The organism is Pseudomonas baetica, from assembly GCF_002813455.1.
Taxonomy (GTDB): domain Bacteria; phylum Pseudomonadota; class Gammaproteobacteria; order Pseudomonadales; family Pseudomonadaceae; genus Aquipseudomonas; species Aquipseudomonas baetica.
Genome location: NZ_PHHE01000001.1, coordinates 4,205,504 through 4,262,430 on the forward strand (window position 1 = coordinate 4,205,504; position 56,927 = coordinate 4,262,430).

53 protein-coding genes and 1 pseudogene (2 of these 54 running past the window's edge) are annotated in these 56,927 nt (G+C 60.6%); 24 read left to right on the top strand and 30 right to left on the bottom strand.

Annotated elements, in window-relative coordinates:
* The 3 genes in view from clsB to ATI02_RS19405 are tightly spaced (each overlapping or abutting the next) and all read right to left on the bottom strand, a layout consistent with a single transcriptional unit that may run on beyond the window.
* Positions 1–777 carry the 5' portion of a cardiolipin synthase ClsB gene (clsB, locus tag ATI02_RS19395; RefSeq protein WP_100847079.1) on the bottom strand. Its footprint begins 498 nt before the window's first position, so the window shows 777 of its 1,275 coding nt (coding positions 1–777); it begins with the start codon at positions 775–777; its stop codon lies off the left edge, out of view.
* Positions 774–1,571 carry an endonuclease/exonuclease/phosphatase family protein gene (locus tag ATI02_RS19400; RefSeq protein WP_100847080.1) on the bottom strand — a complete coding sequence of 266 codons (798 nt, stop codon included), beginning with the start codon at positions 1,569–1,571 and terminating at the stop codon, positions 774–776. The genes clsB and ATI02_RS19400 overlap by 4 nt, the downstream gene beginning before the upstream one ends.
* The gene (locus ATI02_RS19405) at positions 1,568–2,494 is read right to left on the bottom strand and encodes a DUF72 domain-containing protein (RefSeq protein ID WP_100847081.1); all 927 of its coding nucleotides are present in this window, start codon (positions 2,492–2,494) and stop codon (positions 1,568–1,570) included. Before ATI02_RS19405 ends, ATI02_RS19400 begins: the two co-directional genes overlap by 4 nt.
* 361 nt (positions 2,495–2,855) lie before the next feature.
* Between ATI02_RS19405 and ATI02_RS19415 the strand changes: the two genes are divergently transcribed.
* The 3 genes from ATI02_RS19415 (at position 2,856) to ATI02_RS19425 (ending at position 6,968) form a co-directional block, all read left to right on the top strand.
* The gene (locus tag ATI02_RS19415; protein WP_100847083.1) at positions 2,856–4,964 is read left to right on the top strand and encodes a mechanosensitive ion channel family protein; all 2,109 of its coding nucleotides are present in this window, start codon (positions 2,856–2,858) and stop codon (positions 4,962–4,964) included.
* Between the two features lie 197 nt (positions 4,965–5,161).
* Positions 5,162–6,046 (top strand): sugar nucleotide-binding protein, encoded by an 885-nt coding sequence (locus ATI02_RS19420; protein WP_100847084.1) that lies wholly within the window; start codon positions 5,162–5,164, stop codon positions 6,044–6,046.
* Positions 6,039–6,968, top strand: a complete 930-nt coding sequence (locus tag ATI02_RS19425; protein WP_100847085.1) for a UDP-N-acetylglucosamine epimerase PgnE — start codon at positions 6,039–6,041, stop codon at positions 6,966–6,968. The genes ATI02_RS19420 and ATI02_RS19425 overlap by 8 nt, the downstream gene beginning before the upstream one ends.
* A gap of 178 nt (positions 6,969–7,146) precedes the next feature.
* Here the strand turns inward: ATI02_RS19425 and ATI02_RS19430 are convergent, their stop codons facing one another.
* The 5 genes from ATI02_RS19430 to ATI02_RS19450 all read right to left on the bottom strand — a co-directional run bounded on the left by ATI02_RS19430 (position 7,147) and on the right by ATI02_RS19450 (position 11,310).
* Positions 7,147–7,845: an OmpW/AlkL family protein gene (locus ATI02_RS19430; protein WP_095188512.1), complete on the bottom strand. Its 699-nt coding sequence runs from the start codon at positions 7,843–7,845 to the stop codon at positions 7,147–7,149.
* 222 nt (positions 7,846–8,067) lie between these two features.
* Positions 8,068–8,586, bottom strand: a complete 519-nt coding sequence (locus ATI02_RS19435; protein WP_095188511.1) for a DUF3299 domain-containing protein — start codon at positions 8,584–8,586, stop codon at positions 8,068–8,070.
* An 11-nt stretch (positions 8,587–8,597) separates the two neighbouring features.
* Positions 8,598–9,863 (bottom strand): ABC transporter permease, encoded by a 1,266-nt coding sequence (locus ATI02_RS19440; RefSeq protein ID WP_100847086.1) that lies wholly within the window; start codon positions 9,861–9,863, stop codon positions 8,598–8,600.
* A gap of 1 nt (position 9,864) precedes the next feature.
* Complete coding sequence (locus tag ATI02_RS19445) at positions 9,865–10,575, bottom strand: ABC transporter ATP-binding protein (RefSeq protein ID WP_100847087.1); 711 nt, start codon at positions 10,573–10,575, stop codon at positions 9,865–9,867.
* A gap of 141 nt (positions 10,576–10,716) precedes the next feature.
* The gene (locus tag ATI02_RS19450; protein ID WP_095188508.1) at positions 10,717–11,310 is read right to left on the bottom strand and encodes a DUF2796 domain-containing protein; all 594 of its coding nucleotides are present in this window, start codon (positions 11,308–11,310) and stop codon (positions 10,717–10,719) included.
* A gap of 135 nt (positions 11,311–11,445) precedes the next feature.
* On the opposite strand from ATI02_RS19450, the gene ATI02_RS19455 reads away from it, so the two are divergent.
* Complete coding sequence (locus tag ATI02_RS19455; protein WP_100847088.1) at positions 11,446–11,802, top strand: hypothetical protein; 357 nt, start codon at positions 11,446–11,448, stop codon at positions 11,800–11,802.
* A gap of 95 nt (positions 11,803–11,897) precedes the next feature.
* Here ATI02_RS19455 and trxA read toward each other — a convergent pair whose 3' ends face one another.
* From trxA to ATI02_RS19470, 3 genes are all read right to left on the bottom strand, one after another.
* Positions 11,898–12,770: a thioredoxin gene (gene trxA / locus ATI02_RS19460; protein WP_100847089.1), complete on the bottom strand. Its 873-nt coding sequence runs from the start codon at positions 12,768–12,770 to the stop codon at positions 11,898–11,900.
* Between the two features lie 183 nt (positions 12,771–12,953).
* Positions 12,954–13,607: a class I SAM-dependent methyltransferase gene (locus tag ATI02_RS19465; protein ID WP_095188505.1), complete on the bottom strand. Its 654-nt coding sequence runs from the start codon at positions 13,605–13,607 to the stop codon at positions 12,954–12,956.
* Positions 13,604–14,068 (bottom strand): YbaY family lipoprotein, encoded by a 465-nt coding sequence (locus tag ATI02_RS19470; RefSeq protein ID WP_095188545.1) that lies wholly within the window; start codon positions 14,066–14,068, stop codon positions 13,604–13,606. Before ATI02_RS19470 ends, ATI02_RS19465 begins: the two co-directional genes overlap by 4 nt.
* Before the next feature lie 128 nt (positions 14,069–14,196).
* On the opposite strand from ATI02_RS19470, the gene nrdR reads away from it, so the two are divergent.
* From nrdR to ATI02_RS19530, 12 genes are all read left to right on the top strand, one after another.
* A complete protein-coding gene (gene nrdR, locus ATI02_RS19475) occupies positions 14,197–14,661 on the top strand; it encodes a transcriptional regulator NrdR (RefSeq protein ID WP_007910946.1) in 465 nt (154 codons plus the stop codon).
* Complete coding sequence (gene ribD / locus ATI02_RS19480; protein ID WP_095188504.1) at positions 14,658–15,791, top strand: bifunctional diaminohydroxyphosphoribosylaminopyrimidine deaminase/5-amino-6-(5-phosphoribosylamino)uracil reductase RibD; 1,134 nt, start codon at positions 14,658–14,660, stop codon at positions 15,789–15,791. Before nrdR ends, ribD begins: the two co-directional genes overlap by 4 nt.
* 47 nt (positions 15,792–15,838) lie before the next feature.
* Positions 15,839–16,504, top strand: coding sequence for a riboflavin synthase (locus ATI02_RS19485; protein ID WP_095188503.1), 666 nt, complete (start codon positions 15,839–15,841; stop codon positions 16,502–16,504).
* 16 nt (positions 16,505–16,520) lie between these two features.
* A complete protein-coding gene (gene ribBA / locus ATI02_RS19490) occupies positions 16,521–17,612 on the top strand; it encodes a bifunctional 3,4-dihydroxy-2-butanone-4-phosphate synthase/GTP cyclohydrolase II (protein ID WP_095188502.1) in 1,092 nt (363 codons plus the stop codon).
* Positions 17,613–17,703: 91 nt separating this feature from the next.
* The gene (ribH, locus tag ATI02_RS19495) at positions 17,704–18,180 is read left to right on the top strand and encodes a 6,7-dimethyl-8-ribityllumazine synthase (RefSeq protein WP_003228649.1); all 477 of its coding nucleotides are present in this window, start codon (positions 17,704–17,706) and stop codon (positions 18,178–18,180) included.
* Complete coding sequence (gene nusB, locus ATI02_RS19500) at positions 18,177–18,677, top strand: transcription antitermination factor NusB (RefSeq protein ID WP_095188501.1); 501 nt, start codon at positions 18,177–18,179, stop codon at positions 18,675–18,677. Before ribH ends, nusB begins: the two co-directional genes overlap by 4 nt.
* A gap of 18 nt (positions 18,678–18,695) precedes the next feature.
* Positions 18,696–19,661 (top strand): thiamine-phosphate kinase, encoded by a 966-nt coding sequence (gene thiL, locus ATI02_RS19505; RefSeq protein WP_095188500.1) that lies wholly within the window; start codon positions 18,696–18,698, stop codon positions 19,659–19,661.
* Positions 19,658–20,161: a phosphatidylglycerophosphatase A family protein gene (locus ATI02_RS19510; RefSeq protein WP_011336134.1), complete on the top strand. Its 504-nt coding sequence runs from the start codon at positions 19,658–19,660 to the stop codon at positions 20,159–20,161. The genes thiL and ATI02_RS19510 overlap by 4 nt, the downstream gene beginning before the upstream one ends.
* 37 nt (positions 20,162–20,198) lie before the next feature.
* On the top strand, positions 20,199–20,936 hold the full coding sequence (locus ATI02_RS19515; RefSeq protein ID WP_095188499.1) for a substrate-binding periplasmic protein: 738 nt from the start codon (positions 20,199–20,201) through the stop codon (positions 20,934–20,936).
* A gap of 239 nt (positions 20,937–21,175) precedes the next feature.
* A complete protein-coding gene (ribA, locus tag ATI02_RS19520; RefSeq protein WP_095188498.1) occupies positions 21,176–21,793 on the top strand; it encodes a GTP cyclohydrolase II in 618 nt (205 codons plus the stop codon).
* Positions 21,790–22,209: an MFS transporter gene (locus ATI02_RS19525; RefSeq protein ID WP_100847090.1), complete on the top strand. Its 420-nt coding sequence runs from the start codon at positions 21,790–21,792 to the stop codon at positions 22,207–22,209. Before ribA ends, ATI02_RS19525 begins: the two co-directional genes overlap by 4 nt.
* Positions 22,209–23,009 (top strand): cobalamin-binding protein, encoded by an 801-nt coding sequence (locus ATI02_RS19530; RefSeq protein WP_100847091.1) that lies wholly within the window; start codon positions 22,209–22,211, stop codon positions 23,007–23,009. Before ATI02_RS19525 ends, ATI02_RS19530 begins: the two co-directional genes overlap by 1 nt.
* A 111-nt stretch (positions 23,010–23,120) precedes the next feature.
* Here the strand turns inward: ATI02_RS19530 and ATI02_RS19535 are convergent.
* From ATI02_RS19535 to ATI02_RS19555, 5 genes and pseudogenes are all read right to left on the bottom strand, one after another.
* Positions 23,121–25,004 (bottom strand): annotated as a pseudogene (locus tag ATI02_RS19535) (TonB-dependent receptor domain-containing protein).
* 134 nt (positions 25,005–25,138) lie between these two features.
* Positions 25,139–27,037 (bottom strand): 1-deoxy-D-xylulose-5-phosphate synthase, encoded by a 1,899-nt coding sequence (gene dxs, locus ATI02_RS19540; RefSeq protein ID WP_100847092.1) that lies wholly within the window; start codon positions 27,035–27,037, stop codon positions 25,139–25,141.
* Positions 27,038–27,128: 91 nt separating this feature from the next.
* The gene (ispA, locus tag ATI02_RS19545) at positions 27,129–28,016 is read right to left on the bottom strand and encodes a (2E,6E)-farnesyl diphosphate synthase (RefSeq protein WP_095188493.1); all 888 of its coding nucleotides are present in this window, start codon (positions 28,014–28,016) and stop codon (positions 27,129–27,131) included.
* Entirely contained in the window at positions 28,013–28,255 is a 243-nt protein-coding gene (locus ATI02_RS19550; protein ID WP_100847093.1) for an exodeoxyribonuclease VII small subunit, read from the bottom strand. The genes ispA and ATI02_RS19550 overlap by 4 nt, the downstream gene beginning before the upstream one ends.
* A gap of 86 nt (positions 28,256–28,341) precedes the next feature.
* Positions 28,342–29,487, bottom strand: coding sequence for a Fic family protein (locus ATI02_RS19555; RefSeq protein WP_100847094.1), 1,146 nt, complete (start codon positions 29,485–29,487; stop codon positions 28,342–28,344).
* A gap of 277 nt (positions 29,488–29,764) precedes the next feature.
* Between ATI02_RS19555 and ATI02_RS19560 the strand changes: the two genes are divergently transcribed.
* Genes ATI02_RS19560 through ATI02_RS19585 form a run of 6 tightly spaced genes read left to right on the top strand, consistent with a single transcriptional unit; the run spans position 29,765 to position 39,950 of the window.
* The gene (locus tag ATI02_RS19560; RefSeq protein ID WP_100847095.1) at positions 29,765–30,556 is read left to right on the top strand and encodes a YfaP family protein; all 792 of its coding nucleotides are present in this window, start codon (positions 29,765–29,767) and stop codon (positions 30,554–30,556) included.
* A 38-nt stretch (positions 30,557–30,594) separates the two neighbouring features.
* Positions 30,595–32,307: a DUF2138 domain-containing protein gene (locus ATI02_RS19565; RefSeq protein WP_100847096.1), complete on the top strand. Its 1,713-nt coding sequence runs from the start codon at positions 30,595–30,597 to the stop codon at positions 32,305–32,307.
* Positions 32,292–32,942, top strand: coding sequence for a DUF1175 domain-containing protein (locus ATI02_RS19570; protein WP_095188489.1), 651 nt, complete (start codon positions 32,292–32,294; stop codon positions 32,940–32,942). Before ATI02_RS19565 ends, ATI02_RS19570 begins: the two co-directional genes overlap by 16 nt.
* Positions 32,939–37,513, top strand: a complete 4,575-nt coding sequence (locus ATI02_RS19575; protein ID WP_100847097.1) for an alpha-2-macroglobulin family protein — start codon at positions 32,939–32,941, stop codon at positions 37,511–37,513. Before ATI02_RS19570 ends, ATI02_RS19575 begins: the two co-directional genes overlap by 4 nt.
* A gap of 1 nt (position 37,514) precedes the next feature.
* On the top strand, positions 37,515–39,134 hold the full coding sequence (locus tag ATI02_RS19580) for a DUF2300 domain-containing protein (protein WP_100847098.1): 1,620 nt from the start codon (positions 37,515–37,517) through the stop codon (positions 39,132–39,134).
* Positions 39,135–39,137: 3 nt separating this feature from the next.
* On the top strand, positions 39,138–39,950 hold the full coding sequence (locus ATI02_RS19585; protein WP_095188486.1) for a YfaP family protein: 813 nt from the start codon (positions 39,138–39,140) through the stop codon (positions 39,948–39,950).
* A gap of 24 nt (positions 39,951–39,974) precedes the next feature.
* Here ATI02_RS19585 and ATI02_RS19590 read toward each other — a convergent pair whose 3' ends face one another.
* The 14 genes from ATI02_RS19590 to exaC all read right to left on the bottom strand — a co-directional run bounded on the left by ATI02_RS19590 (position 39,975) and on the right by exaC (position 53,753).
* The gene (locus ATI02_RS19590) at positions 39,975–40,265 is read right to left on the bottom strand and encodes a hypothetical protein (RefSeq protein WP_100847099.1); all 291 of its coding nucleotides are present in this window, start codon (positions 40,263–40,265) and stop codon (positions 39,975–39,977) included.
* 87 nt (positions 40,266–40,352) lie between these two features.
* Positions 40,353–41,600, bottom strand: a complete 1,248-nt coding sequence (locus tag ATI02_RS19595; protein WP_095191982.1) for an IS256 family transposase — start codon at positions 41,598–41,600, stop codon at positions 40,353–40,355.
* 15 nt (positions 41,601–41,615) lie between these two features.
* A complete protein-coding gene (locus tag ATI02_RS32060) occupies positions 41,616–41,777 on the bottom strand; it encodes a hypothetical protein (RefSeq protein ID WP_157815143.1) in 162 nt (53 codons plus the stop codon).
* Positions 41,778–41,839: 62 nt separating this feature from the next.
* On the bottom strand, positions 41,840–42,433 hold the full coding sequence (locus ATI02_RS19600; protein ID WP_238156307.1) for a hypothetical protein: 594 nt from the start codon (positions 42,431–42,433) through the stop codon (positions 41,840–41,842).
* A 91-nt stretch (positions 42,434–42,524) separates the two neighbouring features.
* Positions 42,525–43,700 carry a GGDEF domain-containing protein gene (locus ATI02_RS19605; protein WP_100847101.1) on the bottom strand — a complete coding sequence of 392 codons (1,176 nt, stop codon included), beginning with the start codon at positions 43,698–43,700 and terminating at the stop codon, positions 42,525–42,527.
* Between the two features lie 669 nt (positions 43,701–44,369).
* The gene (locus ATI02_RS19610) at positions 44,370–45,116 is read right to left on the bottom strand and encodes a S24 family peptidase (RefSeq protein WP_100847102.1); all 747 of its coding nucleotides are present in this window, start codon (positions 45,114–45,116) and stop codon (positions 44,370–44,372) included.
* A gap of 215 nt (positions 45,117–45,331) precedes the next feature.
* Complete coding sequence (ppa, locus tag ATI02_RS19615) at positions 45,332–45,859, bottom strand: inorganic diphosphatase (protein ID WP_095188472.1); 528 nt, start codon at positions 45,857–45,859, stop codon at positions 45,332–45,334.
* Between the two features lie 112 nt (positions 45,860–45,971).
* Positions 45,972–46,784: a M90 family metallopeptidase gene (locus ATI02_RS19620; protein ID WP_100847103.1), complete on the bottom strand. Its 813-nt coding sequence runs from the start codon at positions 46,782–46,784 to the stop codon at positions 45,972–45,974.
* A 4-nt stretch (positions 46,785–46,788) separates the two neighbouring features.
* Complete coding sequence (locus ATI02_RS19625) at positions 46,789–47,439, bottom strand: DedA family protein (RefSeq protein WP_095188470.1); 651 nt, start codon at positions 47,437–47,439, stop codon at positions 46,789–46,791.
* A 273-nt stretch (positions 47,440–47,712) separates the two neighbouring features.
* Positions 47,713–48,174 (bottom strand): GNAT family N-acetyltransferase, encoded by a 462-nt coding sequence (locus tag ATI02_RS19630; protein ID WP_100847104.1) that lies wholly within the window; start codon positions 48,172–48,174, stop codon positions 47,713–47,715.
* A 115-nt stretch (positions 48,175–48,289) separates the two neighbouring features.
* Positions 48,290–49,114 (bottom strand): ethanolamine ammonia-lyase subunit EutC, encoded by an 825-nt coding sequence (gene eutC / locus ATI02_RS19635; protein ID WP_100847105.1) that lies wholly within the window; start codon positions 49,112–49,114, stop codon positions 48,290–48,292.
* Positions 49,115–49,119: 5 nt separating this feature from the next.
* The gene (locus ATI02_RS19640) at positions 49,120–50,514 is read right to left on the bottom strand and encodes an ethanolamine ammonia-lyase subunit EutB (protein WP_100847106.1); all 1,395 of its coding nucleotides are present in this window, start codon (positions 50,512–50,514) and stop codon (positions 49,120–49,122) included.
* 52 nt (positions 50,515–50,566) lie between these two features.
* On the bottom strand, positions 50,567–52,018 hold the full coding sequence (eat, locus tag ATI02_RS19645; protein WP_095188467.1) for an ethanolamine permease: 1,452 nt from the start codon (positions 52,016–52,018) through the stop codon (positions 50,567–50,569).
* A 214-nt stretch (positions 52,019–52,232) separates the two neighbouring features.
* The gene (gene exaC / locus ATI02_RS19650) at positions 52,233–53,753 is read right to left on the bottom strand and encodes an acetaldehyde dehydrogenase ExaC (RefSeq protein WP_100847107.1); all 1,521 of its coding nucleotides are present in this window, start codon (positions 53,751–53,753) and stop codon (positions 52,233–52,235) included.
* 302 nt (positions 53,754–54,055) lie between these two features.
* Here exaC and ATI02_RS19655 point away from each other — a divergent pair, with 302 nt between their 5' ends.
* Together ATI02_RS19655 and mpl are read left to right on the top strand one after the other, a co-directional pair.
* Positions 54,056–55,960 carry a sigma-54-dependent Fis family transcriptional regulator gene (locus ATI02_RS19655; RefSeq protein WP_100847108.1) on the top strand — a complete coding sequence of 635 codons (1,905 nt, stop codon included), beginning with the start codon at positions 54,056–54,058 and terminating at the stop codon, positions 55,958–55,960.
* 157 nt (positions 55,961–56,117) lie between these two features.
* On the top strand, positions 56,118–56,927 hold the 5' portion of the coding sequence (gene mpl / locus ATI02_RS19660) for a UDP-N-acetylmuramate:L-alanyl-gamma-D-glutamyl-meso-diaminopimelate ligase (RefSeq protein ID WP_100847109.1). 540 nt of this gene lie beyond the right edge of the window; only the first 810 of its 1,350 coding nucleotides appear in the window; its start codon is at positions 56,118–56,120; its stop codon lies beyond the right edge, outside the window.

A 56,927-nucleotide genomic window follows, 5' to 3' on the forward strand; every position in this document is an offset into this window, starting at 1 on the left:
AAAGTAGGCGTTGGCAATCACCACGCGACGCTTGGCGCGGCGTAACACCTGCAAATACACGTCTTCGATATCGCTCCTGTGCTGGTCGTTGTCACGAAACACCAGGCGCACCTGGCCGTCGTGATCGCTGAACGCCATTTCGGCGCGACGCTGGCGCCGGCGTTGCCACCAGAACCTCGCGCGTCCGGGGCGGCCGCTTTGCAGCAAGGCGAAATGATGAATGTCCGCCACCGCCGGGCCCTGGATTTCGACCGAATAATCCTGCTTGGCTTCCGGGCCGAAATCGGCCAGATGGTCGCCGGAGAAATTGATCCCGCCAATGAACGCGATCAGGCCGTCTACCACCACAATCTTGCGATGCAAACGGCGGAACCAGTTGGTCCGAATGCCCAAATGTTTGGGGGCCGGATCAAACATCTGCAGATGCACTCCGGCCTCGCTCAATGCGGCGAGGTAACCGGTGGTCAGCTCGCCACAGCCGAAGCCGTCGAGGCTGACGGTGGTGCGCACGCCACGGCGGGCGGCATCGATCAGAATCTCCTGCAACTCCTTGCCGACCTTGTCTTCGAAAACGATGAAGGTCTCCAGCAGGATTTCACTCTTGGCCGCACGCATCGCTGCGAACACGCGGGGGAAATATTCCTCGCCGTTTTCCAGCAACTCGATACGGTTGTTGCCCTGCCAGACATACTCGACATCGACCTGGCCGGGTTGGCGTACCGGCGGGTTGATGCTGACCGGTTCCACGGCGGATTTCTCCAGCGGTGCGCTGTTCATAGTTCGATCTCCACCGATAACGGTGCGTGGTCGGAAAGGTGGGACCAAGGCCGATTGGCCAGGACTTTCGGCTGGCTGGCCTTGAGGTTGCGCACGTAGATGCGGTCAAGCCGCAGCGTCGGTAATCGCGCCGGAAAGCTGCGCGCCGGTTTGCCTTGGTGCTCGGCGAACACTTCACGCAGGCCGCAGGGCTTTAGTAGCGCGTCGGCGCGCTGGCGCCAGTCGTTGAAGTCGCCGGCGACAATCACCGCAGCGTCGTCCGGCAGCTCGGCCAAGCGTTGCATGAGCAAGTTCAGCTGTTCGTTGCGATGGCTTTCGCGCAGGCCCAAATGCACGCAGATCGCATGCACTTCCGTGCCGTCGCCGGGCAGGCGCAGCACGCAATGCAACAAGCCACGGTTTTCGTGGCCGCTGATCGATACGTCGAGGTTGTCGTGGCGGATGATCTGGAATTTCGACAGCAGCGCATTGCCGTGATCGCCTTCGGGGTACACCGCGTTGCGCCCGTAGGCGAACTGCGGCCAGAGGCTGTCGGCAAGAAACTCGTACTGCGGCATCGTCGGCCAATTGGTGTAGCGCTTGGGATGATGCTCGTGGGTGCCGTGAACTTCCTGCAAAAACACCACGTCCGCCGCCACGCTGCGCACGGCCTCGCGCAACTCCGGCAGGATGAAACGCCGGTTGAGTGCGGTGAAGCCCTTGTGGGTATTGACCGTGAATACGGTGAAACTGCGTACCGATGGCGCAACGACGGAACCTTCGTCGGTGAAGCCAACCGGCTCTGAAATACTCATGCCAACACTCCTTCGCCAGCGGGTTCTCCGGGAGTGGTTGTCAGGTCTTCATCGAGGTCGAATCGATGCAGCAAGTTGCGTGCGTCGTAGGGCGCACGCACTTTGATGTCGTTGTCGAAATAGCAGAACACTTCGCGGGATTTGCGCGCGCGCGGTTTCAGGCGCGGGGCGATCAGGTGGGCATCTTGCGGTTGCTGGCCGTGATGCCAGGAATCGATGCGATCGGCCCAGCGTTTGAGCGCTGGCGCGGTATAGCCGCTGGCATAAAGTTCTTCGGCGCCGTGCAGGCGCAGATAGACGAAGTCACTGGTGAGGTCTTCGCGATACGGCCATTTACCGGCGGTGTCGGCGATCACCAGTGCTGTGTTGTGGCGTTTCAACATCCGCACGAAGTCGGCGTCGATAAAGCTTTCATGGCGAATTTCTACGGCGTGGCGCAGCGGCTTTTTGCGCCAGGCTTTCATGCTGGCGTGGCCGTGCAAGTGACCATCGTGCTGGTGGGCGAGGGTGGCGGCGGCTTCAGTGTCGTGGGGTAGCAGGGCGAGGAAGTGTTCGAAGCGTTCGGCGTCGAATTTGAAGTTCGGCGGGAACTGCCAAAGGATCGGCCCAAGCTTTTCCTTCAGTTCAAGAATGCCGGAGGCGAAGAAGTTCGCCAGCGGTTTTTCGATCTCGCGCAGGCGACGGATGTGGGTGATGAACCGTGGTGCCTTGACGCTGAAGACGAAGTCGTCGGGTGTTTCGGCGTACCACTGGGCGTAGCGCTCCGGCCGTTGCAGGGCGTAGAACGATCCATTGATCTCGATGCTGTTGACCGCCCGTGATGCGAATTGCAATTCGCGTTTCTGGGCCAGTCCCTTTGGGTAGAAATCCCCGCGCCACGGCTCGTAGCGCCAGCCGGAAATACCGATGTGAATCGTCGCCATGCCGCCCTCCCGTCGAAAGTCCTCGTACAGCCTCTGTCTGTTGATGACTGCGGGCGGTTCGGGAAAGTTTCGACGGTATTACCGACGGTACATTTTCGAGAGCAGCGTGAATCCCAATGTGGGGGCGGGCTGGCTCGCGAAGGCGGTGGGTCAGCCCAAGGATATGCTGAATGACACCACGCCTTCGCGAGCAAGCCCGCTCCCACAGGGATTTGTAATCCACCATGAGATTTGCGCTGGCTCTGGCCCGTCTCCGCGAAGTTCCTATTCGTCAGGGAGAGGGCCAGGGTGAGGGGCTCGTGAACTTGCCGCCCAAATATCGATCAGTTCCTTACAGGTTCAGCCACGGGAGATCGGAGTTTTGTCCAGGTTCAGGATCGCTACTCTGCTAGGAGCATTGTTGTTTCTCGGTGCCAGTGAAATCGACGCCGCCGCGCTGCCGGGTCTTCCTGCCGCCACAGAGGAGGCGGCCAAACCCGAACCGATTGTCCAGGGCGGATTGCTCGGCGCCATCAGTTCGAGCATTGACGACGTTCAAGACAAGCTCGACCTCAACGAACACCTGGTCGACGCCTGGCGCCTGCGTGCCGACCGCGCGGCCGACGAAGTCTACAAACTGGTCAACCAGCCGTCGAACCGCTCAGGCTGGAGCGTCGGTGGAGACTTCCTGATGCTGTCAGGTGTGTGGCTTGGCACCTTTGCATTGCTGACCGTGCTCGGCAGCCTGTCGGCCAAACGTCTGCGCGAAAGTCGCTGGTTTCGCACGCGCCAGCGCAGTCAGGATCTGCTCGGCTACCTGCTGCCCTACACCGTACCGGCACTGATCTGTCTACCGCTGACGTTGTACGTCAGCCACTTCTTGCAGGCCTCCGTCGGTCGCGCGCTGGCGCTGTGTTTTGCCTACGCGACCAGCAGCGGCATCTTTTCCACGTCGATGCTGCTGTGCGTGGTGGTGATGTTCAACGTCGGCCACAAACGCCCGGCCGCGCGGATCATTCGCGATTACTGCCCGCGTCCGCTGTTTCTGATCGGCTTTCTCGCCGCCCTCAGCGATGCACTGACCAGCCCGCAGATCGCCCGGCAACTGGGCGGCAATATCACCAGCAGTGTCGCGGTGTTCACCGGGCTGATTGCCTCAGTCATCTTTGGCTTGCTGGTGATTCGTCTGCGCCGCCCGGTGGCGCATCTGATCCGTAATCGACCGCTGGCCCAGCGCCTGAAACAGCCGTCATTGCAGGAGTCACTGCGGATTTTTTCCGGGTTGTGGTACTGGCCTATCGTGCTGATGGTGCTGGTGTCGGCGGTGAGTCTGATCGGCATTGGCGAAGACAATCAAAAAGCCCTGCGTTGCGCGCTGTTCACTACTGTTCTGCTGATTGGCACGGTGTTTCTCAGCACCATCCTCCAGCACTTGTTCAAGTCGCGTAAAGCCGCAGCGCTTCAGCGCAGCAGTGCCTACAAAGAGCGGTTTCTCAGCCTGTTGCACGCCTTGCTGCGGATCGTCATCGCGATTGCTTTCATCGATATCCTCGGTCGGATCTGGGGCGTGTCGCTGCTCGATTTCGCCCAGAGCAGCACGGTTGGCCGGGCGATCAGCAATGCCCTGAGCAGCATCGGTCTGATCTTCCTGGTGACGTGGCTGCTGTGGGTGGTGCTCGACACGGCGATTCAGGAAGCGCTGAAACCTCCGGTCAGCAAACGTGCGGCGCGCCAGCCCAGCACCCGGGTGAAAACCATCCTGCCGCTGCTGCGCAACGCGATCAAAATCATCTTGGTGGTGATCTGCGCGATCACCACCATGGCCAATCTGGGGATCAACGTGGCGCCGTTACTGGCCGGTGCCGGTGTGGTCGGTCTGGCCATCGGTTTCGGTTCGCAGCAGTTGGTTCAGGACGTGATCACCGGTTTGTTCATCATCATCGAAGACACCCTGTCGATTGGCGATTGGGTGGTGCTCGATTCCGGGCATGCCGGCACGGTGGAAGGGCTGACCATCCGCACCCTGCGCCTGCGTGACGGCAAGGGTTTTGTGCACTCGGTGCCGTTCGGCCAGATCAAGGCGGTGACCAATCAATCACGGCAATTTGCCTTTGCGTTCTTCTCGGTGCAGTTCACTTATGACACCGATGTGGAAAAAGCCATCGAGTTGATCCGCGAGACCGGCGATTCGATCCGTGAAGACCCGTTCCTCAAGTACAACCTGCAAGGGCCGCTGGATGTGTTTGGGGTGGACAGGATGGATCTCAACGGCGTGGTGCTGACGGCGCAGTTCCGCACGGTGTCAGGTGGGCAATATGCGGTGAGCCGGGCGTTCAACCAGCGTCTGAAGAAGCTTGTGGATAACAGTCCGTGGGTGCATTTTGCGCAGACTTATCCACAGCAGGTTTTGTTGCCCAAGCGTCAGCCGGCAGATGATGTGACGCCGGAGCATCCCTCAGTGGTGTTGCCGCAGCAATCGCCGATTCAATAGCGATTTATCGGGTGGCGCCGCCGGCCACTTCGCGAACAGGCCCGTTGCAACACTACAAATCCCGGCCATCGACACTTTACGGGTGACGGTTGCGCACTAAACCCGCAAAATGCAACGATTCCGGCAATGATCGACGACGGCACCACAAGTCCCGTCGCCAAAGCCATCGTTCCTATCAGACTGGGCCTGCTGACTCTATGCGAATGCGCCTTATGTTACTGGGCGGCGGAAATGCCCTTGGGCAGGCGCTGATTCGCCTCGGTGCGGAAGAAGACATCGGTTTCCTCGCCCCCCGCCCGCCCGAAGACGGCTGGGATGCCGCGAGCCTGACGCAACTGCTCGACGACACCCGTCCCGATGCGTTGATCAACCTCGCCTACTATTTCGACTGGTTCCAGGCCGAGACTGTCAGCGAAAGCCGCATGGCCGGGCAGGAACGCGCCATTGAGCGTCTGGCCGAACTGTGCCAACACCACAACATCGTCCTCGTGCAGCCATCCAGTTATCGGGTGTTCGACGGCTCGCGTGCCACCGCCTACAGCGAAAAAGACGAACCGGTGCCCTTGGGTCTGCGCGGTCAGGCACTGTGGCGGATCGAACAAAGTGTTCGCGCCACCTGCCCGCAGCACGTGTTGCTGCGTTTCGGCTGGCTGCTCGACGACAGCCCCGATGGCACCCTGGGACGTTTCCTCGCCCGCGCCGAACAACCGGAAGAGTTGCTCATGGCCGATGATCGCCGTGGCAATCCGACTCCGGTCGACGACGCCGCACGGGTGATTATTTCGGTGCTCAAGCAACTCGACTGCGCGGCGCCGCTGTGGGGTACCTATCACTACGCCGGCCACGAAGCGACCACACCGCTGGCGCTGGGCCAGGCGATTCTGACCGAGGCCCGCAGCCTGCACGCACTGGCCATCGAAGCACCGACCGCCCAGGCTCACGCCGCGCGGCCGGACGCTGCCGAGGAACCGCAACACGCGGTGCTCGCCTGCAAGAAAATTCTGCACACTTTCGGGATCAAGCCGCGCGCCTGGCGTGCCGCACTCCCGGGCTTACTGGATAGGTTTTATCGTCATGGCTGAAGGCCCTGTATTAATCACCGGTGGCGCCGGTTTCATTGGCTCGCACCTCACCGATGCCTTGCTCGCCAAGGGCCACTCGGTACGCATTCTGGATGATCTGTCGACCGGCAAGCGCAGCAACCTGCCGCTGGACAATCCTCGGGTTGAACTGATTGTCGGCGATGTCGCCGATGCGACTCTGGTCTCCAAGGCGATGCAAGGTTGCAGCGCTGTCGCGCATCTGGCGGCCGTGGCCTCGGTACAGGCGTCAGTGGATGATCCGGTGAAGACTCACCAGAGCAACTTCATCGGTACGCTAAATGTCTGCGAAGCCATGCGTCTGTGGGGGGTTAAACGTGTGTTGTACGCCTCCAGTGCGGCGGTGTACGGCAACAACGGCGAGGGCGAGTCGATTGACGAAGACACGCCAAAGGCTCCGCTGACGCCTTATGCTTCGGACAAACTGGCCGGCGAGCATTACTTCGACTTCTACCGCCGCCAGCATGGTCTGGAACCGGCGATTTTCCGCTTCTTCAACATCTTCGGCCCGCGTCAGGATCCGTCCTCACCGTATTCCGGGGTGATCAGCATCTTCAGCGAACGCGCGCAGAAAGGCCTGCCGATCACCGTGTTCGGCGATGGCGAGCAGACGCGCGACTTCCTCTATGTCGAGGATCTGGTTGACTTGTTGGTGCAGGCGATCGAAAAGCCTGTTGTCGAAACCGGCGCAGTGAACGTCGGCTGGAATCAGGCGATGAGCCTCAAGCAGATGCTCGCAGAACTGCAAAAGGTCGTTGGCGAGTTGCCTCCCGTCAGCTACGGTTCGGCACGCTCCGGCGACATCCGCCACTCGCGGGCGAACAACGCTCGTTTGCTGGAGCGGTTCACGCTGCCAGAGCAGACGCCGATGAGCGTTGGGCTGGCTCGGTTGCTCGGAAAATAGCATTACCGCAGACATGAAAAAGGCGCCTTTTGACAGGCGCCTTTTTCACGGCCGGAATATGTCGCTGTTCCTGTGGCGAGGGGCGTTTGCCCCGGTCAACCGCAAAGCAGTTGCCGTCAGTTCAAGCTGCTCACCACCAAGCCTCATTCACCACCACGTGAACGTTCGCTAAATCGGCTTAGAACTTATAGCCCAAACCCACCATGTAGATGAACGGATCAACATCCACGTTCACCCGTGCCCGAGTACCCGGCGCCACGGCGTTGTTCTCAACAGTCGCGCGAGTATCGATGTCGATGTAGCGTACCTGGGCGTTGAGCATGATGTTGTCGGTCAGCATGTAATCCGCACCGACCTGCCAGGCCAGACCCCAAGAGTTTTTCGCCTTGAAGTTGCTGAAGCCGTTGGACTGCGCCTCACTGCCGACGTGTTCGTCGTAGATCCAGGTGTAGTTGATACCGCCACCGACATACGGTTGGAACGGCGACTTCGAATCCAGCGGGTAGTAGACGACGCTGAGGGTCGGTGGCAGGTGTTTCAGCGTACCGAGCTTGCCATTGGCCGCTGGCAGGGCAGTGCCTTTGATCTTCACGTCATGTTCAAACGGGGTGGCGGCCAGCAACTCGATGCCGACGTGGTCAGTGAGCATGTAGGCGAAGTTCAGGCCCAGTTGAGTGTCGCTGCTCATGGTCGCCTTGCCGCCCAGATTGGTGCCGCTCAACGGGCCCTGATCGACCTTGACGTTGGAGCTGTCAGCCTTCGGGTTGACGGTGATTGCACCGGCACGGATCAGGATGTCACCGGCATCGTGAGCGTGGGCGAGCGGGGCTGCGAGCGCGAGGGCAACCAGCGAGGCGCTGAGCAAGGACTTGTTCATGGGGGCTCCGAAAGGACGTTAAAAGTTTCTGATGTCCTATGGTACGAAGCCAACTGATACGGTCTTTTGACTCAGCTCAATGAAACAGTGAAGGAGCGGGTTTTTGTGGAGCCTTTGCCGGCCTCTTCGCGAGCAGGCTCGCTCCCACCCTGGAAGGTGATCACCTGTGGGAGCGAGCCTGCTCGCGAAGACGATGGATCAATCAACACAAAACTGCCGGATTCACTCCGGCAGCTCATACACATAAATCTTGTCGGCATCCATTTGATACCCGGCATCCGCCAGTTCGCTGCTCGACGCTTTGACCTGCAACGGCCCCTCGACCCAATACGGCTGATACAGCTCATCAAGCTTCACGCCCAACTCGCTTTTCACATGCACGATCTGGTTCGACGGCGGCGGCGGCACATGGATGCAGGCGCCGAAATACGGCACCAGCAAAAAGTCCGTGGTGCGTCCTTCTTCATTGACTTCCAGCGGCACGATGTAACCCGGCAGACGGATGTTCTGACCGTCGAGGCCCTTGACCACCGGTGCATTCGGCATGTCCTGTTTCGCGGCTGGCGCGGATTCGGCCGACAGCGCATCGCTCATCTTCGACAGATCGTGCAGCGGGGTCATGTTCGGCACTTCCGGCGCGGCGTCCGGCGGGATCATTTCCGACCAGGTCAAATCTTTCGGCGCTGCCGCCCACACGGGCAGGGCAACCAGCAACAGCAGCGCAAGCAAGGCGCGGGGCATGGGGAACATCCTCATAAACGGATCGACAGGCCATCGGCCAAGGATTGGCGATACGCGCGCCAGGCCGGCACGCTGCCCATCAGCAGCGCGGCCGCCAGAATGCCACCGAGCAGCGTCCATTCATACTCGCTCGGCCATGCCAGCGGCAGGAACAAACCGTAATTGGCCTGCACGTAGCCCTGCGCGGCGGCGATGCCGATGTACAGCAACGCCAGACCTGCGATGACGCCGGTCAGCGCCAAAGCAAACGCTTCCAGCACCAGCAGACTCGCAATGTGCCATGGCCGCGCACCGACCGAACGCAGAATCGCCATCTCGCGGCGCCGCTCGTTGAGGCTGGTGAGAATCGCCGTGAGCATGCCGATCAACCCGGTCAACACCACAAACAACGAGACCACGAACAGCGCTTTTTCAGCGGTGCTCATCAGGCTCCACAACTCCTGCAACGCCACGCCCGGCAGGATCGCCAGCATCGGTTCGCCGCGGAATTCGTTGATCTCGCGTTGCAGCGCGAAAGTGGAAATCTTGCTGTTGAGGCCAAGCATGAACGCGGTGATGGCTTGCGGCGTCAGGTCCATGTTGCGCGCCTGATCGGCCGTGATGCGGCCGTTGTCCCGAGCCGGCACGCCGTTGTGCCAGTCGATGTGAATTGCCTCCATACCGCCGAGGCTGATGTGCAACGTGCGATCCACCGGGGTGCCCGTGCGCTTGAGAATGCCGACCACGGTGAACGGTTTGTCGTCGTGCTTGACCAGACTGATTGCCGCCACACCGTGAGCTAACACAAGTTTGTCGCCGAGCTTGTAATGCAGCGCTTCGGCGACTTCGGCGCCGAGCACCACTTCGAACGGATCGGTGGCAAAGGCACGACCGTCGGCCAAGGCCAAGTGTTGCTGACGACCATACTGGTAATGCTCGAAGTAGGCTTCGGTGGTGCCCATCACCCGATAACCGCGATGGGAATCGCCGAGGGACATCGGGATCGCCCACTTCACTTTCGGGTTATTGGCGAAGTGTTCGAAGCTGTCCCAACGGATATTGTTGGTGGCGTTGCCGATACGGAATACCGAGTACAGCAAGAGGTTCACCGAACCGGAACGGGCGCCGACAATCAGGTCGGTGCCGCTGATGGTGCTGGCGAAACTGGCTTTAGCCTCGGTGCGCACCCGTTCGACGGCGAGCAGCAAGCAGACCGACAGGGCGATGGCGAATGCGGTAAGCAACGCGGTGAAGCGGCGGTTGGCCAGGCTGGCCATGGCCAGACGAAACAGATACATCTCAGACCTCGGCAGACGTGGCGGCGCGATTGAGTTCGGCCAGGGACAGGTGACGGTCGAACAGCGGCGCCAGGCTCTGGTCGTGGCTGACGAACAGCAGGCTTGAACCGGCCTCGCGGCATTCGGCGAACAAGAGGCGGATGAAGTTTTCCCGGGCGTCGTAATCCAACGCAGAAGTTGGCTCGTCAGCGATCACCAGCTCCGGTTGGCCGATCAAGGCACGGGCAGCGGCGACCCTTTGTTGCTGGCCGATCGACAGCGAATCGGCGCGGCGACTGAGGAGGCTTTCGTCCTTCAAACCCAGATGGGCGAGCAGGGTGGCGGCGGCTTGATCGACGCTGCCGTGACGCTGCTTCGCCCGTTCGGCACGCAATTTGGAGAAGTAGCAGGGCAGTTCGACGTTCTCGCGTACCGAGAGAAAAGGCAGCAGGTTGAACTGCTGGAAGATGTAGCCGGTGTGATCGACGCGGAAAGTATCGCGGGCGCCAGCAGACAGTGCGGTCAGTTCCTGGCCGAGCAGGCGGATGCTGCCGCGATCAGGTTTCTGCACACCGCCGAGCAGGCCCAGGAGGGTGGTCTTGCCGCTGCCGCTGGGGCCTTTGAGAAACAGGGTTTCACCCGCTTCCAGGCGAAACGCCGGGATATCCAGCAGCGGCGGGTGGCCGGGCCAACTGAAGCCCAGGTCGGACAGTTCGATGAGTGCTTGGGTCATGGCGCCGATTTCATGGAAATGAACACTTAACCCCTGTGGGAGCGGGCTTGCTCGCGAATACGGTGTGTCAGTCAACATAGATTTGTCTGATTCACCGTATTCGCGAGCAAGCCCGCTCCCACAGGGGATTTTTCGGTGTGATCAGAACTTCAGCGCAGCAGCCTTGGCCGTCACTTCGGTGCCTTGCTGGCCGCTGGCGCTGATCAGTTGTACCTGAATTTTCTGTGTCGCCGGAAAGGTGTTGAAAATGTTCGCCAGATCCAGCGTCTTCAGTGCGCCCGGAGCTGCGCACTTGAACTGATAGTGCGCGTGGATTTCGCTGTGATCGTGGTGATGCGCGTGGCCGTCCTTGTCCGCTTCATCGTCGTCGTGATCATCGGCATCCGGCTTGTCACCGAACAACGGGCTCTCCAGCTCCTGACTGACCACTTTGCAACCGGCGGCGGCTGGCAGGTTGAACAGGGCCAGAGGGTTTTCCAGTTTTGTGCGGGCTGCTGCGACCTTGGCTTTATCGGCATCGCTGGTGGCCGCGTGTTCGAAACCGACGAGGTTCATCGCCGGGCTTTCCAGCTCCAGTTCCAGAGTCTGGCCATCCAGCGCGGCGTTCAAACGACCGACGCCATGTTCATGCGCGCCGAGGCTGCCGTGTTCATGATCGTGGTCATGCTCATCGGCAGCATGGGCGATGGCCAGCGGCAACAGGGCAAACGGCAAAGCGAGCAACAGACGACGCATGGCGGTCTCCGGGAAGTAAAGTGAATAGTTTGTTATGTAATCTTATAACGAAAGTGTGCAGAGTTTGCCCGGCTGCTTGGCGTTGCACAAGTCCCATGGGAGCATGCAGGTCAGATAGGTGCAGGAGTGAACTCAATGTTGCGGATACGCGGAACCGTCGGTGACGTGCCGGTGGATTTGACGGTGGAGCTGGATGACAGCGATTGGGCGAAGCTGGGCTCGGCCCTTGGTGGGCAGCCAGCGATTGTGCAAGCGGCGACCGCTGCGGCTCCGGCGGCGAAACCGCAGAATCAGGACGATGCGTTGTGGCAGGTTGCCAGGGATTTGCTGCGCAAGGCCGGGCAACTCAGCGGGCCTGATCTGCTCGAGCAACTGGAAGGCCTGACCGGCAGCGCGGTGTCAGGCAAGCGCCTGCTGGTACGACTGCGCCACAGTTCGGACGTAAAAGTGGTGAGCGGCGGGGATACGCCGCTTTACAGCTGGATCGAATAGAGCGCCAAAGCAAGAGATCGCAGCCTGCGGCAGCTCCTACAGGGTTAACGCATGAACCCCATGTAGGAGCTGCCGCAGGCTGCGATCTTTTGATCTTAATAAAGCGCAGCGAACATCTTGCGACGGTAAACACCCACCAAAGGGTGATCGTTGCCCAACAGCTCAAACACCTGCAGCAAAGTCTTGTGCGGCAAACCTTCGCCATAGCTGCGGTTGCGGATGAACAGCTTGAGCAGCGCCTCCAGCGCCGCCTCGTACTGTTGACGCGCCAGTTGCTGGATCGCCAGTTGATACACCGCTTCATCGTCCTGCGGATCTTTCGCCAAGCGTGCTTTCAGATCAGCAGCGTCCGGCAGGTCCCGCGCCAGTCCGAGAAACTTGATCTGCGCCTTGGCTCCGGCGAGCGCGGCTTTGTGCTCATCGCTCTTGACCGCGTCGAGCACGGTTTGCGCTTCGTCCAGTTCGCCGCGTTCGGTCAGGCAACGAGCGTAAAGGATCAAGGCTTTAGCGTTGGTGTTGTCTTCATTGAGCATGACCACCAGCGCGGCTTCGGCATCGGCGTAACGACCGTCGTCGAACAAGGCCTGAGCCTGTTCGAACGGATCGGCAGCAGTTGGCGGTGGCATCTGCACATGCGGTTCGAGCAAGGCACGTACGGCGGATTCCGGTTGCGCGCCGGCAAAACCGTCGACCGGTTGCCCATCCTTGAACAGCACCACGGTCGGCAGGCTACGAATGCCGAAGCGGGCGACGATGTCCTGCTCGATGTCGCAGTTGACCTTGGCCAGCAGCAACTCGCCCTGATAGCTCTCGGCAATGCCTTGCAGCATCGGCATCAACGCCTTGCACGGCGCGCACCACTCGGCCCAGAAATCCACCAGCACGGGTTTGTTAAAGGAAGCCTCGATCACCGACTGGTCGAAATCGGCAGTCGTGGCGTCGAAGATGTACGGCGTTGGCTCACTCATGGGGGATCTCGTAGAAGCGTGGATGGGGCAACTATACGGCTTGGCGGGGGGTGGCCGGAAGCGGGGCGGGTTTTAGAGGTGTGTCGCCGGGGAGGACGCCTTCGCGAGCAGGCTCGCTCCCACATTGGATCTCTGTCGTTCATAAAACCCCTGTGGGAGCGAGCCTGCTCGCGAAGCTTTTAGCTAGCGCCGCGCATGGTAAAGGCTGACATGTCTGAACTCTTCCGGCTCTGCCAGATCCGGCAAGGTCATCGCCTCCAGCATCTCAATGCGCTCATACAACGGATGGCGAAAATCCCTGACCCGCGAATCGGCCACCAGCGCTTCACGGCCCCGGCTGAGAAACGCATCAAGCAACGGCAGGTTCGCCCGGTCATACAACACATCCGCCACCAGAATCAGATCAAAACGATCCGCTTCGGCGAAGAAATCCGTCGAATAACTCATCTGCACATCATTGAGTTCGGCATTCGCCCGGCACGCGGCAATCGCCAACGGATCGAGATCGCAGGCCACCACTTCCAGCGCCCCGGCCTTCACCGCCGCAATCGCGGCGATGCCGGAGCCGGCGCCGAAGTCCAGCACGCGCTTGCCGCGTACCCATTCGGGAAACTCCGCCAGATAACGCGCCACTGCCAAGCCGCTGGCCCAGCAAAAACTCCAGTACGGCGGCTCGTGCAGAATCCGTTGGGTTTCTTCCTGGCTGAATTCGCGCGCCATGTTGTCGCCGTCGATCAGCCACAACTGCAAATCGGTGTCCGGCAACGCACAGGCTTTCAGTCTGGCGTCGCCGAGCAGTTCACCCAACGCCTGTTGCAGGTCGAGCGGTGCATTCATGGTGCTTTGACGAATTGCAGTTGGCCCAATGCCTGAGTGGTCGGCTGGGTAATGGTTTGTGACGGCAGATGCAGGATCAACTGGCCGGACTGACTGGCGCGACCGCGCAATTCAACCCGCGCCCCGGCCGGGAAGGCCTCGGGGTTGAAGCGCACGTGGAACGGCAGAATCTGGTTGTTGCCGATCAGGCTGGAACTGGCGAGCAATTGCTGCGGGCGATCCTTTGCATCGATCACCAGCAGTGCCAGTTCGACTTCGGCGCCGGCCGGCACGCCTTGCAGGGTGCCGCTCAGCTCACGTTGATAGGCTGGCAGCGGGCCGAGGTCGGCGGCCTCTCTGGCTTTTTTCTGCGCCTGTTGTGGTGCGGGGCCTGGGGTCGGCGGCTGAGGCTTGGGTGCATCGCTGCCACAAGCCACCAGCAGGCTGAAAAGACTGAGCAAAACGAGCGGACGTATCGGCATTGGCAGCTCCGGCAAAATGAAATCCATGGATCAAACGATCATGCCAGTCTGTATACCGCAAACCCTATGGCTTGTCTTGCCACCGGGATGCGCTACCATGGCCCTCCCTTTTTTTGTTGCCAGCCACCATGCACTGTCCCTTCTGCGGTGCCAACGACACCAAGGTCATCGACTCGCGTCTGGTCGCCGAGGGCGAACAGGTGCGCCGCCGGCGTGAATGCCTGGCCTGCGGCGAACGTTTCACGACGTTCGAGACGGCCGAACTGGTGTTGCCGCGCCTGATCAAAACCGATGGCAGCCGCCAGCCGTTCGACGAAGAAAAGCTCCGCGCGGGCATGCAACGCGCCCTGGAGAAACGTCCGGTAAGCGTCGAGCGCCTCGAATCCTCTCTGGTTCACATCAAGCACAAGCTGCGCGCCACCGGCGAGCGCGAGGTCAAATCCCTCGTGGTCGGCGAACTGGTGATGGCCGAGCTGCAAAAGCTTGATGAAGTCGCCTACATCCGGTTCGCTTCGGTCTACAAACGCTTCCAGGACCTCAACGAATTCCGCGAAGAGATCGACCGCCTCGCCCGCGAACCGGTGAAAGAATGACCAGCGCCGCCGAGCAGGCCATCCTCGACGCCCGTTTCATGGCACGCGCGCTGGAACTGGCGCGCAAAGGTCACTACACCACGCATCCTAATCCCCGGGTTGGCTGCGTGGTGGTGCGCGACGGGCAGATCGTCGGCGAAGGCTGGCACGAACGCGCTGGCGAACCCCACGCCGAAGTCCATGCCTTGCGCGCTGCCGGTGAACTGGCCCGGGGCGCCACTGCTTACGTGACTCTCGAACCTTGCAGCCACCATGGCCGTACGCCGCCGTGCGCCGAGGCGCTGGTGAATGCCGGCGTCGGCCGGGTGGTCGCGGCGATGCGTGATCCGAATCCGCAAGTGGCGGGCCGTGGCTTGCAGCGTCTGGCCGATGCCGGCATCGCGACCGAAAGCGGCGTGCTGGAAGCTGAAGCGCGCAAGCTCAATCAAGGTTTTCTGAAACGCATGGAACACGGCTTGCCGTTCGTGCGGGTCAAGTTGGCCATGAGTCTCGACGGCCGTACGGCGATGGAGAGCGGTGAGAGCCAGTGGATCACCGGCCCGGCCGCACGTTCGGCGGTACAGCGTTTGCGCGCCCAGGCGGCAGTGGTGCTGACCGGTGCCGACACAGTGCTGGCCGATGGCGCGCGCCTGACCGTGCGTGCTGAAGAGCTGGGGCTGGATGCCGGGCAAAGCGCATTGGCCATGAGCCGTCCGCCGCTGCGCGTACTGGTCGACGGGCGCCTGCGGGTGCCGCTGGATGCGCCGTTTTTCAAGGCCGGCCCGGCGTTGGTCGCCACGTGTGTGGCGGTCGAAGAGCAATACGCCAACGGCCCCGAATGCCTGATCGTGCCGGGTGATGACGGCCAGGTCGATCTGCATCAGTTGCTGATCGAACTGGCCAACCGTGGCGTCAACGAAGTGCTGGTCGAGGCCGGCCCGCGTCTGGCCGGTGCTTTTGCCCAGCTCGGTCTGGTCGATGAGTTCGTGATTTTCATCGCCGGCAAGTTCCTCGGCTCCACGGCGCGTCCGCTGCTCGACTGGCCGCTGGCCTCTATGAAGGACGCCCCTGAGCTGAAAATCACTGATATCCGTGCAGTTGGCGATGACTGGCGAGTCACTGCCATCCCTGTCCTTTCGGCGAGCGTATAATTCCCGGCCATCGCGTTAGCGCTGGCTTCGTTCTCAAGGAGAACCCCATGTTTACCGGCATCATCGAATCCATCGGCAGCATCCGTGCACTGACCCCAAAGGGCGGCGATGTACGGGTGCATGTTGCAACCGGCAAGCTCGACCTGAGCGACGTCAAACTCGGCGACAGCATCGCAGTCAATGGCGTCTGCCTGACGGCCGTTGAGCTGCCGGGCGACGGTTTTGCTGCCGACGTCAGCCGCGAAACCCTCGACTGCACAGCCATGAACGACCTGAAAAGCGGCAGCCCGGTCAATCTGGAAAAAGCCCTGACCCCGACCACCCGTCTCGGCGGGCATCTGGTCAGCGGTCACGTCGACGGTGTCGGTGAAGTGGTTTCGCGCAGCGACAATGCCCGCGCCGTGGAATTTCGCATCCGCGCGCCGAAAGAACTGGCCAAGTACATCGCCCATAAAGGCTCGGTCACCGTCGACGGCACCAGCCTGACCGTGAACGCGGTCGATGGCGCCGAATTCATGCTGACCATCATTCCGCACACCCTGAGCGAAACCATCATGGCTTCTTATAAGCCTGGTCGCCGGGTGAACCTGGAAGTCGACTTGCTGGCGCGTTATCTGGAGCGTCTGCTGTTGGGCGACAAGGCCGCAGAGCCGACTGCCGGCAGCACCATTACCGAAAGCTTTCTGGCCCAAAACGGCTACCTCAAATCCTGACTGAAGGGGGTGCCTTGTGGCGCTCAATAGCATCGAAGAACTGGTTGAAGACATCCGCCAAGGCAAGATGGTCATCCTCATGGATGACGAAGACCGTGAGAACGAAGGCGACCTGATCATGGCCGCCGAGTGCTGCAAGGCCGAACACATCAACTTCATGGCCAAGCACGCCCGTGGCCTGATCTGCATGCCGATGAGCCGCGAGCGCTGCGAGCTGCTGAAGCTGCCACTGATGGCGCCACGCAACGGTTCCGGTTTCGGCACCAAGTTCACCGTGTCGATCGAAGCCGCCGAAGGCGTCACCACCGGTATCTCCGCAGCCGACCGTGCCCGTACCGTACAAGCGGCTGCCGCCAAAGACGCCAAGGCTGAAGACATCGTCAGCCCGGGCCACATCTTTCCGCTGATGGCGCAGGCCGGCGGCACTCTGGCGCGCGCCGGCCACACCGAAGCTGCTTGCGACCTGGCGCGCATGGCCGGCTTCGAGCCGAGCGGCGTGATCTGCGAAGTGATGAACGACGACGGCACCATGTCCCGTCGCACCGAACTGGAAGCGTTCGCTGCCGAACACAACATCAAGATCGGCACCATTGCCGACCTGATTCACTACCGGATGATCCACGAACGTACCGTTCAGCGGATTGCCGAACAGCCACTGGACAGCGAACTGGGCCAATTCAACCTGGTGACCTATCGTGATTCCGTGGAAGGCGACGTGCACATGGCCCTGACGCTGGGCACCGTTTGCGCCGAAGAGCCAACCCTGGTTCGCGTGCACAACATGGACCCGTTGCGCGACCTGTTGATGGTCAAACAACCGGGCCGCTGGAGCCTGCGCGCCGCCATGGCCGCGGTTGCCGAGGCTGGCAGCGGTGTAGTGCTGTTGCTCGGTCACCCGCTCGATGGCGACGTGTTGCTGGCGCACATCCGCGAAACCGCCGATCAGGCTGTGGTGAAAAAACCGACCACTTACAGCATCGTCGGTGCCGGTTCGCAGATCCTGCGTGACCTCGGTGTGCGCAAAATGCGCTTGATGTCGGCGCCAATGAAATTTAATGCGATATCCGGTTTCGATCTGGAAGTTGTAGAATACGTGCCCTCCGAATAATGACCGGTTGTTTCCGGCCCTGATTTCGCGGCAAATAAATCACTGAGGGATGCGTAGCAGACGCGTCCCGGCTCTTTAAGAGATCTGACGAATGACCCTGAAGACCATCGAAGGTACCTTCATCGCCCCTAAAGGCCGCTACGCTTTGGTAGTAGGCCGTTTCAACAGCTTCGTTGTTGAAAGCCTGGTCAGCGGTGCAGTTGATGCCCTGGTTCGCCACGGCGTGAGCGAAAGCGACATCACCATCATCCGCGCACCTGGCGCCTTCGAAATCCCGCTGGTTGCGCAGAAAGTCGCCCAGAAAGGCGAGTTCGCAGCCATCATCGCCCTCGGCGCGGTCATTCGTGGCGGCACTCCGCACTTCGAATACGTGGCGGGCGAGTGCACCAAAGGCCTGGCCCAGGTGTCCATGGAGTTCGGCGTGCCGGTCGCTTTCGGCGTGCTGACCGTTGATTCCATCGAGCAAGCCATCGAACGTTCCGGCACCAAGGCCGGTAACAAAGGTGCCGAAGCTGCCCTGTCCGCTCTGGAAATGGTCAGCCTGCTGGCGCAGTTGGAGGCCAAGTGATTAGCGACGAAAGCGATCGTTTCAACCCGCGCGAGCCACGTCCAGCGGACGCCGGCAAGCCTTCGAAAAGCGAGAAGCGCCGGGCTGCCCGTCAGTTGGCGACTCAAGCACTGTATCAGCGTCATATGGCCAGTACCTCGCTGAACGAAATCGAAGCGCAGTTCCGCGTCGATAACGATTTTACCTTTGCCGATGCCAGCTACTTCCACGACATCCTGCACGGTGTTCCAGCCAGCCTGACCGAGATCGACGCCGCGTTGGCGCCGTGCCTGGATCTGACCATCGAAGAGCTCGACCCGGTTGAACTGTGCGTGCTGCGCCTGTCCGCATGGGAGCTGCTCAAACGTGTCGACGTGCCATACCGTGTGGTAATCAACGAAGGGATCGAACTGGCGAAAGTCTACGGTTCGACCGACGGCCACAAGTTCGTCAACGGCGTGCTCGACAAGCTGGCCCCGCGCCTGCGTGAAGCCGAAGTGAAGGAACACAAGCGCTGATCTGCGCTTGAGTTCCCAATGGGCGAGTTTGAGCTGATCCGCAATTTCTTCGCCGCCGCGCCTTGTGCGCAGGGCGGCGAGGGCGTTGCACTGGGGATCGGCGACGACTGCGCCTTGCTGGCGGTTCCCCCCGGGGAGCAGTTGGCGATTTCCACCGATACGCTGGTGGCCGGTGTGCATTTCGCCGACCCCTGCGATCCGTTTCTGCTCGGTCAGCGCTCGCTGGCCGTCGCGGTCAGCGATCTGGCCGCCATGGGCGCCACACCCGTTGCCTTTACCCTTGCCCTGACTGTGCCGACGGTGACCGCCGATTGGCTGCAAGCCTATGCCCGTGGTTTGAATCGCATGGCGCAGAGCTGCGGCGTGGCGTTGGTGGGCGGTGACACCACGCGTGGGCCGTTGAGCCTGACCGTCACCGTATTCGGTCGTGTTCCGGCCGGCCAGGCCCTTACCCGTAGCGGCGCGCAGCCGGGCGACTTGCTGTGTGTCGGCGGCGAACTGGGCAGTGCCGCCGGCGCGTTGCCGCTGGTATTGGGTCAGCGCGATGCGCCGCCGGACATTGCCCAGCTGCTGCTTGATCATTACTGGTCGCCACAGCCGCAACTGGCCCTCGGTCAGGCGTTGCGCGGCAAGGCCACGTCAGCGCTGGATATCTCCGACGGTTTGCTTGCCGATTGTGGCCACATCGCCCTGGCGTCGAAGGTGCGGCTTGAGATTGAACGCGAGCGCGTACCGTTGTCGGATGCTCTAGTGGCGTTTCTCGGCCAGCGTGGCGCCGAACGTGCGGCGTTGAGCGGTGGCGATGACTACGTGCTGGCCTTCACGCTACCGTCCGTCGAGTTGCCGGCGCTGCTGGCTGCAGGTTGGCCGGTCCATGTGATCGGACGCGTGGCAGAGGGGCAGGGCGTGGTCCTGCTGGATCGCGAAGGTCACGACATCACCCCGCAAATCCGGGGCTATCAACATTTTCAGGAGTCACCGTGACAGATCACCCGAAACAGGTTCCGGCCGAATTCGTTCCGCCGTCGGTCTGGCGCAATCCCTGGCATTTCCTCGCGTTCGGCTTCGGTTCGGGCACCTTGCCCAAGGCGCCGGGCACGTGGGGCTCGTTAGTTGCGCTACCCTTTATCCCGTTGTGGCAGATGCTGCCCGACTGGGGTTACTGGCTGATGCTCGGGATCACCATGCTGTTCGGCTTCTGGCTGTGCGGCAAGGTCGCCGACGATCTGCGTGTGCACGACCACGAAGGCATCGTCTGGGACGAAATGGTCGGGATGTGGATCACCCTGTGGCTGGTGCCTGAAGGCTGGTACTGGTTGCTCGCGGGTTTTCTGGTATTCCGCTTCTTCGACATTCTCAAACCGTGGCCGATTCGCTGGATCGACCGGCACGTCCACGGCGGCGTCGGCATCATGCTCGACGATGTGCTGGCCGGTGTGTTCGCCTGGCTGGCGATGCAGGGGCTGGTGTGGGTTTTCGCCTGACCTTGCGGGATACAGGCGTCAAAGGAGGAGACTAGGGATGGCACGACGCTGGCTGGCGCTGTTGGTTTTTACCCTGCTCGGCACTGTGGCCAGTGCGCAGGAATCAGTGCCGGCGCCCTCGGTCATCCACTTGGCCAGCGAAGTCTGGGAAGATTACACCGCCGCCGACGGTCATGGCCTGGGTTGGGACGTCTTGCGCAAGGTGTTTGAGCCGGCCGGGGTGAAACTGGATATTCGCACCGAGCCTTACACCCGTTCAGTGGGGCTGGCCCTGCGCGGTGAGGTCGATGCCTGTGTCGGCTCTTATCATCAAGAATTCAGCGACCTGCTTTATCCGCGCTGGAATTTCGACACTGACCACGTCTACGCGCTGGGCCTCGCCAGCACCCCGGCGCCGACCCCGCAAACCCTGGGCAGCTATCGACTGGCGTGGGTGCGTGGCTACGACTATCAGAATTATCTGCCCAATGTGCGCAGCTATAACAAAGTCATCCGGCGTACCGGGATTTTGTCGATGCTGACCCACAATCGCGCCGACTATTACATCGACGCGCTGACTGAGATCGACTATGTGCTCAGCCGGGCCAGAGATCCTTTGCAGTTCCGCACCACGCATATCGCTGAATTGCCGCTGTACCTGTGTTTCGCCAACACGCCACAAGCGCGCACGTTGATGGCGCTGTTTGACCAACGCATGGAGCAGTTGGTGAAGAGCGGCGAGCTGAAGCCGATATTCGAGAAGTGGAAGCAGCCGTATCCATTTAGTTCGCCCTGACGCGAAACCCCTGTAGGAGCTGCGGCACGCTGCGATCTTTTGTTCTTGATCTTAAAAATCAGGATCAAAAGATCGCAGCCTCGTTTCACTCGACAGCTCCTACAGCGGTCCATGTTGTCCGGGAGTCATCAAACTTTTTGATCGTTATGCCCGATAATTCAGCCTAAGCGTCTGCAGGAACCTGCTGTTACAATGCCGCCCTGCGAATCTTCAGACTTTTTTAGATCAGGAGCACACCGGTGCCTGTCGTTTTTGTCGCCGCTTCCAAGCTGCCAACGCCTTTTGCGCAATTCACCATGCACGGTTTTCTCGATGAAGCCACCGGCCGCGAGCACGTTGTGCTGAGTCTGGGTGATTTTGCCGACGGAGCCCCGGTACTCGGCCGGTTGCACTCCGAATGCCTCACGGGTGACGCCTTGTTCAGCCAGCGTTGCGACTGCGGTTCGCAACTTGAAGGCGCGCTCAAAGCCATCGCTCGCGAAGGTCGCGGCGTGTTGCTTTACCTGCGTCAGGAAGGTCGCGGCATCGGTCTGCTGAACAAGATCCGTGCCTACGAATTGCAGGACGGCGGCGCCGACACCGTTGAAGCCAACGAACGTCTGGGCTTTGCCGCCGACCAGCGCGACTACGCCATGTGCCTGCCGATGCTTGAACATCTGGGCGTGAAATCCCTGCGTCTGATGACCAACAACCCGCGCAAGGTCAAAGCCTTGACCGACATGGGCATCGTCGTCGCCGAGCGCGTGCCGTTGCACACCGGCCACAATCCGCACAACAAACTCTACCTGGCGACCAAGGCCAGCAAGCTCGACCACATGATGGGCAATGAGCATCAGGGCGAGGTAGATCGGGCGTGACGCGCGGTCAGGTGCGCCGTCGCCTCAGCGTCGACTGGTGGAAATACCTGGCGCTGGCGCTGGTGCCGCTGTTCGTGCTCAACGCCGTGTTCGGCCAGAGCGAGGCAATCCTGCCGGTATTGGCCATGCCTTTCTTTATCGCCGGTGTGGCGTCGATGTTTGTCAGCCTGAAGTTTTTCGGCCGCTACAAACATGCGCTGATCGCCACACAAAAAGCCCTCGATACCGCGGATGAACCGGCAGCCTGGATTGCCCTCGCTGCTCGCCGCCGCACGGCATTTCTCGCAGCGGCGTTGCCAGCATGGATCGGCGCATTGGCGGTGTTCGTTGGCCTGGAAGCCGTGCCGCTGATCCTGCTGGCGCTGTCCACCGCTGTGCTGTTCTACCTCTACCGTATCCCGCGTCAACTCGGCTGATGCGCCGTCTCTGGCTGGCGGTTCTGCTGCTGGCCATCAGCGGGTCGACGCTGGCCGCTCTGCGCGTGGTCAGCCTCGCGCCCTCTCTTTCTGAAATCGTCGTTGAGCTGGATTCGGCCGACCTGCTGGTTGGTGTGCTGGATGCCGGCGAGCGGCCCGCTGCGATTGCGCGTGTTCCCTCAGTCGGTCGCTATGGCCAGCTCGACATGGAGCGTTTGCTCAGCCTCAAGCCTGATCTGTTGTTGCTTTGGCCCGGCAGTGTCGGGCCGGCGCAGCGTGATCAGCTCAAGCACTTGAACATCCCGACGTATGTCGCCGAACCGCACAGTCTGGAACAGCTTTCTGCGCAGATCGAATCCATTGCAAGTCAATTGGGACGCCCCGAGCGAGGGGTGAAATTGGCAGCGGATCTGCGCAAAAGGCTCAACGAGCTACGCCAGCGCTATCGCCGGGACGTGCCGCTGAAAGTGTTCTATCAGGTCTGGGACAAGCCGCTGTACACCGTCGGTGGCGGGCAAATCATCAGTGATGCGCTGCAGGTGTGCGGTGCGCGCAATGTGTTTGACGGCCTGAGTCTGCCCGCGCCGCAGGTGAGCATCGAAGCGGTGCTGCAGCGTGATCCCGAGGTGATTCTCGCGGGTGATCAGGCGCAGCTTGATGCGTGGAAAGCGTGGCCGCAGGTGGCGGCGGTGAAGCAGGAAAAATTACTGTTGGTCACCGACAAAGGCCTTGAACGCCCAAGTGGCCAAATGATCAGCGCCACCGCCACACTCTGCCAATTGATCGCGCCTGACCGCTGAAATCGGGGTGACTTCTTCGCGAGCAGGCTCGCTCCCACAGGGGGATCGCATTCCAAATGTGGGAGCGAGCCTGCTCGCGAAGAGGGCAGCCAAAGCACTGCAAAGCTCAGATCAAAGCTGGGGAGTCCAGGTGACACCAAACATCCACGCCCGACCTTCCTCGCGATAGCCGTACTGGCTGCCGTCGTAGCTGTAATTCGCGCGGCTGTAACCCTTGTCCAAGAGGTTGTCGACCTTCAGATCCAGCTTGATCTCGCGGTTCAACGCCCAACTGCTGCGCAAGCCGAACAGTGCATAACCACCCAGCGACTGCTCATTTTTCAGGTCGTCATAACTGCTGCTGACCGCCTGCCAACTGGCGCCGAGGCTTACTCGATCAAACTGGCGATCCAGGTCCCAGCTCAGCGTACGTCGTGCGCGACGTGCCAGGGTGTGCCCGGTATCGCGATCACGCGGATCGATGATCGCCACGCCAAGATTGCTCTGCCAGCCGAACAGTTCCTGCTTCAATGCCGCTTCAAAACCATTGATCCGCGCCGATGCCACATTTTCCGGCCGGGAGTTGCTGCCGAAGATGATCGCGTCTTGCAGATTCGTCCGATACAGCGAAGCTTCCAGGCGAGTGCTGTCACTCAACTGGCTGCGCCATTGCAGTTCATAGCTTTTCGAGGTTTCTGGTTTGAGATTCGGGTTACTGAAATCCGGGTAGTAGAGGTCGTTGAAGGTCGGCGCGCGGAAACCTTCGCTGTAGCTCAGCAGCAAGTCATTGTCCCGGTTCAGCGGCAGGGTGAACGTACCGCTCCAGGTGTTCTGGCTGCCGAACTGCTGGTTGTCGTCGTGGCGCAGGCCCAGCTCCGTGGAGAAACTGTCAGCCTGATAACGATGCTGGATGAACGCGGCGCGGTTCCAGCGACTGTCTTCATCGAACGCGGTGCTGCTGTTGACCCGGTCTTCGTACCAGTCACCGCCGAGGATCAGGCTGTTGCGCGCGTCCAGGGTCAGGTCGTTCTGTCAGTTGACCGAGTCGCGATAGGTGTTGAACACCGTGCGTTCATCGCTGAGCTTGTCGAGGGTCTTCTCGCGGTTCTCGCTGTGGCCGAATTCGACCCGGGTTTTCCAAGTCTCGTTGACCCGGGCATCGACGTAGCTGCTGACGCTGCTGACGTTGAAATCGCTGTAGGGCTGCTGCTGCACCGATTCGAAAGTGTTCATGTCGAAGCGGCCGAACGGATTGTCGAATTCACTCTTGCCGCGGTTATCCAGCAGGTTGGCGCCGACTTCGATGTCATCGGTCAGCGCATGGCTGAGGCTTAGGCTGACCGACTTGTTGCGGTAGGCATCGTGATCGCCATCGCTCGGATACGACTCGTGGGTGCGGTCGAGGCCGGCGGTTTCATCAAGGCTGGCGCCAAGGTTGAAGCGGGTTTTCTCGTCCCCGCCGGACAGGCCAAGGCTGCGTGCCCAGGTCTGATGGCTGCCGAAGCCGACGTGCAGGCGCGGCTGTAATCCCTGTTCACTGCCCCGACGGGTGAAGATCTGAATCACCCCGCCAATCGCATCGCTGCCGTAAATCACCGAGCGCGAGCCGCGCAGCACTTCTACGCGCTCGATCTGCTCGATGTTGAGGTGCTGCAGATTACTGTCGCCGGAAGTCGAGCTGCCGATGCGCTGGCCGTCGACCAGTACCAGGCTTTGCGCCGACTGCGTGCCGCGAATGTAGATCCCCGGCAGACTGCCGCGCCCACCGGCCTGCGCCACTTGTACGCCCGGAACACGACGCAGCAGGTCCGGCACGTCGCTCGGTTGCAGGCGGTCGATGTCTTCGCGGGTGAACACGGTGTTGGCGGCACTGCTGTCGTTGCGTGCTTCGACCTGGCGGTTGGCGCTGATGAGCGTGTCCGGCAGTTTCAGCGCTTGATCGCGTTCGAAGGTGTCGGCGAGGGCGCTGGTGGTTGGCAGCAGAAGGAAGGGCAGGGCGAGGCGTGAGAGTTTCATGGACAGTCCACTTTCAGGTGTACACAAATCAAATGTGGGAGCGAGCCTGCTCGCGAATGCGGTGTATCAGTCAGCAATGAATTGACTGACATTCCGCTTTCGCGAGCAGGCTCGCTCCCACAAGGGTAATGCGTTTATTTGTCGAGTAAGGTCAGACGCTCGCGAATCGAAGCTTCGATCCCTGCCTCATCCAGACCACACTCGGCCAGCATTTGCGCAGGCTTGGCGTGCTCGACGTAAACATCCGGCAAGCCCAGATGCAGCAACGACTTGAGGATGTTCTCGCGGGCGAGAAACTCGCTGACCGCGCCACCGGCACCGCCCATGATCGCGTTCTCTTCGATCGTCACCAGCAACTCATGGCTGCCGGCAATCTCGCGCACCAACTCTTCATCCAGCGGTTTGACGAAACGCATGTCGACCACGGTGGCATCCAGCTTCTCGGCGACTTTCAGCGCCTCGGCCAGTTGGACGCCGAACACCAGCAGGGCGACTTTGTTGCCCTGACGACGGACGATGCCCTTGCCGATTTCGATCGGTTCGAGGTCTTTCTCGATGGTTGCGTTCGGGCCAGTGCCACGTGGGTAACGCACTGCCGCCGGGCCGTTGTAGCGGTGACCGGTGGTGAGCATTTTGCGCAGTTCGTTTTCATCGCTCGGGGTCATGATGACCATGCCCGGGATGCAACGCAGGTACGACAGGTCGAAACTGCCAGCGTGGGTCGGGCCGTCTTCGCCCACCAGGCCTGCGCGGTCGATGGCGAACAGCACGTCGAGGTTCTGCACCGCCACATCATGCACGAGCTGGTCGTAACCACGCTGCAGGAATGTCGAATAGATCGCCACCACCGGTTTGGCGCCTTCGCAGGCCATGCCGGCAGCGAACGTCACCGCGTGTTGCTCGGCAATTGCCACGTCGAAGTAGCGCAGCGGGAAACGTTCACTGAACCCCACCAGATCCGAGCCTTCCTTCATCGCCGGGGTAATCCCGACCAGGCGTGGGTCCGCTGCGGCCATGTCGCACAGCCATTCGCCGAACACCGCCGAATACTTCGGCCCGCCAGCCTTTTTCGGGGCAGCGGCCGGAGCGTCGACAGGTTCGAGCTTGGTAATCGCGTGGTAGCCGATCGGGTCGACTTCCGCCGGGGCGAAGCCTTTGCCTTTTTTGGTGACGATGTGCAGGAACTGCGGGCCTTTCAGATCGCGCATGTTGCGCAGGGTGGCGATCAGGGTCGGCAAGTCGTGGCCGTCGATCGGACCGATGTAGTTCCAGCCCAGCTCTTCGAACAGCGTGCCGGGGACCAGCATGCCTTTTGCGTATTCTTCGGTGCGGCGGGCGATTTCCCAGGCGCCGGGCAGGCGCGACAGGACTTTCTTGCTGCCTTCACGCATGCTCGCGTAAGTGCGGCTGGACAGGATCTTCGCCAGATAATTCGACAGACCGCCAACGTTGCGCGAGATCGACATGTCGTTGTCGTTGAGGATCACCAGCATGTTGGCGTTGACTTCCGGCGCGTGGTTCAGCGCCTCGAAAGCCATGCCAGCGGTCAACGCGCCATCGCCGATCACGGCAATCGCCTTGCGATCACTGTTTTGCAGGCGGGCGGCAATCGCCATGCCCAGCGCTGCGCTGATCGAGGTGCTGGAGTGGCCGACGCCAAAGGTGTCGTACTCGCTCTCGGCGCGACGCGGGAACGCGGCGATGCCGTCCTTCTGGCGCAGGGATTCCATGCGCTCGCGTCGGCCGGTGAGGATCTTGTGCGGATACGCCTGATGACCCACGTCCCACACCAGCCGGTCGTCCGGGGTGTCGAAGACGTAATGCAACGCGATAGTCAGCTCGATGACGCCCAGGCCGGCACCGAAATGCCCACCGGTCTGGCCGACCGTGTAGAGCAATTCCAGGCGCAACTCATCGGCCAGGGTTTCCAGCTCGGCTTCGCCTAACCGGCGCAGGCCGTCCGGCGTATTCGCGCGGTCGAGCAGGGGCGTGGTCGGGCGCTTGCGGGGAATCTCATGAAACGTCGTGGGCATCAGGCGAATCGTTATAGGTATAAAAGATGCGGCAGTTTACCTGATGCATCGCCCCCTGCCCACGCGTTGGTCTTTTTTGGCTGATTCGCCGTCAGTTGCGGCGCTCGACGATATATCGGGCCAACTCGCGCAAAGGCTCGGCCGCCGCGTCAAACGGTCGCAGGGCGTCGAGGGCCTGATCGCGCAGTTCTATCGCGTAGGCCTTGGCAGCGTCCAGGCCCAGCAGGGCCGGGTAGGTCGGTTTATCGCGAGCGATATCGGCGCCTTGGCGTTTGCCGAGGGTTGCGGTATCACTTTCGACGTCAAGAATGTCGTCCTGCACCTGAAAGGCCAGACCGATGGCCTGTGCATAAGTCTGCAGGGCCTTGAGGTCATCCGGCTCGGCACGGCCGCTGGCCAGGGCGCCGAGTTTGACGCTGACTTCGATCAACGCGCCGGTCTTGTGCCGGTGCATCTGTTCGAGGGCTTTCTGATCGAGCTTCAGACCGACCGAACCGAGGTCGATGGCTTGGCCACCGACCATGCCCGCCGGGCCTGCGGCCTGAGCCAGCGCGGTGACCATTTGCAGACGGATGTCGGCGTCGAGATTGCTCAAACGTGGGTCAAGCAAGGCGCTGAACGCCAGGCTTTGCAAACCATCACCGGCAAGAATCGCGCAGGCTTCATCGAATTTTTTGTGGGTGGTGGGCTGGCCGCGACGCAGATCGTCGTCGTCCATTGCCGGCAAATCGTCGTGCACCAGCGAGTAAGCGTGGATCAGCTCAACCGCACACGCTGCGCCGTTGGCCTGCTCAGCCTCGCCGCCGAGCGCTTCACACGCGGCGTAAGCCAGCAGCGGACGCACGCGTTTGCCGCCGTTCATCACGCTGTAGCGCATGGCTTCATAAAGGCGCGCCAGTTCTGGCAGCGGCGCGTTGAACAGACTTTCCAGTGCCGCGTTGACCCGGGCCTGACTGGTCGCCGAATACGCTGCAATCATTCTGGCTGTTCCGCGTCGAAGGGTTCCTCGGCGAGTTCGCCATCGCGCTCCAGCAGCACTTGCACCTTCTGCTCGGCCTGGGCCAGCTCTGCCTGGCAATCACGGGTCAGCCCGATGCCCTGCTCGAAAGCGGTCAGCGAGTCTTCCAGCGACAATTCACCGTTCTCCAGACGCTCGACCAGTGTTTGCAGGTCGGCGAGGGACTGTTCGAAATCCAGTGCAGCTTTTTTGCGGGCCATGGCGGCGATTTTCCGGTTGACGTTAAACCGGCGCGACACTAGCAGATAGGGGGTTTATGGGCAAATGAGCGGGGGGCGCAGATGGATCAATGGGTGGATTCGCCTGGATAGCGGATCTGGTAGCGAGTGCTCCGCCCGCCGCCCGGAAGTCGTTGCAGGCAGCCTTTGTCCAGCAACTCCGCCAGATGCCGGGTAGCCGTAGCCTTTGAGACTTTCGCCACACTTTGATATTGCGCCGCACTGATGCCGTGTTCGAAACCGCGCTCCCCGCCGTCGAGCAAACGATTGAGCACTTTGATCTGCTCCACCGACAGTTCAGATTCGCGGTGCGCCTGCCAGAAACGCGACTTGCCCAGCACGCCCTCGATCCGCGCGATGGCTTGTTGCAGGCTGCGCAGCAAGGTTTGCAGGAACCATGTCAGCCATTGCGTGATGTCCAGCGTGGCTTTCTGGCTGGATTCCAGAACTCGGTAATAGCCGCCGCGATCATCGAGGATGCTGGCCGACATGGCATAAAAACAGATCGCCCGTGCTTCGCCCTGAGCCAGCGCCAGATCGGTGATGGTGCGGGTCAGGCGACCGTTGCCATCGTCGAACGGGTGCAGCGTGACGAACCAGAAATGCGCGATGCCTGCTCGCAGCAAAGGATCGAGGCCAGCCTGACGCTGGCTGGCTTCGAACCACTCGAGAAAGCTGTCGAGTTGCCGCTCAAGGCCTTGTCTGGGCGGGGCTTCGAAGTGCACGATCGGACGATCAATCCGCCCGGAAACCACTTGCATCGGCTCCTCGCCACGTAGCGCACCGACATTGATTGCGCGCGAAGAAAAGCCTGTTTCCGGATCAGGGAACAGCCATTCATGCCATTCCAGTAACCGCTCCAGCGTCAACGGCTCATTGAAGTGCCGTGTTGCATCGAGCATCAATTGCGCCAGACCTTCACTGCGCTGACTGACTTTTTCGTCATCGACCCGTTCCAGGCCCAGACGCCGCGCCAGTGACGAACGAACTGAACCGACATTCAACTGCTCGCCCTCGATGGCCGAGGAAGTCACGATGTTTTGCAGCAATGCGTCGAGTTCAGTCTGAGCACTCAAAGAGTTACCCACTGATCCGGCCATGCCCATCAATTGACCTTGTGCCTGCACGCACTCACGCAGCAACGGCGTCAGACGTTCTGCCTGCCAGTTGAAATCGGGCCAGTCGGGTTGTTGCCAGATCCAGTTCGTAGCCATTGGATGCCATTCCTGAGTGCGTGAGCCGAATAGAAACGCTATTCGGCTCATTTTGTGAGCCGAATATGACGCCTATTCGGCTCATCGTCCACCCGACGCCGTGATTGCTACCGCAAAAGCAGATGTATCCGATTGTTAAAAAACTGCCGAATGGCTAATCTTCGCGCCTTCTACGACCCAATAGTCACGGGTCTTTCAGACGAAACGCAGTTTCCACCGCTGTGAAGTACCGAGGATCGGGTGCAAGGTTTCGTTCAGGCATGGCAGGAGGCATCACATGCGTTCATTTCTTATGCTGCTGATCGGCCTGGCCTGCGCGCCTGCGCTGCTGGCCGCGCCGACGGCAGAGATGTCTGAACCGGTAGGCGGCTGGCGCTACCACGGCTTGCTCGACCGCACCGAAAACCCGCAAGTCGCTTATCCCACGCCGCCGATCGATCGCGGCATCCAGCGCAATCGTACGATGATCCAGGGCCAGCTCAAGGCTCTCGGGCATATGCGCCCGCCGCACAGTCTCGCGGTCAACGGCAATCCCCTGAATCTGTACACCGACGACCAAGGCCGTTTCGCCCGGCCCTATGCGTTCGGCGCCGGTTCCAACAGTGTCGAAGTGATCAGCGCCGAGGGGCAGTCGCTCAAGCGCGTGCAATTTTATGAAGCAAATAATCTGCGCACGCCGGCGAGAATTCGTCTTGTCTTGGGGTGGGACGATCCGAAAGCCGAGCTCGATCTGCACATTGTCACGCCTGATGGCCAACATGCCTTTTGGGCGCGGCCGGCGCTGAGCAATGGCGGTGGTCTGGACCCGGATGGTGTCGATGGCCCCGGCCCGGAAATGTTCACCATGACCGCGCCGCTGCATGGCACTTATCTGGTTTACGTCAACTATTGGGGCAACTTCGGCAACGGCAGCTATAACTTCGAGGAGACCAGCAACCAGAACGAGGTGATCACCTCGCAAATCACGCTGGTGCTCAACGAAAACACCGTCGACGAAAAACGCGAGACGTTCATCGTGCCCCTGCGGGCGATCGGTGATCTGCTGCTGGTCAAGACTTTCAACTATTAAGCATCCCGCTCCACGGATGAACTTCGGGTTTTGTGAACATGAGTGATAACGCTGCTTCTCCGGCCGTCCCGACACCTGCCGGCAAACCTTCCCGGCGCTGGCCGGCACTGCTGATCGGATTGGTCCTGGTGGCCGGCGTAGCGGGAGGTTTTGGCTGGCTGCTGCTCAAACCCAAGGCGCCGCCGGCAGAGCTTGCCAGTGACAAACTCGGTCTGAGCCGCCCCGACGCCTTGCTCGAAACGCACTCCCTGAGCCAGTTGCCCAAAGACTTGCTGACGGTGCCGTTCCTCAAGGCCACGCTCACCGAAGATTTTGTCTTCTATTACGAAACCCACGCCGACCGCCTCGGGCTGATCGGCAGCCTGCGCCGGATCATCTACGAGCATGACCTGAAGTTGCAGGACAGCCTGATCGAACAGCTTTTCGATCAGCCGGCGGACGTCGCGCTGTGGCGTGGCGCCGATGGCCGGCTCAAGGATTTCCTGCTGGTGATGGATCGCGGCGGGCTGGCCAAGCTACTGGAGCCGTTGGCGAAGGTCGCGCTGGATGATTCGCAGCTCAGCGTGTTGGGCAATCTCAAAGTCGGCAGCGACGAGGTGCCGCTGTACCAGCTCAGCTACAACGCCAGCAAATCGCTGCTGTTCGCTTCGCGCGGCGACAAACTGGTGGTGCTGTCCAATCCGGCCAAGTATTACGATCCCGAAAGCGGCATGTCCGAAGAGTCGGGCCATGTCTCACCGCAAGCACTGGCAGCGCTGCTCAACGGCGAAAAACTGTTCCCCGAGGCTTTCGGCCTTCCAGTCAAACCCCCCGAAACCAAACAACGTCTGTCGGTCAACTCCAGCGTCCTCGCCATGGGCTACCAGCGCTTCATCCCGAACTTCGCCGGGCTGCGTTTCGACATGGACGACAAGGGCTGGCACAGCTACCTCGCCATGGATGAGCTGGAAAACCAGCCGGACTTTGACTTCAAACCGGTCTGGCAAGCCATGCCGCTGGGCGCCAGTGCCTGCGTGACCTTGCCAGTAGCCGCCGAACAGCAGAAACCGTTGCTGGTAAAACTCGGTGCGGAAGAAGCCATGGCGCAGACACTCACCGAACACGTGGCCGGCGTGGCGGGCCTGTGCTGGTACGCCGATTCGCGGCTTTACACGCCGTTACTGGTCGCCAGTCTGAAGGACGAGGACAGCAGCAAACTCGACGGCGATCTCGGCAAACTGTTCGGTTCGATGGTCGGCGCCTTCGAGTCCAACGTTGAAGAAAAAGTATTCCCGGTGGTCGAGAAGCAGGAAGGCAAGAGCCACGTCTGGCAGCGTCAGGTCAGCTCGAACTTCGGCCCGTACGCCGCGAAAACTGCCGAGAATCCGGACGCAATCAGCGGCAAGGCTTTCATGAAAGTCAGCCTCGCGCGCCATGGTTCGACACTGCTGTTCTCCCTCGACGACAAACTGGTCGATAAAGCCCTCGGCACCCTCGACAAGCGCTTCCCGCCGATGGCCGACGTACTGCCCAAAGACGTGCTGATGCCAATCTATTTCGGCCCGGACTCCATGGCGCAACTGATGCAGCAGGAAACCCTCGACAGCCTGCCGCAGGACATGGAACCGGTGTTTTACAACGCCGCGCAAACCTACCTGATCCCGAAATTGCGCACCCTCGGCGGCTACGGCAAATATGCCCTGACCTTGCCTGAAGGCAGCGAACCCGACGGCCACTGGCAATGGCTGCCACTGGAATGGAAAGCGCTGTGACGGCACTGATCCGCAGCCTCGGCCTGCTCGCGCTGTTGCTCAGCGCCGGCGCCCGTGCGATTGAGGCTCCGGCACTTGATCCGGCGCAGTCCCAGGTGTTCCGCGCCTGGTTCGTGCGTATCGCCCAGGAGCAACTGAGCCAGGGCCCGAGCCCGCGCTGGTACCAGCAGGACTGCGCCGGGCTGGTGCGTTTCGCCGCCAACGAGGCGCTGAAAGTCCACGACGACAAATGGCTGCGCAGCAATGGCCTGTCCAATCGCTACCTGCCGCCGGAGCTGTCGCTGAGCGACGATCAGCGCAAGCTCGCCCAGCAATGGCAGCAGGGCGGCGGCAAGGTCGGGCCGTACGTCAACGCGATCAAACTGATTCAGTTCAACAGCCATCTGGTCAGCCGCGATGTATCGCAGGCGCGCCCCGGTGACCTGATGTTTTTCGATCAGGGCGACGACCAGCACCTGATGATCTGGATGGGCCGCTACATCGCCTATCACACCGGCACCACCACCCCCACTGACAACGGCATGCGTTCGGCAAGCCTGCAGCAACTCATGACATGGAAGGACACCCGATGGATACCCGACGCAGCCAACCCCAACTTCATCGGCGTCTATCGACTGAACTTTCTCTCCCAATGACCGGTGCCAGCATGTTGCGACTCTGCGCAAAAATTCCTCTGTTGCTGGCACTGCTGCTGCCTCTGGCGACTGTTAATGCCGAAGATTCGGTGGAGCCCAGCGGCTACACGCCAGTGTCCGGCGAAAGCTTCTTCCTGCTGGCCGACAGCAGTTTTGCCGCCGACGAGCAGGCGATGGTCCGTCTCGAAGCGCCGGGCCGCGACTACCGTCGTTTCCGCATGGAACCTTACGGCGGCGCCGACATTCGTGTGTACCGCATCGACAAGCCGCTGGACTTCCTCAAGCGCCAGAAGAATCTGCACCGCGTGGTCAGCGACGGCCAGTTCAAGGGCGAAGGCCTGTCCAACACCCTCGCGTATCTGTGGGACAACTGGTACCGCAAATCCCGTCGGGTGATGCAGCGTGCGTTCTCCTATGAATCGCGCAAACAGGTCACCGAGGAAGTGCCGGAGCTGAAGATGGGCAACGCCATCGCCGCACCGACTCCGTATGACGCACAGCCGCAGTTCGCGCTGATTCCGGGTCTGCCGGTGGTCAGCCAGTTCCGTTATCCGCTGTGGCAGGCCAAGCCGATCCAGCCGCCGGCCGGGGTCAATCTGGCCGGGTCTTCCAGTGACTTCGTCAGCGTCGCACCGGGCAACGTCTACATCCCGTTGGGTAACCTGAAACCGGGTCTGTACCTGGTCGAAGCGCTGATCGGCAAGTACCGAGCAACCACCATGGTTTTCGTCTCTAACACCGTTGCAGTCAGCAAGATTGCCGGTGACGAATTGCTGGTCTGGGCCACGCGCAAACACGAAGGCAGTTCGGTGCCGAAGGTTAACGTGCTGTGGACTGACGGCCTCGGCGTGATGAGCAGCGGTGCTACCGATGCCGATGGTTTGCTGCGTCTGAAGCACGTCAGCCCTGAGCGTTCGTTCGTGATCGGCGAGGACGAGGAAGGCGGTGTATTCGTCTCCGAGAACTTCTATTACGACAGCGAAATCTACGACACCAAACTCTATGCCTTTACCGACCGGCCGCTGTATCGCCCGGGGGATTGGGTGTCGCTGAAAATCGTCGGTCGCGAGTTCAAGAACGCGCGGGACTCGGTGCTGCCGGGCGCGGCGGACGTCAGCGTCAGCGTGCTCGATGCCACCGGCACCGAGCTGCAACACCTCGATCTGAAACTTGATTCGAAGGCCGGTACTCAGGGCCGTTTCCAGTTGCCGGACAACGCCGTGGCCGGTGGTTATGAAATCCGTTTCAACTACAAGGATCAGGCCTACAGCAGCGCCTTCCGTGTGGCCGAATACATCAAGCCGCACTTCGAGATTTCGCTGAACCTGGCCAAACAGGACTACCGCACCGGCGAACCGGTAAAAGGCAGTCTGGTGCTGCTGTATCCGGACGGCAAACCGGTAGCCAACGCGAAACTGACCCTGAGCCTGCGCGCCCAGCAACTGTCGATGGTCGACAACGAGCTGCAATACCTCGGGCAATTCCCGGTGGAATTGACCAGCACCGAATTGACCACTGACAGCAAAGGCAACGCGACCCTCGACCTGCCGGCCGCCGACAAACCGAGCCGCTACATGCTCACCGTGTTCGCCAGCGATGGCGCGGCGTATCGGGTCAAGACCACCAAGGTAATCCTCATCGACCGTGGCGCCGCGAGCTTCCGTCTGAGCGCGCCGCAACGCTTCAGTGCGGCCAACGACAAGGTGACGTTCAGCTATGCCAACGAGGGTGGCACCGAGCAAAGCAAAGCGGTCACGCCGAGTCGTTACGGCTGGGTGCGTCTGGAAGATCAGAGCACGGGCGAGGGCAAACTCGCCGCGACGGATAAAGGCTTCAGCCTGGCGTTCGAACGTCCGGGCACTTACAACCTGACCTTGAAGGATCAGCACGGTCGCGTCCTCGGCGCCACGGGCCATTCGGTCACTGGTGACGGCGTCAAAGCGGTGCCGGGCACCGTGGAAATCGTCCTCGACAAACCTGAATACAAGGCTGGCGATGAAGCGCTGGCGCTGATCACGTTCCCTGAGCCGGTCAGCGATGCCTTGCTGTCGCTGGAGCGTGACAAGGTCGAAGCCACCGCGCTGCTGGCCAAGGGCGGCGACTGGCTGAAACTGGAAAAACTCAGCGACACCCAATACCGCGCGCGCATCCCGGTGAAGGACAACTTCGCACCGAACCTGACCTTCTCCGTGCTCTACACCAAGGGCGGGCAGTACAGCTTCCAGAACGCCGGGATCAAGGTTGTCGCGCCGCAAATCGACGTGGCCATCAGTACCGACAAAGCGGTGTATCAACCGGGCGATACCGTCACCGTTGACCTGACCACGCAGTTCGCCGGCAAAGCCGTACCGGCGCACCTGACCGTCAGTGTTGTCGATGAAATGGTCTACGCGCTGCAACCGGAAGTTGCGCCGACCATCGACCAGTTCTTCTACCACCCGCGCCGTAACAATGTGCGCACCAGCGCCAGTTTGTCGTTCATCAGTTACGACGTAGCGTTGCCGGGCAGCCCCGGTGCACCGGGCAAGGCCAACCGCAGCGAGCGTGGGGTGAAAGTACTGGAGCGTCCGCGTCGTGAAGACGTCGACACCGCCGCATGGCAGCCGGAGTTGCTGACCGGCGCCGACGGCAAAACCCGTTTCACCTTCAAGATGCCGGACTCGCTGACCCGCTGGCGCATCACCGCGCGAGCGATTGCCGATGACGGTCAGGTCGGGCAGAAGAAACAATTCGTCCGTTCGGAAAAACCGCTGTACCTGAAGTGGAGCGGCCCGAGCAAATTCCGCAAGGGCGATCAGCCGCAACTCGGTGTGTTCGCTTTCAGTCAGGCCGAGAAACCGGTCAAGGCTGAACTGGTCACCCATTACGCGGGCGCCGAACAACGCCTGCCGGTGACCCTGAACAACGGCATCAACTACCTGCCGCTGCCGGCATTCACGTTGGCCTCCGGCGAGTGGACGGCGGAACTGGTGCAGGACGGCAAAACTGCCGATGCCCTGGCCGTGCGATTGAGCGCGACCGGCGATGGCTGGCAGGTGACGCAAACGCAAAGCCTTGATGTCGCCAGCGGCGACACTGCGCTGAGTCTGCCGGCGGATGCCACCGACATTCGCCTGCGTCTGGATGACAGCCCGCAAGCGTTGTTCCGCTCGGCGCTCGATGATCTGCTCAGCTATCCGTACGGCGGCGTCGAGCAGACGGCCAGCCGTTTGCTGCCGCTGAGTATCGCCTATCCATCACTGGCATCGAGCCCGCAGATCCGCGATCGCTTGCGCCTGATCATGCAAAACAGCCGTCTGCGCCTGGTGCAAATGGCCGGGCCATCGGCGAGCTTCACCTGGTGGGGTTACGACGGTGAGCCGGATGCGTTTCTCACTGCTTACGCCTATTACGCCGACTGGAACGCCAGCCAGGTGCTGGAACTGACTCTGCCGCCGGAGCACTGGCAGCGCGTGTTGGAGGTTTATGCCAAGCAAGCGCCGAACACACCGCTGTTGCAGCGGGCGCTGATTCTGTCGTTCGCCAAGCAGATGCACTTGCCGGTCAACACATTGCTCAGCGGTTTGATGGACGACCTGGCGAAGGCCGGGGAAGGCAATGCTGAAACGATGATGGACGCTGGCGAAGACAGTCTGGTGATGAGCGATCCGGATTCGGCGCTCGGTCTGGCGGCGGCGCGGGTGTTGACCGCAGCGCTGGCGACCCAGTCGAAAGTCGCGTTGCCTGATGCCTTCAATCGTCAGGTCGGCGCGGCGCAACAGCGTCTGGCGGTCAGTTCGCAGCCGTTCGCCGAAGCGCTGAACCTGTCGCTGCAAGCGTTCGATCAGAACCGCGCGACGGCGTTGTTGCAACGTCTGCTGCCACAACAATCGACGCTTGAACGTGCGCTGGCGCTGAGCTGGTTGCAACGCAGCATCGCCCAGGCGTCGCCGACCATAGCGCTGACACCGGGTGAAGGCTGGAAGAAAAATTACGGTGCGACCGGTGAGATGTTCTGGACGTGGCAGGGCGCGACCCCGGTGCCGAGCGTGTTGACGGTGTCCGGCACACAAGAGCGTCCGCTGCGGGCGGCGCTGAGCTTCCAGACTCGGCAACCGGCCGTCGATCCGATGGCTGTGACCATCACCCGTCGCTTGTCGCGACTGGTCCCGGGCGACGAAGCATTCACCTTCAAACTGGAACCGGTCGGTACTAAACCGTTGTCCAGCGACAGCCTGTATCTGGACGAAGTGATCCTCACCAGCAAAGCGCCGAAACCGCTGCGCTACGGCATGCTCGAAGTGCCGCTGCCACCGGGCGCCGATGTTGAGCGCACCACGTGGGGCATCAAGTTGCAGGGCAAGGACGGCACCGAGCCGACCGCGCTGGAGAAGGCACGCTTCGAGCCGGGGCAGTTGGCTTATGCCGTGCCGGTGGATGCGCTGAGCGGCGAACTGCGTCTGCGCCATCTGGTGCGTTTCTCGCAGAAGGGCCAGTTCAACCTGCCGCCGGTGCGTTTCACTCAGGTCTACGCGCCGCAGCATCAGGCTCAGGAAGCGAAAGCCGCCCTCGGTCAGGTCACGGTCAACTGACATGACCCGGCCGCTGCTGTGGTTGCTGTTATGGGTGATTCCTGCGCTGGCGACGGCGCAGGATGAGCCGTTGCGCGTGGCGTACAAGGGTGAGTTGCTGTCGTTGAATCAGACGCAACTGATTGCCCGCGAGCCATTGCCGTCGACGCTGGATGCGCCGCTGGGCAGTCTTTGGAAGCTGTTTGTTTACGCGTGGCTGGTGGATACCGGCGCGCGGGAGCCGGCGTATGAGTGTCGCGGGCAGTCGAAGGAAGAAGTTTATTGCTGCTCGGCGGGCGGCAAGATCGAGCGCGATCAGGCGTTGGTGAAATCCTGCGGGTTGTATTTTGAACCTGCACGATTGGGCATAACCGCTGCCGATTGGAGAACTTATTGGCAGACGCGGCAAGCGCCGACGTGGTTGCTGGATTTGCCGTCGGTGCAACCGGCCACGCGGGTTTCTGTGGCTGACTTGCTCAAGGTTTTGTCTTCGCTGCCAGCTCAAGAACAGATGCGCCGTGTGCTGCTCGACGTGGTGTTGAACGCCGCCGACGGTAATGTCGTCGGTGAACTGGGCGGTCGCCTGCGGGTGAAAACCTGGAGCTGGCTCGGCGATCAGGACCCGCAATCGCGGCAGGGCGGGTTTGCCGGTTGGACGGCGGACGGTTCGCCGGTTTGGGCAGGCGGGCGTGGCACCAGTCAGATGGTTTTACGGCATTACGGTGCTGCACTGGCGACGGTGCTGCCAGCGGCGTGGCCGGCGGAGGCGGGGCGTTGTGTCGAGGTCGGACTGTTCTCACGCTATCCGGTCGTGCGGGTTTCGACTGGTGAGGGCGCGGTGACGTCTGGCCCGTTGCAAGGCGATTACCGCGTCGACTTCGCCAACGGCAATGCGCTGGATATCCACAGCGACGGCGAACTGTTTCTGCTCAACGACAAACTCGTGGCACGGCTGGATCGCGAAGAATACGTCGCCCGGGTTTTGGAGCGCGAAGCCAGACCCGAACCCGCCGAAGCCGCCAAAGCGCTGGCCGTGGCGATCCGCACGTATCTGCTGCAAAACGCTACGCGCAACGGCGACTGCCTGAGCATCGACGACAGCAGCAACCGCCAGCGCGTCGCTCCACGTCCAGCCTCCGCCGAGTCGCGCAATATCGCCGCATGGACGGCGGATCTGGTGTTGGCCGGCAGCACCGTCACCTATCACTCCGACCAACCCGGCCCGGACAAACTCGCCTGGCAGCAAGCCGTCGAACAAGCCAACGCTGGCCAGCGCTACGACGCAATCCTGCTGCACGCCTATCCGCGCGCCAGCCTCAGCCGCTGGGACAACCCGGTCGCTTCCTGCGAAGCGCTGCCCGCTGCGCAAGACTGGCTGCAGAAACAGCGACGCGGCTGGCGTCCGAAGCTGGAAAGCGAAACTGGCTACAACGAGGTCAGCACGTTCGCGGTGTGCAAGCTCGCTTTCGGCCGACCCTTCGTCGACCGCGAACGCCAGCGCATCTACGTGCGCGGCGTGCTGACCTTGCAGGATCGCCTCGACCTGACCCACGAATATCTGCACCTGGCCTTTGAAGCACATCCCAACGGCCAGGATGAAACCTACATCGAAGGGCTCGCCCGTCACCTCTTGCTGGAATAGACCATGACACTCCGTTATCCACAGGTCTTGCTGTTGCTCTGCACGTTGACCGCGCTGTCGCCGGCCATCGCCGCTGACAGTGTCAAACTCGACACCCCGGTCGGCGGCTGGCGCAGCGGCGCGCCCGAAGGCGAGGGCGAAAGCTTCCGCCAGACCGTCAACTACCCGGCCTCGTCGGTGAACACCCCGGTCGGCCAGGCCAACACCGCACGCATCAGCGGCGAAATCAAAGCCACACCCAAAAGCAATGAGCCCGGCCGCCTCATCGTCAACGGCGTCAGCATGCCGCTGAAAATCGACGACAGCGGCCGCTTCGATCGCCCGTTCTCCTTCCCCAACGGCAGCAACAGCGTCGAGGTCCGCAGCCCCGACGGCAAGCAACGCCACCGTACGCAATTCCTCAACACCAGCGGCGGCGCCACCCCGGCCAAACTGCGCGTCCTGCTGGCGTGGGACAGCGACGGCACCGACCTCGATCTGCACCTCGTCACCCCCGACGGCGCACACATCTGGTACGGCAACCGCAGCGCCGCCAACGGCGGCGCGCTCGACGTCGACGTTACCACCGGCTATGGCCCGGAAATCTTCGCCATGCCGGCGCCGATCAAGGGGCAGTATCTGGTGTATGTGAATTACTTTGGTGGGGGTTATCGCAGTGATGAAGATGGCGAAGCCGATGCGGTGCAGGCGCTGACGACGGCGCAGGTGACGGTGATTACTGAAGAAGGGACGCCTGGCGAGAAGATGGAGACGTTTCTGATCCCGATGCGGGCGGTGGGGGAGTTGACGTTGGTGAAGTCGTTCAGTTATCCGTGAGCAGGTTCTGGCTCAGGGACAGCACTAGAAACCGGGCGGAATGTAACCGGGTACGAACGGAACGTTGATGCATTTGCCATGAATGATTTTTCCGTCCTCGATCCTGAACAGCACGATCTTTTTGGCTTTATTGACGGTGGCTTCCAGTTTGCAGTCAGAGCTATGCCCGGCGGTCTCGTAGTACTCGGTGTACACCATGCCGTTGCCGGTGTGATTCATAGAAGTACCGGCCGCTTCAGTGGTGGTCCAACTGGAGGACTTGTACCACGTGAGAACGGCCAGATTCTCCCCGCTGGCACCGGTTTGTTTTTTCATTGAGTCGGGTTTGCCGAACAGATCGAGGAGAGTGTCAGATTTTTTGTGTGCGGGCCGGTAATGGCCTGCCGTCAGGCAGGCCGGGTTTTACCAGGTCGGCCTGATAAATCGATCTCCGTACAGAATCGCAAATTGGTTCATCGCACTCTTCCAGTCATGAGCCGCCGAGCCCCAGTTTGCCGTGATGTTACGCAGCCCAAGCCAGATCAGCTTGGTCGCTGCGTCATCCGTCGGGAAGTGGCCCCGGGTCTTGATGATCTTGCGTAGCTGAGCGTTGATGCTTTCGATAGCGTTGGTCGTATAGATCACTTTTCGAATGGCAGGCGGGAAGACAAAAAATGGAATCACTCGATCCCAGGCTCGTCTCCAGGCCGCCACCACCGTTGGGTATTGCTTACCCCAAGGGCCATTTTCAAAGGCATCCAGTGCTTCCTCAGCCGCTTCTGCGTTGATGGCTTGATAGATCGGTTTTAGCGCCTTGGCCAGCTCACGGCGCTTGTCCCACGCCGCGTAATCGAGGCTGTTGCGGATCAAGTGGACGATGCATGTTTGCAGCGTTGTTGCCGGAAATACTGCGCTTAGCGCCTCTGGCATGCCTTTGAGACCGTCAGTCACGGCGATCAGCACGTCCTCTACGCCGCGGGTCTTGAGGTCGTTGAAGACCTTCATCCAGAACTTCGCACCCTCGGTGTTTTCGATCCAGATACCAAGAATATCGCGCGTTCCATCGGGTAAAACACCCAGCGCCAAGTAAATCGCCTTGTTGCGGACAAGGCCTTCTTCTCGGATCTTGACCCGCAGCGCATCGAAGAAAATGACTGGGTACATCGGCTCAAGCGGTCGCTGTTGCCACGCACCAATTTCCTCCATCACCTCGTGCGTGACTGAGCTGATGAAGTCATGGGAAACGTCCGTCCCGTATTGCTCAGAGAGGAAAGCGCGGATTTCTCGAACGGTCATGCCTCGGGCATACATGGCGATGATCTTGTCATCAAAACCGGTGTAACGCCGCTCATGCTTGGGGATCAGAATGGGGGCAAAACTGCCATCCCGATCACGGGGAATCTCCAGCCGCAGCGGGCCATCCCCCGTCAAAATCGTCTTGCCCGTTTTGCCATTGCGCTGGTTGGTTTCATCCTCTGGGCGCTGCGCGCCCGGCGGATACCCCAGGTGGTGACCGAGCTCGGCACTCAATGCTCGCTCAATCAAGGCCTTCTTGAAGGCCGCAGAAGCGTCTTCAATAGCCTCTGCGGTAATCAGCCCCTCACCGAACTCTTCGAGCAGCTCCTTGGGGATTTTTGGTAGGTCACGCAGGGGTTTCTTTTTGGTTGGCATACATGCACCTCTTACTCATGTTATGCCCGAACACAAAATTTCTGACACCCCCAGATCGAGTGCCTCCTGAACATCCCGGCCTTCCCAGCGCGACTGCGCAACAAGGTGGCAGCCATTCACCAACAAAGTTGAGGCTGTCATCAGCAGCACCAGTAACGTTTTAGTCCATTGATTCATCATGACTCCCGATGTCATGTGCAATACGAAATAGCGCGCTGCAGCGTTAAGAAATCAGGCTGTTACTTGTTGCCCAGTATCGAGTCGAGGTTGTCCATCATCTGGCCTTTTTCCTGAACAAGCGCCAGTTTGAAGAATATTTGCTGCATGCCCTGAATCATCTGCAAGTGCTCCATCTTGCCCAGCGCGATCATGTCTTTTTTCTCTTGGGAACAAACGAAGGCAAGGGCACGTTGCACCCAGAACTCCTTCGGCTGCTGCCATTGCTGGTTCACTTTCAGGTGCCGCAGCAGGTAGGCAATTCGATCCACCGACTGGCCATTAACAAACCGCAGCTTGTTTGTCTTGCACTGAACTTCCAGGTTATAGGCATCAATCATCGGCTTGCCCGGCTCTTCATACACCAGCGTCACCGCCAACATCTGCGCGCCCTTGGTAAGTGTCGACGGCACCACAGAAGTTTTGTCGGCGACATACATGATGTTTTTGTGCGGGACGCCGTTGCCATAAATGATCCACCAGTCGCCGATGGGGTTCGGTTCGTCTGCTAACGCTGAAGTGGCTGACGACAGTGCGGTCAGTAAAGCGAGGGATTTACTCAGTTTTAACAACGATGACATGGTGCTGCTCCATTCCTTGGCGCTTTTGTGATGCACAAAAACAGAATGGAAATTTAGTGGCGAGTGCCGACTGGGGCAATTAGGGCGGATGTGCTAATGGCTTATTGAAATGGTCGTTTGTTGACCATTAATTATCGGTAAGGCTCAGGTACAACGAACGTAGCGTCTGTACGCGGTTGCGTCCCTGATTCTTGGCACCGTACAGCGCCTGGTCGGCTTCCGAGAGCAGGCGTGACAGGTCATGACCGGATTCGCGGGTGGTCACCACGCCGATACTGACACTAAGCAATCCAGGCTCAAGAATCGGCAATTGCGAGAACGAACGACGGATCCGTTCGGCAATTTCCAGTGCAGTCTGTTCATCGCAATCGTTGAGCAAACAAGCAAACTCCTCACCGCCGACCCGCCCGCAAACATCTTCATTGCGCAGGCTCTCGACCATGATCCGGCCAAACGCAATCAACGCCTGATCCCCAACGGGATGGCCATAGGTGTCATTCAGACGCTTGAAGTTATCCAGATCGCACAGCAACAATGCTGCCGGTTCCCCGTATTGCTGACTTTCGGCAAGCAACTGCCCGGCGTTCATCATGAACGCGCGACGATTGCCAATGCCCGTCAGCGGATCGCTGAACGCCGCCGCTTTGAGCTTGAGCTCTGCACGCTCTTTGACCATCGCCAGCGTGATGTAGGCGATGCCGATGACATACAGCATCGACTCGAACAGCATGAACGAGAAAAACGGCACGCCCTCGCCACTGCCCAGCAGCGCTTTTGTCACCGGCAGCCCTTCATCGGTCGCACTGCGAACGGCGTAGAACACAGTGTGCAAAACGGTCAGCACCAGTGCCGGCATAAACGCGACGTCCAGAGTGTGGCGGCTGCGCCAGAGCTCCAGCGTTGTCAGCACGCCGTAACTGAATGCCAGCAAGGAGTAGATTAAAACCCGATTTGGCATCGACTCGTAGAAGGCGGGAATCAGGCACAAGGTCAGCCAGGCGAACGCCCCCGCCAGAGTGCCGGACACAGAAGGCTTGCGCCCGACCAGCGTGCGCATGGCCGTCCAGTTCATCGCTGCACTGAGCAATAGAACAACATTGCCGAACACAATGGGAACGAAGTCGACGTCTCGATCACGCCAACTGACCAATACCACACCCATGGCGCCCAGCAGCATCATGCTGCCGAGGTACGCCAGTGGCGGCTCGCGGGTTTCGCGATACCAGGCGTGCAGCGTCAACAGCCCCATCAAAAACAAGACGAAGACCGAAACGACCAGCAAGGTCGGGATATGCAGGGCCATTCCATGGATTCCCGTGAGGCTCAATACCGGAATCCGGCCGGGGTCGGGGATGCGGGTAAAAACAGAGGGGTGCTTATAAGGCGGGATTTAGCACTGTGGGGGTTGGGTTTGGCAAGTGTTGGGCAGATGTCTCTGAAAAGCTAAAGGTCATCCAGACTGACTTTGACGCGTTGCGGGGACGCCGGTCGCTCCCTGACCATCCTTTCAATCGCAATCGCAGATTCATCGTGCCGAGGCTTTTGCCTTGTAACATTAGAAGCAGAGTTGTCTCTTTGTGGTAGACGATGGTTACGAAAGGCGATGGAAAGTACCTCTGGTATTCTCACAGGCATTAAAAAGCCGGCTTGTGGCCGGCTTCTCGGGGACTGGCTTGGTTTATTTTTGGTAAACCGCGTCAGCCTTCAAAATGTACACCCGGATCTGCGTCCGGCTGTGGGACTTGGTAGACGTTGGTCTGCCGCGTCGGGCGTCATCTGAGCCGCGGGAGCGGGTCGATGCGCGAATGTGGGGCGCAGGATACTGAGTTTTGCTTTGGATTCCCAGTGGGAAGTGCGGGTTAGAGCGACCGCAGCAGTAGAAATCGGGGATTTGTACTGTTTTTCAGGGCCTCTTCGCGGGCAAGCCCGCTCCCACAGGGTTCTGTGTGAATTTAGAGTCAGTCAAACCAGGTCAGAGAAACGGCACTACCGGCCGTCTCTTGCTCAGCGTCGACCACCAGAACACCCAACCCAATATATGAATCCTCTGCTCTTCTATCTGCGCGGGGCGGAAGACCTCGTCCGGGTATTCGGCGCTGTTGTGGCTGCGCAGTCGCAAGCCGTTGCCGGGCATGCGGTGCAGGTATTTGATGCGCAGCATGCCGTCGTGTTCGATGGCGTAGATTTCGCCGTCGACGACCTGGGTCAGGCTGCGGTCGATAGCGACGATCGAGCCGTCGTCGATGCGGTCGGCCATGCTGTTGCCGATCATGTGCGCGCAAATGGCGTCGCTGGGGCGGATTTCCAGTTGATCGAGCTGTGCGCGCAGCAGGCGAATGGACAGGTCCGGGTCCTGGATGACGTGGGTTTTGTCAGAGCCGTTGGTCAGTGGCGTTTCCTTGAAGAACGCCAGGTTGATGTCGTTGGGGTCAATGACGGTGTAGACGCCGCGGATGGATTGGGCATCAAATGTATCGCCGTTGCTGGCAGGCATTTGCAGGCGCGGGGACTCTTTCGTGCCTTCGCCGGTTTTCAACCATTCGCTGTTGACGGACAACAGGCGTGAGACTTCTTCCATGCGATACGCCGGGACGCCACGGGTGTACCAGTTGTGGATATTTTGGGCTTCCGTGCCCCAGAACTTTGCGAAACCGGTGGTGGTGATGTTCGCTGCTTCCAGGAGTGCCTTGAATCGTGGACCGCTAGTGTTCTTTCTCATAAACACGGAGTCTACGGCCGCGCTAGAGCGGTTTGAATAAACCGGGCGTTCAAAAAAAGCCTGAATTTTGCGACGGGATGTAAGACGCACTTGTGGGAAATTACACGCCTTAAAACTTTTCTGTAATCCGCCATAAACGCATTGTTTAATGCGCGCGGAGAAGTCGAAAAAAAACCCGGAAAAACCGGGTTTTTTTCAAGCGTTACGTCGCAGGCTTAGCCTTTGTAGGCAGCAACCGACTTGGTGATCGCATCGCGAGCGGCGTCTGCACCGGCCCAGCCTTCGATCTTGACCCATTTGCCTTTTTCGAGATCTTTGTAGTTCGCGAAGAAGTGCTCGATCTGCTGGATCAGCAGTGGCGGCAGGTCGGTGTATTCCTTCACATCGACGTACAGCTGGGACAGCTTGTCGTGTGGCACTGCGATGACTTTGGCATCGCCGCCGCCGTCGTCGGTCATGTTCAGGACGCCGACTGGACGCGCGCGGATCACCGAGCCTGGTGCAACCGGGTAAGGGGTCACAACCAGCACGTCGAGGGGGTCACCGTCGTCAGCCAGGGTGTTCGGGATGAAACCGTAGTTGGCCGGGTAGAACATTGGGGTGGCCATGAAACGGTCAACGAACAGGCAATCGCTGTCTTTGTCGATTTCGTATTTGATCGGCGCGTGGTTGGCCGGGATCTCGATCGCGACGTAGATGTCGTTCGGCAGGTCTTTGCCAGCCGGAATCTTGCTGTAGCTCATTGGGCGTTGCCCCCGTAGTTGACCAAAAACACTTGGCCGGATTGACCAAAAAGTGGCGGCGATTATAGGCATATTCTGCCGCGTACGCCATGTACTGAGCGTCGTGCTGCGCTTAGTCGTGAGCCTGATAGACCGGGTCTGTGGCCTGAAGTTGCCGCAACCTGCCCAATGGATCCTGCCGGTAGAAACGCTTGAGTTGCAAGTAGACCTGTGGATAAGCCTCGTGCAGCAGATCCGGGGCGCTGAAGAAGTACTCGCTGGTGACGGCGAAGAACTCCGCCGGGTTTTCGGCGGCGTAGGGGTCGATGGCGGTTTCAGCGTCTGGGTCGCGGTCGAGTTGCTGATTGAGGTGGTCGTAGGCCTTCTGCATCACTTCGGCCCAGTCGCTGACGCGCATATCGGTGTGCAGCGGCGGCAGGCCATTGGCGTCGCCGTTGAGCATGTCGAGTTTGTGCGCCAGTTCGTGGATCACCAGGTTGTAGCCTTCCCAGCCACCACTGGCCATCACGCCCGGCCAGGCGAGGATGACCGGCCCTTGTTGCCAGGCTTCGCCACTGTGTTCACCGTCCCACTCGTGTTCGACACCGCTGGCGTCGCGATGGCGCTGCGGGCTGAGGAAGTCGTCGGGGTAGAGAACGATCTCGTGAAAACCCTGATACCAGTTCAAGTCGCCCAAATGCAGAAGCGGCAATTGCGCCTGGGCGGCGAGCAGCAGGCGTTGCTCCTGGTGCAGTTCGACGCCGGGCAGGGCGGTCAGGTGTTTGTCTTCCAGAAATAGAACGCAGGCTTCGCGCAACCATTGGTCTTCGGCGACCGTGATGCCGTCGAGGAAGCTCAGGTGATGGCGCACCCGTTGCCAAAGGTCGTCGGCAATCGGGTGCTTTGCCAGAATGCGCCGGCGTCGCCAGGCGCTCAGCGACCACATCGGCTTAGCGCGATTGCGCTTTGGCGCCGCCGAAACGGCTGCGAACCACGCCGAGGATCATTGGCACCAGCGACAGTAGAATGATCGCTACTACCAGCAACGACAGGTTCTTCTTGATGAACGGCACGTTGCCGAAGAAATAACCCAGTGTCACCAGGCCGCCAACCCAGAGGATGGTGCCCAATACGCTGAAACCGAAGAAGCGCGGATACGGCATCTTCGCCACGCCAGCGACGAACGGCGCGAAGGTACGGATGATTGGCAGGAAACGCGCCAGCGTCACGGTCTTGCCGCCGTGCTTGTCATAGAAATCGTGGGTTTTTTGCAGGTAATCGCGACGGAAGATTTTCGAGTTCGGATTGCTGAACAGTTTTTCCCCGGCCGTTCGTCCGATCACGTAGTTGGTGCTGTCGCCCAGGATTGCCGCGAGCATCAGCAGACCGCCGAGCAGCACCGGGTCCATGCCGCCGCCAGCCGCAACGGCGCCGGCAATGAACAGCAGCGAATCACCCGGCAGGAACGGCATCACTACGAGACCGGTCTCGCAGAAGATCACCAGAAACAGGATGGCGTAGATCCACGGCCCGTAGTTGTTCACCAGCAAATCGAGGTAGACATCGAGATGCAGGATAAGGTCGAGCGGGTTGAAATCCATGGGGGCACCTGTAGTGGCGGCCCGACTCGGCAGGCCTGTGCGGATGACTTCGTGTAAGCCTACAAGCAGGTGTAGTTTTTCTTACAAGCCGGAAAGCTCGGGATTATACGGTCTGAATGATGAAAAGCGCGTTGGTTTTGTAGCGGGGGATGTCGGGGTGTGAACAATTGTCAGGTATACCGGGAGGGGGATAAAAGATCGCAGCCTTCGGCAGCGCCTACACTTGGAATACGTTCCCCTGTAGGCGCTGCCGGAGGCTGCGATCTTTTCGATTCAAAGCTCTTCGCTGATCGGCAGCACGTAGTTCTTGAATTCGGTGTCTTCCTTGAATCCGATGGATTCATAGGTTTTTTGCGCGACTTCGTTGTTGCTGCTGGTGGACACGCGCATACGTACGGCCTGGGTTTCCTTGGCCATTTTCTTCGCGGTGCGGATCAGGTTGTCGGCAACCAGTTGGCGGCGGGCGTCTTCGGCGACGTAGATGTCGTTGAGGATCCACACGCGTTTGAGTGACAGCGAGGAGAAGCTTGGATACAGCTGGCAGAAACCCATCAGTTTCCTGTCGTCATCATCGGCCAGGGCCAGATAGATCACCGACTCCTTGCGGCGCAGGCGTTTTTCGAGGAACGCGCGGGAGGAGTCCGGGTAAGGCAGGGAACCGTAGAACTCGCGATACTTGACGAACAACGGGGTCAACAAATCCAGATGTTCGAGGGTCGCTTGAATAATCCGCATGATAGGTCTCGTCTTCAAGTGGCTGTCTTCAACTGCTCTGACGGCGATGGGAAACCCTGGCGGCCGTGCATCGATCCTGCCTGAAAGCAGCGCAGAAACGCAATGCGGAATCGGTTCAGGTTGGGGGCGGAGCGAGTAGGAAGTTTCCCTTCATGTCCGCCTCTGCGTCCGACTCCAGTGTCTGAACCTGTGCTTCGTCCTTCAGATTGACCCCCGACAGCTGCCGCCGGCAGGCTTCGCGCATCAGATACAGCAAGCGATGCGCCGCCATGCCGTAGCTCAAGCCCTCAAGCCGCACGTTGGAAATGCAATTGCGGTAGGCATCGGTCAGTCCGACTTTTGGATTGTAGGTGAAATACAAACCCAGGCTGTCCGGCGAGCTGAGGCCCGGGCGCTCGCCGATCAGCATCACGACCATCTTTGCGCCGAGCAGTTGGCCGACTTCATCGCCGACGGCGACCCGGCCCTGTTCCACCAGAATGATGGGCGCAATGGACCAGCCGTCAGCGCTCATCTGCTCTTGCAGCCGAGTGAGAAACGGCAATGTGTGGCGATGTACCGCCAGTGCCGACAAACCATCTGCCACGACAATCGCCAGATCGACACCACCCGGATGCGCCGCCGCGTAGTCACGCAGGCTCTGTGCCGAATCTTCACTCAACTTGCGCCCCAGATCCGGACGTTGCAGGTAGCTGTTGCGATCCGTCGCCGCGCTGTGCAGAGGCAGGCTTTCGCGCCCACGTTCAGCGAGTTGCGCACCGAGCCCGGCATGGTCGAACGGCAAATGCACGGCATCCCGCGCCTGCGCGTGGGCGAACTGGAAATCCAGTTGCGCGCGGGTTGGCAGGCTGGTGCCGGTACGGCCAAGAGCGATCCGCGCCGGGGTCAGGCGACGCAGTTCCAGCCATGGGTTTTGCGGGTCGACGGGTGGTTTTTCCATAAGACTCATCCCAGTTGCGCCAAAGCCTGGCGAAAGGCCGGCGGCAGGTTATTGCCAAAATGCACCTTGCCGTCCGCCTGAGTGAAGATGCCCATACGGGCCAGCCACTGTTCGAATTCCGGGGCCGGTTTCAGGCCCAGGGTCTGCCGGGCGTAGAGCGCGTCATGGAACGAGGTGGTCTGGTAGTTGAGCATGATGTCGTCGGAGCCGGGGATGCCCATGATGAAGTTGATCCCGGCCACACCCAGGAGGGTCAGCAGGGTGTCCATATCGTCCTGGTCGGCTTCGGCGTGGTTGGTGTAGCAGATGTCGCAGCCCATCGGCACACCGAGTAACTTGCCGCAGAAGTGGTCTTCGAGTCCGGCGCGAATGATCTGTTTGCCGTTATAGAGGTATTCCGGGCCGATAAATCCTACGACGGTGTTCACCAGGAATGGCTTGAAATGTCGTGCCACGGCGTAGGCCCTTGTCTCGCAAGTCTGCTGATCGACACCGTGGTGGGCGTTGGCTGACAAGGCGCTGCCCTGACCGGTTTCGAAATACATCAGATTTTGCCCGAGGGTGCCGCGATTCAGGCTCAACCCGGCGTCATAGCCTTCCTGTAAAACATTCAGGTTGATGCCGAAACTGGCGTTGGCCGCTTCGGTGCCAGCAATCGACTGGAACACCAGGTCCAGCGGCACGCCGCGGTTGATCGCTTCGATGGAAGTGGTGACGTGGGTCAGCACGCAGGCCTGGGTCGGAATGTCGTAGCGCTGGATGATCGCATCGAGCATTTCCAGCATCGCGCAGATCGAGGCGATGCTGTCAGTGGCCGGGTTGATGCCGATCATCGCGTCGCCGTTGCCGTACAACAGGCCGTCGAGAATGCTCGCGGCGATGCCGGAGGGCTCGTCGGTCGGGTGATTGGGTTGCAACCGCGTCGACAGGCGCCCGCGCAGGCCGAGGGTGCAGCGGAACTTCGTCACAACGCGGATTTTCTGTGCGACCAGCACCAGATCCTGTACGCGCATGATCTTCGACACGGCGGCGACCATTTCCGGGGTCAGGCCGGGGGCGAGGGCGCGCAGGCTGGTTTCATCGGCGGCGTCGCTGAGCAGCCAGTCGCGGAAACCGCCGATCGTGAGATGGCTGACCACGGCGAAGGCTTGTTTGTCGTGAGTGTCGATGATCAGGCGGGTGACTTCATCGGACTCGTAAGGAATCAGCGTTTCTTGCAGGAAATGCGTGAGCGGGATGTCGGCCAGCGCCATTTGCGCCGCTACGCGCTCGCCGTCATTGAGCGCGGCCACCCCGGCGAGGAAATCCCCGGAGCGCGCCGGGCTGGCCTTGGCCATGACGTCCTTGAGGCTGTCGAAGCGATAGGTCTGGGCGCCGACCGTGTGAGCGAAACTCGCCATACAGAATTCTCCGTGACGGCGCAGGCCAGGCCCGCGCCGTGGTTTTCGACCGTCAGTGCAGGGCTTCTTCAGCTTTCTGAATCGCCGCAAATTCTTCTTCCGGCGTACCTGCTACCAAGTGATGTCGACTGTAGAAAGCAAAGTAAGCAATTAACACTCCATAGATGATAGCGGCGCCGATCACGACCCGCGGATCGACCAGGAATCCCGCAATCACGGCGATGCAGGCCAATACCAGCGCAACACCCGAAGTGAAGATGCCGCCGGGCGTACGGTACGGACGATCCATTTTGGGGCGACGAATGCGCAGGGTGATGTGCGCGGCCATCATCAGCACGTAGGAAATGGTCGCGCCAAACACCGCCACCAGAATCAGCAAATCGCCCTGGCCAGTCAGTGACAGCCCGAAACCGATGATCCCCGGAATCACCAACGCGAGCACCGGTGCCTTGCTTTTGTTGGTCTCGGACAATTTGCGCGGCAGGTAGCCTGCGCGGGACAAGGCGAAAATCTGCCGCGAATAGGCGTAGATGATCGAGAAGAAACTGGCGATCAGCCCGGCCAGACCCACGAGATTGACGAAACCGCTCATCCAGGTCGAGCCGCCGTAGGCTTTGCTCAATGCTTCAACCAGTGGGTTGCCCGACGTCAGCAGCGAGTTGGCACCGGCGCCGCCCGGCCCGACGATCAAAATCAGCAGGGCAAACGCCAGCAGTACCAGCATGGCGCCGATGAGCCCGCGTGGCAGGTCGCGCTTGGGGTTTTTGGTTTCTTCGGCGGCCAGCGGCACACCTTCCACAGCGAGGAAGAACCAGATCGCGTAAGGAATAGCCGCCCACACGCCAACGTAGCCGAACGGCAGGAAAGGGCTGGCGCCGGTAGCGCTGGTCACAGGGATGTCGAGCAGATTGGCGACGTCAAAGTGCGGCACCATGGCCACCAGAAATACACCGAGCGCCAGAGCGGCGATGGCCGTGATGACGAACATCAGCTTCAACGCTTCGCCAACCCCGAAGATATGGATGGCGATAAAAATGATGTAGAACGCCAGATAAATCATCCAGCCGCCGACGCCAAACAACGATTCGCAATAAGCGCCGATGAACACGGCAATCGCGGCCGGGGCGATGGCGTATTCGATGAGGATCGCGGTACCGGTCAGGAAGCCGCCCCAAGGGCCGAAGGCACTCCGTGCAAATCCATAACCGCCACCGGCCGTGGGAATCATCGAGGACAGTTCGGCCAGGGAAAAACACATGCACAAGTACATGGTGGCCATCAGCAGTGTCGCGAGGAACATGCCGCCCCAACCGCCTTGCGCCAGGCCGAAGTTCCAGCCGGCATAATCGCCTGAGATCACATATGCGACACCGAGCCCGACCAGCAGAACCCAGCCCGCGGCACCTTTTTTCAATTCGCGTTGTTGGAAGTAGTCCGAGCCGACTTTTTCGAAGTCGACGGAAGAGCCGGACGCCGGAGCGCCAGCAGGAGATTCGCTAGGCATAGGGTTCACCATTCTTATTGTTTTATTGGCCCGATTGTTCCGTCAGAAACCATGGGGTTGAAAGGCACACCGCTTTCGCGAGCAGGCTCGCTGCCACATTGGAGTTGTGTCGAGTCGAACATTGCAGGTGCACGCAATTCCTTGTGGGAGCGAGCCTGCTCGCGAAAGCTATCTGAGGGGCGATGCAGAAATGACTGCCTCGCCCCCCATCCGCTTAGAAGAAGCCCAACGGATTGATGTCGTAGCTCACCAGCAGGTTTTTGGTCTGCTGATAGTGATCGAGCATCATCTTGTGGGTTTCACGGCCGACACCGGACTTCTTGTAACCGCCAAACGCGGCATGCGCCGGGTACAGGTGGTAGCAGTTGGTCCACACGCGACCGGCCTTGATCGCCCGGCCCATGCGGTAGGCGCGGTTGATGTCGCGGGTCCACAAGCCGGCGCCGAGGCCGAACTCGGTGTCGTTGGCGATGGCCAGCGCTTCGGCTTCGTCCTTGAAGGTGGTGATGCTGACCACCGGGCCAAAGATTTCTTCCTGGAACACACGCATTTTGTTGGTGCCCTTGAGCAGGGTCGGCTGGATGTAATAGCCAGTCGACAGATTGCCCTCGAGTTTTTCCACCTTGCCGCCCGTCAGCAGTTCGGCGCCTTCGCCCTTGGCGATTTCCAGGTACGACAGGATCTTGTCGAATTGTTGCTCGGACGCCTGGGCGCCAACCATGGTGTCGGTGTCCAGCGGATCGCCACGTTTGATCTGCAGGACTTTCTTCATGACCACGGCCATGAACTCGTCGTAGATCGATTCCTGTACCAGCGCGCGGGAAGGGCAGGTGCAGACTTCGCCCTGGTTGAAGAACGCCAGCACCAGGCCTTCGGCGGCTTTCTCAATGAAGGTCGGCTCGGCCTGCATGATGTCTTCGAAGAAGATGTTCGGCGATTTGCCGCCCAGTTCCACGGTGGACGGAATGATGTTCTCGGCGGCGCATTTCATGATGTGCGAGCCAACCGGGGTCGAGCCGGTAAAGGCAATCTTGGCGATGCGTTTGCTGGTGGCCAACGCTTCGCCGGCCTCTTTGCCAAAGCCCTGAACAACGTTCAGCACGCCCGGCGGCAACAGGTCGCCGATCAGCTCGACCAGCACGGAAATACCCAGCGGAGTCTGCTCGGCAGGCTTGAGCACCACGCAGTTACCCGCGGCCAGGGCTGGCGCCAGTTTCCACGCGGCCATCAGGATCGGGAAGTTCCACGGGATGATCTGACCGACCACACCCAGTGGTTCGTGAATGTGATAAGCCACGGTGTTGCCGTCGATTTCGGCAGCGCTGCCTTCCTGGGCACGGATGCAACCGGCGTAGTAGCGGAAATGGTCGGCGGCGAGCGGGATGTCGGCGTTGAGGGTTTCGCGGATGGCTTTGCCGTTGTCCCAGGTTTCGGTGATCGCCAGCAGTTCGAGGTTGGCTTCGATGCGGTCGGCGATTTTCAACAGGATCAGCGAGCGCGCCTGCACCGAGGTTGCGCCCCACGCATCGGCAGCGGCGTGGGCTGCGTCCAGTGCCTTGTCGATGTCTTCGGCAGTGGAGCGCGGGAATTCGGCAATTGGCTGGCCGTTGACCGGCGAAGTATTGGTGAAGTACTGACCTTTGACAGGCGCGACGAACTCGCCGCCGATGTAGTTACCGTACTTGCTCTTGAACGAGACTTTGGCGCCTTCAGTACCGGGGTGAGCGTAACGCATGATGATGTTCTCCTTGGCTTTGTACTTATTAGAGAAACGCGCAAGTGCGCTTGCTATAAGCGTAGAGCAAGGGTCGGGCCACTGCCGTGCAGGTCAGGTAAATCAAGGCCTTGCGCGGTTTTTGTCGGACGGGCGGATTGCCACTGTGACGGTTTCGGTACAGATCGGGTGACAGTTTGTACCGTTTTTGGCACAGCCTGTGACCGGGCAGTCTGGCCAGCATTGCAATGCGCCGGTGGCTGGAGGATGCTGGGCGTCACCTCAAGCATTGGGCCGACGAGCCTCGGGGAGAACAATAAGAAATGCACGACAACCATTTGAATCGCCATGCCCAACAGGTTCTCACCGCCACCCAAGGCAAACCGCACCTGCACGGGCCCGGAGCCGATCCGTCGATTGCCCGCTCGTGGCTGCGCTGCCTTGAGGACTATCACCTCGACCCCGCGCTGAGCATGGCGCCTACCGTGCTCGAACACGGGCGCGTGCTCGAAAGCCGCGAACGTCTGCAGCAGGTGTTGCAGATCGCCGGCAATGAAATGAGCAGCCTGCATCAACAACTCTCCGGCGCTGGTCATGCGGTGCTGCTGACCGACGCGCGCGGGGTGATCCTCAACTGCGTCACCGCGCCTGCCGAACGCAAGATTTTCGAACGCGCCGGCCTCTGGCTCGGCGCCGACTGGAGCGAAGCCTGTGAAGGCACCAATGGCATCGGCACCTGTCTGGTCGAGCGTCAGGCACTGACTATTCACCAGGACGAACACTTTCGCGGACGCCACACCGGCCTGACGTGTTCGGCGAGCCCGGTGTTTGACCCCCATGGCGAACTGCTGGCCGTGCTCGATGTGTCCTCGGCGCGCCACGACGTCTCGCGCCAGAGCCAGTTCCACACCATGGCGCTGGTCAATCTGTCGGCGAAGATGATCGAGAGCTGCTACTTCCTGCGCTGTTTCGATAACCAATGGCTGCTGCGTTTCCACTTGCAGGCCGAGTCCGTCGGCCTGTTCAGCGAAGGGCTGCTGGCGTTCGACGGGGAAGGGCGGATCAGTGCGGTCAACCAGAGTGCGCTGAACCTGCTCGGGCATATTCGCGGTGGCTTGCTCGGCAAACCGGTGGAGGCGTTTTTCGATTGCTCCCTCGATGAATTGCTTGGCCGGGCGAGCGCCAATGCCAGCGCCAGTTGGCCGTTGCGCACCCGCGATGGCCGGCATCTGTTTGCCGTGTTGCGCGGCGAATCGCGTAAGCCGACGCCGATCATGCCGACGCCGGTTGTGGCCCAGACTCCGCGCTTGTCGGGTATCTGCCTCGGCGATGCGGCGTTGCAAGCAGACTTCCGCAAAGCCCTGCGCGTCTTCGAGCGTGATGTGCCGTTGTTGATCAATGGCGAAACCGGCTCTGGCAAAGAGGCCTTCGCCAAAGCAGTGCATCAGGCCAGTCAGCGCTCGCGCAAGGCGTTTGTCGCGCTCAACTGTGCGGCGATTCCCGAGAGCCTGATCGAGAGCGAGCTGTTCGGCTATCGCGGCGGTAGCTTCACCGGCGCACGCAAGGACGGCATGCGTGGCAAGTTGCAGCAGGCCGATGGCGGTACGTTGTTCCTCGATGAAATCGGCGACATGCCGCTGGCCTTGCAGACACGTTTGCTGCGGGTGCTGGAAGATCGGCAAGTGGTGCCGATCGGCGGCGAGCCGGAAGCGGTCAACGTGCGGATCATCAGCGCGACCCACCGCAATCTGCTGGAACGGGTTGCGGACGGCAGCTTCCGTGAGGATCTGTATTACCGACTCAACGGGCTGGAGGTGGCGTTGCCGGCGTTGCGCGAGCGCAGTGACAAATCGCAACTGTTGGACTTCCTGCTGGCCGAGGAGGCGCGCGGGGAAACGATCCTGATTGAAGAGCCGGCGCGGCAGGCGTTGCTGGCGTTCAACTGGCCGGGCAATGTGCGGCAGTTGCGCAACGTACTGCGTACGTTGGCGGCGTTGTGTGATGAGGGAAGGATCGGGCCGGAGGATTTGCCGGTAATGATTCGCCAGGCGCGGCCACAGGTGTTGGAGGTTTGCTCATCCGAACATCCGCTGGAGGATGCCGAGCGGTTGGCGTTGCTGAATGCCCTGGAACAGCAACGCTGGCATATGACGCAGACGGCGCAGCAGCTTGGGGTCAGTCGCAATACCCTCTATAGAAAGCTGCGTAAACACGGGATTGCCCGCTAAACCGCGCCGCACCGTTCGCGAGCAGGCTCGCTCCCACAGGGTTAGCGCCAACCTTGTGGGAGCGAGCCTGCTCGCGAAGGCGTCGGCAAAGGCGAAACACAAGGTGCGAATTCCCCCTCCCTACGCTAACCTGCGGCCATGTTTTACGAGGTCGACTATGCACATTCATATTCTGGGTATCTGCGGGACTTTCATGGGCTCGATGGCGGTTCTGGCCAAAGAGCTGGGCCATCACGTCACCGGTTCCGACGCCAACGTCTATCCGCCGATGAGCACGCAGCTTGAAGCCCAGGGCATTCAACTGACTCAAGGCTACGACCCGGCCCAACTCGATCCGGCGCCGGATCTGGTGGTGATCGGCAACGCCATGTCCCGCGGCAACCCGGCGGTGGAATATGTGCTGAACAAAGGCCTGCCATACGTTTCCGGCCCGCAGTGGCTGGCTGATCACGTGTTGCAAGGTCGTTGGGTGCTGGCGGTTGCCGGTACTCACGGCAAAACCACCACCAGCAGCATGCTCGCCTGGGTACTGGAACATGCCGGCATGAGCCCGGGGTTCCTGATCGGCGGTGTGCCGCAGAACTTCTCGGTGTCGGCCCGTCTGGGCGGCACGCCGTTCTTCGTGATCGAGGCTGACGAATACGACAGCGCGTTCTTCGACAAACGCTCGAAGTTCGTTCACTACCGTCCACGCACTGCGATCCTCAACAACCTTGAGTTCGATCACGCGGATATTTTCCCCGATCTGCCGGCGATCGAGCGGCAATTCCATCACTTGGTGCGTACGATTCCGAGTGAAGGCCTGGTGATCCATCCGACCACCGAGCCTGCGTTGCAGCGTGTGATCGAAATGGGTTGTTGGACCCCAGTGCAGACTACCGGTGTCGGCGGTCAGTGGCAGGTCAAGTTGCTCAGCGAAGACGGCTCGGCCTTCGAAGTGATGTTCGAAGGCGTGTCCCAGGGCACG

Coding starts and splice junctions, on each gene's coding strand:
- ATI02_RS19400 (WP_100847080.1), bottom strand. CDS start 1,571: ATGAGTATTTCAGAGCCGGTTGGCTTCACCGACGAAGGTTCCGTCGTT.
- ATI02_RS19405 (WP_100847081.1), bottom strand. CDS start 2,494: ATGGCGACGATTCACATCGGTATTTCCGGCTGGCGCTACGAGCCGTGG.
- ATI02_RS19420 (WP_100847084.1), top strand. CDS start 5,162: ATGCGAATGCGCCTTATGTTACTGGGCGGCGGAAATGCCCTTGGGCAG.
- ATI02_RS19425 (WP_100847085.1), top strand. CDS start 6,039: ATGGCTGAAGGCCCTGTATTAATCACCGGTGGCGCCGGTTTCATTGGC.
- ATI02_RS19430 (WP_095188512.1), bottom strand. CDS start 7,845: ATGAACAAGTCCTTGCTCAGCGCCTCGCTGGTTGCCCTCGCGCTCGCA.
- ATI02_RS19435 (WP_095188511.1), bottom strand. CDS start 8,586: ATGCCCCGCGCCTTGCTTGCGCTGCTGTTGCTGGTTGCCCTGCCCGTG.
- ATI02_RS19440 (WP_100847086.1), bottom strand. CDS start 9,863: ATGTATCTGTTTCGTCTGGCCATGGCCAGCCTGGCCAACCGCCGCTTC.
- ATI02_RS19445 (WP_100847087.1), bottom strand. CDS start 10,575: ATGACCCAAGCACTCATCGAACTGTCCGACCTGGGCTTCAGTTGGCCC.
- ATI02_RS19450 (WP_095188508.1), bottom strand. CDS start 11,310: ATGCGTCGTCTGTTGCTCGCTTTGCCGTTTGCCCTGTTGCCGCTGGCC.
- ATI02_RS19455 (WP_100847088.1), top strand. CDS start 11,446: ATGTTGCGGATACGCGGAACCGTCGGTGACGTGCCGGTGGATTTGACG.
- trxA (WP_100847089.1), bottom strand. CDS start 12,770: ATGAGTGAGCCAACGCCGTACATCTTCGACGCCACGACTGCCGATTTC.
- ATI02_RS19465 (WP_095188505.1), bottom strand. CDS start 13,607: ATGAATGCACCGCTCGACCTGCAACAGGCGTTGGGTGAACTGCTCGGC.
- ATI02_RS19470 (WP_095188545.1), bottom strand. CDS start 14,068: ATGCCGATACGTCCGCTCGTTTTGCTCAGTCTTTTCAGCCTGCTGGTG.
- nrdR (WP_007910946.1), top strand. CDS start 14,197: ATGCACTGTCCCTTCTGCGGTGCCAACGACACCAAGGTCATCGACTCG.
- ribD (WP_095188504.1), top strand. CDS start 14,658: ATGACCAGCGCCGCCGAGCAGGCCATCCTCGACGCCCGTTTCATGGCA.
- ATI02_RS19485 (WP_095188503.1), top strand. CDS start 15,839: ATGTTTACCGGCATCATCGAATCCATCGGCAGCATCCGTGCACTGACC.
- ribH (WP_003228649.1), top strand. CDS start 17,704: ATGACCCTGAAGACCATCGAAGGTACCTTCATCGCCCCTAAAGGCCGC.
- thiL (WP_095188500.1), top strand. CDS start 18,696: ATGGGCGAGTTTGAGCTGATCCGCAATTTCTTCGCCGCCGCGCCTTGT.
- ATI02_RS19515 (WP_095188499.1), top strand. CDS start 20,199: ATGGCACGACGCTGGCTGGCGCTGTTGGTTTTTACCCTGCTCGGCACT.
- ATI02_RS19530 (WP_100847091.1), top strand. CDS start 22,209: ATGCGCCGTCTCTGGCTGGCGGTTCTGCTGCTGGCCATCAGCGGGTCG.
- dxs (WP_100847092.1), bottom strand. CDS start 27,037: ATGCCCACGACGTTTCATGAGATTCCCCGCAAGCGCCCGACCACGCCC.
- ispA (WP_095188493.1), bottom strand. CDS start 28,016: ATGATTGCAGCGTATTCGGCGACCAGTCAGGCCCGGGTCAACGCGGCA.
- ATI02_RS19550 (WP_100847093.1), bottom strand. CDS start 28,255: ATGGCCCGCAAAAAAGCTGCACTGGATTTCGAACAGTCCCTCGCCGAC.
- ATI02_RS19555 (WP_100847094.1), bottom strand. CDS start 29,487: ATGGCTACGAACTGGATCTGGCAACAACCCGACTGGCCCGATTTCAAC.
- ATI02_RS19560 (WP_100847095.1), top strand. CDS start 29,765: ATGCGTTCATTTCTTATGCTGCTGATCGGCCTGGCCTGCGCGCCTGCG.
- ATI02_RS19565 (WP_100847096.1), top strand. CDS start 30,595: ATGAGTGATAACGCTGCTTCTCCGGCCGTCCCGACACCTGCCGGCAAA.
- ATI02_RS19570 (WP_095188489.1), top strand. CDS start 32,292: ATGGAAAGCGCTGTGACGGCACTGATCCGCAGCCTCGGCCTGCTCGCG.
- ATI02_RS19575 (WP_100847097.1), top strand. CDS start 32,939: ATGACCGGTGCCAGCATGTTGCGACTCTGCGCAAAAATTCCTCTGTTG.
- ATI02_RS19580 (WP_100847098.1), top strand. CDS start 37,515: ATGACCCGGCCGCTGCTGTGGTTGCTGTTATGGGTGATTCCTGCGCTG.
- ATI02_RS19585 (WP_095188486.1), top strand. CDS start 39,138: ATGACACTCCGTTATCCACAGGTCTTGCTGTTGCTCTGCACGTTGACC.
- ATI02_RS19590 (WP_100847099.1), bottom strand. CDS start 40,265: ATGAAAAAACAAACCGGTGCCAGCGGGGAGAATCTGGCCGTTCTCACG.
- ATI02_RS19595 (WP_095191982.1), bottom strand. CDS start 41,600: ATGCCAACCAAAAAGAAACCCCTGCGTGACCTACCAAAAATCCCCAAG.
- ATI02_RS32060 (WP_157815143.1), bottom strand. CDS start 41,777: ATGAATCAATGGACTAAAACGTTACTGGTGCTGCTGATGACAGCCTCA.
- ATI02_RS19605 (WP_100847101.1), bottom strand. CDS start 43,700: ATGGCCCTGCATATCCCGACCTTGCTGGTCGTTTCGGTCTTCGTCTTG.
- ATI02_RS19610 (WP_100847102.1), bottom strand. CDS start 45,116: ATGAGAAAGAACACTAGCGGTCCACGATTCAAGGCACTCCTGGAAGCA.
- ppa (WP_095188472.1), bottom strand. CDS start 45,859: ATGAGCTACAGCAAGATTCCGGCTGGCAAAGACCTGCCGAACGACATC.
- ATI02_RS19620 (WP_100847103.1), bottom strand. CDS start 46,784: ATGTGGTCGCTGAGCGCCTGGCGACGCCGGCGCATTCTGGCAAAGCAC.
- ATI02_RS19625 (WP_095188470.1), bottom strand. CDS start 47,439: ATGGATTTCAACCCGCTCGACCTTATCCTGCATCTCGATGTCTACCTC.
- ATI02_RS19630 (WP_100847104.1), bottom strand. CDS start 48,174: ATGCGGATTATTCAAGCGACCCTCGAACATCTGGATTTGTTGACCCCG.
- eutC (WP_100847105.1), bottom strand. CDS start 49,114: ATGGAAAAACCACCCGTCGACCCGCAAAACCCATGGCTGGAACTGCGT.
- ATI02_RS19640 (WP_100847106.1), bottom strand. CDS start 50,514: ATGGCGAGTTTCGCTCACACGGTCGGCGCCCAGACCTATCGCTTCGAC.
- eat (WP_095188467.1), bottom strand. CDS start 52,018: ATGCCTAGCGAATCTCCTGCTGGCGCTCCGGCGTCCGGCTCTTCCGTC.
- exaC (WP_100847107.1), bottom strand. CDS start 53,753: ATGCGTTACGCTCACCCCGGTACTGAAGGCGCCAAAGTCTCGTTCAAG.
- ATI02_RS19655 (WP_100847108.1), top strand. CDS start 54,056: ATGCACGACAACCATTTGAATCGCCATGCCCAACAGGTTCTCACCGCC.